The 40982-nt window shown below is 70.6% G+C and carries 31 protein-coding genes and 1 riboswitch (1 of these 32 only partly in view); of the genes, 17 read left to right on the top strand and 14 right to left on the bottom strand.

Going from position 1 to position 40982, the window contains the following annotated elements; all coding sequences use genetic code 11:
* Together ACIPK3_RS31020 and ACIPK3_RS31015 are read right to left on the bottom strand one after the other, a co-directional pair.
* Positions 1 to 724 (bottom strand): maltotransferase domain-containing protein (locus ACIPK3_RS31020; protein ID WP_402575065.1); only part of this gene is annotated, 724 nt, incomplete at its 3' end.
* 179 nt (positions 725 to 903) lie between these two features.
* Positions 904 to 2109 carry a S8 family peptidase gene (locus tag ACIPK3_RS31015; RefSeq protein ID WP_402575063.1) on the bottom strand — a complete coding sequence of 402 codons (1206 nt, stop codon included), beginning with the start codon at positions 2107 to 2109 and terminating at the stop codon, positions 904 to 906.
* Between the two features lie 227 nt (positions 2110 to 2336).
* Here ACIPK3_RS31015 and ACIPK3_RS31010 point away from each other — a divergent pair, with 227 nt between their 5' ends.
* Positions 2337 to 4955, top strand: a complete 2619-nt coding sequence (locus ACIPK3_RS31010; protein ID WP_402575061.1) for a glycosyltransferase family 1 protein — start codon at positions 2337 to 2339, stop codon at positions 4953 to 4955.
* A 10-nt stretch (positions 4956 to 4965) separates the two neighbouring features.
* On the opposite strand, the gene ACIPK3_RS31005 is transcribed toward ACIPK3_RS31010, so the two are convergent.
* The 6 genes from ACIPK3_RS31005 to glgX form a co-directional block, all read right to left on the bottom strand.
* Positions 4966 to 5478, bottom strand: a complete 513-nt coding sequence (locus ACIPK3_RS31005; protein WP_402575059.1) for a DUF1990 domain-containing protein — start codon at positions 5476 to 5478, stop codon at positions 4966 to 4968.
* Between the two features lie 70 nt (positions 5479 to 5548).
* Entirely contained in the window at positions 5549 to 7201 is a 1653-nt protein-coding gene (locus ACIPK3_RS31000) for a M4 family metallopeptidase (protein ID WP_402575057.1), read from the bottom strand.
* 242 nt (positions 7202 to 7443) lie between these two features.
* Positions 7444 to 9486, bottom strand: a complete 2043-nt coding sequence (locus ACIPK3_RS30995; RefSeq protein WP_402575055.1) for a M4 family metallopeptidase — start codon at positions 9484 to 9486, stop codon at positions 7444 to 7446.
* A 299-nt stretch (positions 9487 to 9785) separates the two neighbouring features.
* Positions 9786 to 11654 carry an ABC transporter ATP-binding protein gene (locus ACIPK3_RS30990; protein WP_402575053.1) on the bottom strand — a complete coding sequence of 623 codons (1869 nt, stop codon included), beginning with the start codon at positions 11652 to 11654 and terminating at the stop codon, positions 9786 to 9788.
* Positions 11651 to 13489 carry an ABC transporter ATP-binding protein gene (locus ACIPK3_RS30985; RefSeq protein ID WP_402575051.1) on the bottom strand — a complete coding sequence of 613 codons (1839 nt, stop codon included), beginning with the start codon at positions 13487 to 13489 and terminating at the stop codon, positions 11651 to 11653. Before ACIPK3_RS30985 ends, ACIPK3_RS30990 begins: the two co-directional genes overlap by 4 nt.
* Positions 13490 to 13593: 104 nt before the next feature.
* A complete protein-coding gene (gene glgX, locus ACIPK3_RS30980; protein WP_402575049.1) occupies positions 13594 to 15843 on the bottom strand; it encodes a glycogen debranching protein GlgX in 2250 nt (749 codons plus the stop codon).
* A 230-nt stretch (positions 15844 to 16073) separates the two neighbouring features.
* Here glgX and ACIPK3_RS30975 point away from each other — a divergent pair, with 230 nt between their 5' ends.
* From ACIPK3_RS30975 to ACIPK3_RS30945, 7 genes are all read left to right on the top strand, one after another.
* Positions 16074 to 17303 carry an Ig-like domain-containing protein gene (locus ACIPK3_RS30975; RefSeq protein WP_402575047.1) on the top strand — a complete coding sequence of 410 codons (1230 nt, stop codon included), beginning with the start codon at positions 16074 to 16076 and terminating at the stop codon, positions 17301 to 17303.
* A gap of 148 nt (positions 17304 to 17451) precedes the next feature.
* Positions 17452 to 18696 (top strand): Ig-like domain-containing protein, encoded by a 1245-nt coding sequence (locus ACIPK3_RS30970; RefSeq protein ID WP_402575045.1) that lies wholly within the window; start codon positions 17452 to 17454, stop codon positions 18694 to 18696.
* Between the two features lie 119 nt (positions 18697 to 18815).
* Positions 18816 to 19583 (top strand): enoyl-CoA hydratase/isomerase family protein, encoded by a 768-nt coding sequence (locus tag ACIPK3_RS30965; RefSeq protein ID WP_402575043.1) that lies wholly within the window; start codon positions 18816 to 18818, stop codon positions 19581 to 19583.
* 245 nt (positions 19584 to 19828) lie between these two features.
* Complete coding sequence (locus tag ACIPK3_RS30960; protein ID WP_402575041.1) at positions 19829 to 20332, top strand: ATP-binding protein; 504 nt, start codon at positions 19829 to 19831, stop codon at positions 20330 to 20332.
* 71 nt (positions 20333 to 20403) lie between these two features.
* Positions 20404 to 21204 carry a polysaccharide deacetylase family protein gene (locus ACIPK3_RS30955; RefSeq protein ID WP_402575039.1) on the top strand — a complete coding sequence of 267 codons (801 nt, stop codon included), beginning with the start codon at positions 20404 to 20406 and terminating at the stop codon, positions 21202 to 21204.
* A complete protein-coding gene (locus ACIPK3_RS30950; RefSeq protein ID WP_402575037.1) occupies positions 21204 to 22388 on the top strand; it encodes a YncE family protein in 1185 nt (394 codons plus the stop codon). The genes ACIPK3_RS30955 and ACIPK3_RS30950 overlap by 1 nt, the downstream gene beginning before the upstream one ends.
* A gap of 158 nt (positions 22389 to 22546) precedes the next feature.
* A complete protein-coding gene (locus tag ACIPK3_RS30945) occupies positions 22547 to 22759 on the top strand; it encodes an EF-hand domain-containing protein (RefSeq protein ID WP_402575035.1) in 213 nt (70 codons plus the stop codon).
* 51 nt (positions 22760 to 22810) lie between these two features.
* Here ACIPK3_RS30945 and ACIPK3_RS30940 read toward each other — a convergent pair whose 3' ends face one another.
* Together ACIPK3_RS30940 and ACIPK3_RS30935 are read right to left on the bottom strand one after the other, a co-directional pair.
* Positions 22811 to 23368: a glycoside hydrolase family 25 protein gene (locus ACIPK3_RS30940; RefSeq protein ID WP_402575033.1), complete on the bottom strand. Its 558-nt coding sequence runs from the start codon at positions 23366 to 23368 to the stop codon at positions 22811 to 22813.
* 77 nt (positions 23369 to 23445) lie between these two features.
* Positions 23446 to 24480 carry a phosphatidylinositol-specific phospholipase C domain-containing protein gene (locus ACIPK3_RS30935; RefSeq protein WP_402575031.1) on the bottom strand — a complete coding sequence of 345 codons (1035 nt, stop codon included), beginning with the start codon at positions 24478 to 24480 and terminating at the stop codon, positions 23446 to 23448.
* A gap of 420 nt (positions 24481 to 24900) precedes the next feature.
* On the opposite strand from ACIPK3_RS30935, the gene ACIPK3_RS30930 reads away from it, so the two are divergent.
* Both ACIPK3_RS30930 and ACIPK3_RS30925 read left to right on the top strand, forming a co-directional pair.
* Positions 24901 to 26670 carry a hypothetical protein gene (locus ACIPK3_RS30930; protein ID WP_402575029.1) on the top strand — a complete coding sequence of 590 codons (1770 nt, stop codon included), beginning with the start codon at positions 24901 to 24903 and terminating at the stop codon, positions 26668 to 26670.
* Between the two features lie 27 nt (positions 26671 to 26697).
* On the top strand, positions 26698 to 28659 hold the full coding sequence (locus ACIPK3_RS30925; protein ID WP_402575027.1) for a phosphocholine-specific phospholipase C: 1962 nt from the start codon (positions 26698 to 26700) through the stop codon (positions 28657 to 28659).
* A gap of 212 nt (positions 28660 to 28871) precedes the next feature.
* On the opposite strand, the gene ACIPK3_RS30920 is transcribed toward ACIPK3_RS30925, so the two are convergent.
* From ACIPK3_RS30920 to gcvT, 4 genes are all read right to left on the bottom strand, one after another.
* Complete coding sequence (locus tag ACIPK3_RS30920) at positions 28872 to 30239, bottom strand: L-serine ammonia-lyase (protein WP_402575025.1); 1368 nt, start codon at positions 30237 to 30239, stop codon at positions 28872 to 28874.
* 109 nt (positions 30240 to 30348) lie between these two features.
* Positions 30349 to 31611 (bottom strand): serine hydroxymethyltransferase, encoded by a 1263-nt coding sequence (glyA, locus tag ACIPK3_RS30915; RefSeq protein WP_402575023.1) that lies wholly within the window; start codon positions 31609 to 31611, stop codon positions 30349 to 30351.
* Positions 31612 to 31625: 14 nt separating this feature from the next.
* Positions 31626 to 32003 carry a glycine cleavage system protein GcvH gene (gene gcvH, locus ACIPK3_RS30910; protein ID WP_402575021.1) on the bottom strand — a complete coding sequence of 126 codons (378 nt, stop codon included), beginning with the start codon at positions 32001 to 32003 and terminating at the stop codon, positions 31626 to 31628.
* Positions 32004 to 32127: 124 nt separating this feature from the next.
* Positions 32128 to 33255 carry a glycine cleavage system aminomethyltransferase GcvT gene (gcvT, locus tag ACIPK3_RS30905; RefSeq protein ID WP_402575019.1) on the bottom strand — a complete coding sequence of 376 codons (1128 nt, stop codon included), beginning with the start codon at positions 33253 to 33255 and terminating at the stop codon, positions 32128 to 32130.
* Between the two features lie 156 nt (positions 33256 to 33411).
* A riboswitch (glycine riboswitch) is annotated at positions 33412 to 33509 on the bottom strand.
* A 170-nt stretch (positions 33510 to 33679) separates the two neighbouring features.
* On the opposite strand from gcvT, the gene ACIPK3_RS30900 reads away from it, so the two are divergent.
* The 7 genes from ACIPK3_RS30900 to ACIPK3_RS30870 all read left to right on the top strand — a co-directional run.
* Positions 33680 to 34357 (top strand): AAA family ATPase, encoded by a 678-nt coding sequence (locus ACIPK3_RS30900; RefSeq protein WP_402575069.1) that lies wholly within the window; start codon positions 33680 to 33682, stop codon positions 34355 to 34357.
* A gap of 89 nt (positions 34358 to 34446) precedes the next feature.
* On the top strand, positions 34447 to 35241 hold the full coding sequence (locus ACIPK3_RS30895; protein ID WP_402575017.1) for an enhanced serine sensitivity protein SseB: 795 nt from the start codon (positions 34447 to 34449) through the stop codon (positions 35239 to 35241).
* Between the two features lie 83 nt (positions 35242 to 35324).
* On the top strand, positions 35325 to 36119 hold the full coding sequence (locus ACIPK3_RS30890; RefSeq protein ID WP_402575015.1) for an enhanced serine sensitivity protein SseB C-terminal domain-containing protein: 795 nt from the start codon (positions 35325 to 35327) through the stop codon (positions 36117 to 36119).
* 588 nt (positions 36120 to 36707) lie between these two features.
* Positions 36708 to 37715 (top strand): ABC transporter permease, encoded by a 1008-nt coding sequence (locus tag ACIPK3_RS30885; RefSeq protein WP_402575013.1) that lies wholly within the window; start codon positions 36708 to 36710, stop codon positions 37713 to 37715.
* A gap of 70 nt (positions 37716 to 37785) precedes the next feature.
* A complete protein-coding gene (locus ACIPK3_RS30880) occupies positions 37786 to 39582 on the top strand; it encodes an ABC transporter substrate-binding protein (RefSeq protein WP_402575011.1) in 1797 nt (598 codons plus the stop codon).
* Positions 39583 to 39692: 110 nt separating this feature from the next.
* On the top strand, positions 39693 to 40691 hold the full coding sequence (locus ACIPK3_RS30875; protein ID WP_402575009.1) for an ABC transporter permease: 999 nt from the start codon (positions 39693 to 39695) through the stop codon (positions 40689 to 40691).
* Positions 40688 to 40982, top strand: partial view of an ABC transporter ATP-binding protein gene (locus ACIPK3_RS30870; RefSeq protein ID WP_402575007.1) — the 5' end (the start) only. The gene runs 806 nt beyond the window's last position; the window shows 295 of its 1101 coding nt (coding positions 1–295); its start codon is at positions 40688 to 40690; its stop codon lies off the right edge, out of view. Before ACIPK3_RS30875 ends, ACIPK3_RS30870 begins: the two co-directional genes overlap by 4 nt.

The following is a 40982-nucleotide window of genomic DNA, read 5'->3' as shown; positions in this document are numbered from 1 at the left end:
GTTCGACCAGCAGGGGCAGCGGCTCGGACGCGGTCACCAGTTCCCGCAGCGGACATTGGGCCAGCACCCCCACCACCTCCGGCGCCAACGCCGCCGCCAGCCGCCAGGCGGCCGGCCGGTCCTCGTCCCGCAGGGTGTGCACCGCGGCGGCGAGGACGTCCCGTCCGCCGTCCCGCTCCGGCAGCCCGGCGGCCGCCCGTTCGTACAGCCGGGCGCCCTCCTCCAGGACCAGGTCCGTGTCGATACCCGCCGGGATCTTGATCTCCGCGTGGTGCCGCCAGGTGGTGACCGGGTCGCCCCACGCCTCCACCGTGTACGTCCACCGGCCGGGCCGGTCCGGGGTGACGAACGCGCCCCAGCGGTCGGTGCCCGGGGCCAGTTCACGCATCGGAGTCCAAGGGCCGGGACGGCCCTGGGGGTCGCGCAGGACGACGTTCGCGGCCACCGCGTCGTGTCCTTCGCGGAACACCGTCGCCGAAACCTCGAACGTCTCTCCGGTGACCGCCTTGGCGGGCCGGGCCCCGCGCCGGACCACCGGGCGGACGTCGAGGACGGGGATGCGGCCGACGGCGGCTCCGGCGTCCACGGCGGACCACGCCCCCGGTGACGGGCCGGGGTCGGCCGGACGTACCGGCGACGGCACCGCGGCCGCCCCGGCGGCGGTGCCCTTCGTCCGGTTCTCGCTGCTGGTCGGGCGTGCTGACGAGTGGTGCGTGGCGGGCATGACCGCTCCTGTCCGCGTCAACGTGGGTATGGGCGGATGGGGGTGGGGAGGTGGGTCCTGCGAGTGCGCGTGCGGCGCGCCTGGAGGGCGTACCGGAGGAGCCTTCCCACCCTATTCGGGTGAGCAATCCGGCACTTTGTTAACTACTCGTGTCTGTGTCTACGGCCAAGACCGGCCGTTTACGGCCCACTTGGCGTCTGGAGGAGCCCGTCGGGCGAGCCCGGACCCGCCCCGGACACCGCGCCCCGCGCCGTCCCCGCCACCAGAGCCCCCGCCACCTGGGCCGGTGTGGCCCCGGGGTGGCGCCCCAGGTAGAGGGCGGCCGCGCCCGCGGCGTGCGGGGCCGCCATCGACGTACCCGAGGAAGTGGCCCGGCCGGTGTCGCTCGCGGCGGACGCCGAGGTGATCGACACGCCCGGCGCGAACAGGTCCACCGCGGAGCCGAAGTCCGAGAAGGCGGCCCGTGCGTCCGACCGGTCGGTGGCGCCGACGGTGATTGCCTGCGGCACGTCGGCCGGTGAGTACAGGGAGGCCGGACCGCCGTTGTTGCCCGCCGCGACCGTGTAGGTGATGCCGGACCTGATGGAGGCGCGCACGGCGGCGTCCAGCCGGCCGCTGTGCGCTCCGGCCAGGCTGAGGTTGGCGACCGCGGGCCGCCGGGCATGCCGGGTCACCCAGTCGATGCCCGCGATGACCTGGGCGACCGTGCCCGTGCCCGTGTCGTCGAGCACCCGGACGGCGACGACCCTGGCCTGCTTGGCGACGCCGTACCGGGTGCCGGCGACGGTGCCCGCGACCTGGGTGCCGTGCCCGTTGCCGTCGCCCGTGCCGCGGTCCCCGTCCACGAAGTCCCAGCCGTAGCTCGCCCGCCCGCCGAAGTCCTCGTGCGTGACGCGGATCCCGGTGTCGATCACGTACACCGTCACCCCAGCGCCCCCCGAGCCGGACGGGCCGTACCTCCCGTCGAGCGGCAGCCGCCGCTGGTCGATGCGGTCCAGGCCCCAGGACGGCGCGCTTCGCCGGCCTCGGTCGAGTCTCACCGGGCCGTCCGGGACGACCGAGGCGACCCGGCGGTCGGCGGCCAGACGTCTCGCCTGACCCGCGTCGGCCCGGACCGCGTAACCGTCCAGGACACTGTCGTAGATATGGCTGATTCTCACCCCGTACCGGGCGGCCAGGCGCCGTCCTGCCGGGGAACCGGCCTCGGTCCCCTCCCTCAGGGTCACCAGATAGCTGCCGCCGACGGAGCCGGCGCCGTCCGCGCCGTGGACCGTGACCTGTGGCGCGGCGCGCGCGGGCAGGATGGCGGCCGAGAGCACCGCGGCCGTGACCGTCGCGGTCAGGCCTCCCGCCCGGCGCGGACACCCGTTTCGCGTCCGTGCCATGGTTCGAGTTCCCCTCCTCAGCTCCACCGGCAGCGTCTCGTGCGAGGCGTGGCACCACAAGAACGCCCGGTACGGCGCAACCGGCCGAATGGCCGGATGGCGTTCATCCGGCCGACCGGGTGTCCGCGGCGCAGGCACCAGCGGACCTCGGGGCGACACCGGTACGGTGCTGAGTGACCGGACGCACAGCGCCGTGCGTCCCTCCACCCAACGCGCCGAGGTGGTATGTGAAGGCGATCCGTCGGTTCACCGTCCGTCCCGTGCTCCCCGAACCCCTCCGGCCACTGAGCGACCTGGCGCGCAATCTGCGCTGGTCCTGGCACACAGAAACGCGCGACCTCTTCCAGTCCGTCGACCCCGGGCAGTGGGCCTCCTCGGAGGGCGACCCGGTCCGGCTGCTCGGCAGTGTCCGGGCCGGCCGACTCGCCGAGCTCGCCGAGGACCGCCGCTTCCTACGCCGTCTGACCGCGGCCGCCGACGACCTGCACGACTATGTGACCGGCGACCGCTGGTACCAGACGCAGTCCGCCCAACTGCCCGCCGCGGTCGCCTACTTCTCCCCGGAGTTCGGCATCGCCGCCGCCCTGCCGCAGTACTCCGGCGGCCTCGGTATCCTCGCCGGCGACCATCTGAAGGCGGCCAGCGACCTCGGCGTTCCGCTGATCGGGGTCGGTCTGCTCTACCGGCACGGCTACTTCCGCCAGAGCCTCTCCCGGGACGGCTGGCAGCAGGAGCACTATCCGGTGCTCGACCCCAACGAGCTGCCGGTGGCGCTGCTCAAGGACGCCGACGGCACTCCCGCCCAGGTCTCCCTCGCCCTGCCCGGCGGCAAACAGCTGCACGCCCGCATCTGGCTCGCCCAGGTCGGCCGGGTGCCGCTGCTGATGCTCGACTCCGACGTGGAGGAGAACGACCTCGGCGAACGCGGGGTCACCGACCGGCTGTACGGCGGCGGCAGCGAACACCGGCTGCTCCAGGAGATGCTCCTCGGCATAGGGGGTGTGCGGGCCGTACGCGCCTACTGCCGGATCACCGGCCACCCCGAGCCTGAGGTGTTCCACACCAACGAGGGCCACGCCGGCTTCCTCGGCCTGGAGCGGATCGCCGAACTCGGCTACCAGGGGCTGGACTTCGACGCGGCCCTGGAGTCGGTGCGGGCCGGAACCGTGTTCACCACGCACACCCCCGTGCCCGCCGGCATCGACCGCTTCGACCGGGAGCTGGTCGCCCGGCACTTCGGCCCCGACGCCGAACTCCCCGGCATCGACGTCGAACACATCCTGCGGCTCGGGATGGAGACCTACCCCGGAGGCGAGCCCAACCTCTTCAACATGGCCGTCATGGGCCTGCGGCTCGCCCAGCGCGCCAACGGCGTCTCCCTGCTGCACGGACACGTCAGCCGCGAGATGTTCTCCGGACTCTGGCCGGGATTCGACCCCGACGAAGTACCGATCACCTCCGTCACCAACGGAGTGCACGCCCCCACCTGGGTGGCGCCGGAGGTGTTCCGCCTCGGCGCCCGCCGGCTCGGCACCGAACGCGCAGAGGACGAGCTGGCGGCCGGCGGCGCGCGGCGCTGGGACGTGCTCGCGGACATCCCCGACCAGGACATCTGGGAGCTGCGCCGCACCCTGCGCGAACAGCTCGTCGAGGAGGTGCGGGAGCGGCTGCGCGTCTCCTGGCGGCAGCGCGGCGCGGGCACGGCCGAGCTGGGCTGGATCGACGGCGTCCTCGACCCCGACGTGCTGACCATCGGGTTCGCGCGGCGCGTCCCGTCGTACAAGCGGCTCACCCTCATGCTCCGCGACCGCGACCGGCTGATGGACCTGCTGCTGCACCCCGAGCGCCCCATCCAGATCGTGGTCGCGGGCAAGGCGCACCCCGCGGACGACGGCGGCAAGCGGCTGGTGCAGGAACTGGTGCGGTTCACCGACGACCCGCGGGTCCGCCACCGCGTCGTCTTCCTGCCCGACTACGGCATGGCCATGGCGCAGAAGCTGTACCCCGGCTGCGACATCTGGCTGAACAACCCGCTGCGCCCGCTGGAGGCGTGCGGGACCAGCGGTATGAAGGCGGCGCTGAACGGCTGCCTCAACCTGTCGGTCATGGACGGCTGGTGGGACGAGTGGTTCCAGCCGGACTTCGGCTGGGCGATCCCGACCGCGGATGGCGCCGGCACCGACCCGGACCGCCGTGACGCCATCGAGTCCGCGGCCCTCTACGACCTGCTCGAACAGCGGATCACCCCCCGCTTCTACGAGCGCGGGCGCACGGACCTGCCCGACCGGTGGATCGAGATGGTCCGCCAGACGCTGACCCTGCTCGGCCCGAAGGTGCTGGCGGGCCGGATGGTCCGGGAGTACGTCGAGCGCCTCTACGCCCCCGCCGCCCGCGCCCACCGCTCACTGGCCCCGGACGCGGCCCGCGAACTGGCCCGCTGGAAGGCCCGGGTCCGCGCCGCCTGGCACGGGGTGACGGTCGACCACGTCGAGACCACGGCGGTGACGGCGACCGCGGAGCTGGGTACGACGCTGGGTCTGCGGGTCAGGGTCGGCCTGGGCGAGCTCTCCCCGGACGACGTCGAGGTCCAGGCGGTCTCCGGCCGGGTGGACCCGCAGGACCGCATCACCGACGCCACGACGGTCCCCCTGAAACCGGCCGGCGGCCCCGACCTGGAGGGACGCCGGCTCTACGAGGGCCCGCTCTCCCTCGACCGCACCGGCCCCTACGGCTACACCGTCCGCATCCTTCCCAACCACCCCCTGCTGGCCTCCGGCGCGGAACTCGGCCTGCTCGCCGTACCGTCGGAGGGGGTGGTGGACGGGGCGGGGGTGCTGCTGCGCTGAACCCCTGCGGTCAGTCCGTCCCGTACTCCGCGCACAGCCGCCGCAGGGCCGTCCCGCATCGCCGCGCGTAGGCGTGCTGCAACCCGCGGGTCGCGGCTCCGCCGGCCCGGGCGTACCACTTCTGGGCCCGGCTGAACGCGGCTATGGTCAGCCAGACCGTGCCGTCGCCGGTGCGGTCCACGACGAAGGCCTCCTCGCCGCATTCGGGGTGGCCGGGCAGGGTGCCGTAGGCCCAGCCCGCGCGGCGGGGTTCCCCGGTCGTCCAGACGACCCGGCAGGGGGCCTTGATCAGGCCGCCGAGGGTGACGGTGACGTCCACGCCCGGTGCCGCGCGATCGGCGGTGGTGTCGATACCGACGCCGATCGCCCGGTGCATCTCCCAGGTGAGGACCGCCTCCGCGGCCCGGCGGAACACCTCCTCGCCCTCGCCGATGCGCGTGCGCACGTGCAGGGGGTGGAAGCCGGGCGGGCAGGCGGTGAGGTTCTCGCGGGTCGCGCCCACCGGCTCGTAGGTGTAGGCCATGGGGCAAAGCGTAGGGCGGCCCCCGGGGACACCTTCGCCCCGGGGGCCGCCCGCACCGCGCGACTGCGGGCTAGCCGACGTTGACCGCCGACCAGGCCGCGGCCACCGCCTTGTATTCGGTGCTGCTGGAGCCGTACAGGGCCGCCGCCGCCGACAGGGTGCCGGTACGGGCCGCCTTGTAGTTGGTGCTCGACGTGAAGTACGTGGTCAGCGCCTTGTACCAGATCTGCAGCGCCTTGGCCCGGCCGATGCCGGTGACCGTGGTGTTCTTGTACGTCGGCGAGTAGTAGGACACGCCGTTGATGGTCTTCGAACCGCTGCCCTCCGCGAGGAGGTAGAAGAAGTGGTTCGCGACACCGGACGAGTAGTGCACGTCCTCGTCGCCGACGGAGGAGGACCAGTAGTCGGCGGAGCCGCCGTCCTTGCTGGGCTGGTCCATGTAGCGCAGCGGGGTGCCGTCGCCGTTGAGGTTGATCGTCTCGCCGATGAGGTAGTCACCGGGGTCGGAGCTGTTGGCCGCGTAGAACTCGACGCCCGTGCCGAAGATGTCGGAGGTCGCCTCGTTCAGGCCGCCGGACTCGTCCGAGTAGTCCAGGCCGGCGGTGTTGGCGGTGACGCCGTGGCTCATCTCGTGGCCGGCCACGTCCAGCGAGGTCAGCGGGTGGGTGTTGCTCGCGCCGTCGCCGTACGTCATGCAGAAGCAGTCGTCGTCCCAGAACGCGTTCTCGTACTTGTTGCCGTAGTGCACGCGGGAGTAGGCGGCCTTGCCGTCGTTCTTGATGCCGCTGCGGCCGAAGGTGTTCTTGTAGAAGTCCCAGGTGACCTGGGCGCCGTAGGCGGCGTCGACGGCGGCGGTCTGGTCGGTGGTGGAGCTGGACGCCTTGCCGGTGCCCCAGACGTTGTCCGAGTCGGTGAACAGGGTGCCCGCGGAGGAGCTGGTGCCGTGCGACTTGTTGTAGACCTTGTGGCCGCCGCGCGTGGTGTCGTACAGCTGGTACGTCGAGCCCGAGCTGTAGGTGTTCAGGCTGACCGTGCCGGAGTACAGGCTCTTGCCGGTGCCGGTCGTGGCCGTCTCGACATCCTGGTGCTGGAAGAGTTTCTTGCCGGTGGCGGCGTCGGTGACGACGTGCAGCCGGCTCGGGGTGCCGTCGTCCTGGAGGCCGCCGACGACCGTCTCGTAGGCGAGGACCGGCGTGCCGGAGCCGGCCCAGATCACCTTGCGGGAGCCGTCGGCCGCGGACTTGCCGGAGCCGAGGGTCTTCGCGGCGGACAGCGCCTGCTTCTCGGCCTTGGCGGTGGTCAGCTGCGGCTTGAGCGAGGCCACCTTGATGGCTCTGCCGGTGGCTCTGGTCACGCCCTCCGTCGCGCCGGACTTGGACGTGTGGACGACCAGGTCGCCGCCGAGGACCGGCAGGCCCGCGTAGGTGCGCTCGTAGCGGGTGTGCACGGTGCCGTCGACGTCCTTGACGACGTCCTTGACGACCAGCTTCTCCTTGGCGCCGAGGCCTATGTGCCGCGCGGTCTCGGTGGCGTCGGCCGCGGCCTGCTGGATCAGCGTGGTGCGGGCCGCGGCGGACAGCAGGGTGGGGGCGCTGGCCAGTGGCTTCGCGGCGGGACGCGCCGCGGCCGTGCTGGTCAGTCCGGTGGAGAGGAGGGCTCCGGCCGCGACAGCGGTGGCGATGGCCAGAGTGGTGCGCTTGTGACGCGCGTAGAGGGGGCTCACGAAAGCTCCTTCTCGTGGGGGAGTCAGGGCAGCGTGGGGTTGCTGTCCGGAAGGGTGTTTTCAAGCTGCTGCGGCGGGTGAGGTGAAGAGTGACACCAGGGACGCGTACATGTCATGACCCTGAAGTGATGTTGGCTGAAAACCAGCTGTCCGATTAACGTTTCGGGAATGTAAAAAGGGCGCCGCCCCGGGGAATTGGAACCCCGGGGCGGCGCCGCGCCGCTAGACGCGCTGACCTGGGTCTACGGGAAGGTCAGCTTCCAGCTGTTGATGGTGCCGACGTCCTGCGCCGCCTGGTCCTGAACCTTTAGCTTCCAGGTGCCGTTGGCCGATTCCGACGAGGCGTTGACCGTGTAGGTCGCGTTCACGTTGTCCGCGGAGTCGGACCCACTGAAGCTTTTCAGCCGGTACGAGGTGCCCGACGGGCCGACCAGGTCGATCACCAGGTCACCGCGCCAGGTGTGGGTGATGTTCACCGTCGCCTGGAGGTTGCTCGGCGCGTTCCCGGTCCGCCCGGAGACGCTGATGTTCGAGGTGACCGCGGGCCCGTTGTCCGGGATCGACACCGGGGTGGTGTTCTCGTACGACGTTCCGCCGCCGCCCCCGCCACCGGACCGTGAGCCGACCGCGACGCCCGCCCACGCGTCCTGCACCGCCTTGTACTCGGCGCCGGTGGTGCCGTACAGCTCACCCGCCGCCGCGAGCGCGCCGGTGCGGGCGCCGGCGTAGTTGGTGGTGGACGTCCACTTGGTGCTCAGCGCCCGGTACCAGATCTGCAGCGCCTTGTCCCGGCCGATGCCGGTGACCGGAAGCCCGTCCGCGGTGGGCGAGTTGTAGGTCACGCCGTTGATTACCTTCGTACCGCTGCCCTCGCTCAGCAGGTAGAAGAAGTGGTTCGCGGGGCCGGACGAGTAGTGCACGTCGACTCCGCCGATCCCGGAGTACCAGCTGTCCTTGGACGCGCCGTCCTTGCTCGGCTTGTCCATGTAGCGCAGCGGGGTGCCGTCGCCGTTGATGTCGATCTTCTCGCCGATGAGGTAGTCGCCGACGTCCGAGGTGTTGTTGGCGGCGAACTCCACACCGGTGCCCATGATGTCGCTGGTCGCCTCGTTGAGGCCGCCGGACTCGCCGCTGTAGTTGAGGCGGGCGGTGTTGGCCGTGACGCCGTGGCTCATCTCGTGGCCCGCGACGTCGATCGCGGTCAGCGGGTGGTTGTTGCCGGAGCCGTCGCCGTACGTCATGCAGAAGCAGCCGTCGTCCCAGAACGCGTTGACGTACGAGTTGCCGTAGTGCGTGCGCGAGTACGCCCCGACGCCGTCGTTCTTGATGCCGCTGCGGCCGAAGGTGTTCTTGTAGAAGTCCCAGGTCACGGCGGCGCCGTAGTGCGCGTCCGCGCCCGCCGTGGCGGCGTTGGACGTGGTTCCGTTGCCCCATGTGTCGCTGGTCTGCGAGAACAGCGTGCCGGTGCCGGACGAGCCGTGGTTGAGGTTGTACGTCTTGTGTCCGCCGCGCGCCCCGTCGGTCAGGGTGTAGTTCGAGCCCGACTGGGTGGTGGTCAGCGTCACCTGGCCGCTGTACTGGGTGTTTCCGACGCCGGTCTCGATGCCCTGGTACTCGTAGAGCTTCTGGCCGGTGGCCGCGTCGGTGATGACGTGCAGCTGGTTGGGCGTGCCGTCGTCCTGGAGGCCGCCGACGACCGTCTCGTAGGCCAGGACCGGCTTGCCGGTGGCCGCCCAGATCACCTTGCGGGCGCTGTCTGCCGCGGACTTCGTGCCGCCGAGGGCCTGGGCCCGCTTGACGGCCTGCTGTTCGGCGGACGCCCGGCTGACGCCCGGGGTGAGACCGGCGACCTTGATGGCCGCGTCGGTGGCCTTGATGACGCGCAGGGTGGCGCCCGACTTCGCGGTGTCGACGATCAGGTCGCCGCCGAGGACCGGGAGACCGGCGTAGGTGCGCTCGTAGCGGGTGTGCAGGGTGCCGTCGGCGTCCTTGACGACATCACGGGCGACGAGCTTCTCCTGTGCCCCAAGGCCTATCGCCCTGGCGGTGTCCGTCTGCGCGGAACCGGCGTCACGGATGAGCTCGGCGCGCTGCGAGGGGGTGAGCTCGACCGCGAGGTGGGCCGGATTGGCCTGTCCGGCGGCGGAGTTGTCCGCCGGTGCGGCACTCGCGGCGCCCGACTGGACGGCGGCTGCGATCAGCGCGGCCACGCCCGCGAGGGCGACGGCGGCGGTGCGGTGGGGGGTGGTGTGGGGGGTGCGTCTGCGAGAGGAACTGCTACTCAACACTGACTCCTTCTGCATGGCCGCAGGTCGCGCGGCCTGGGGAGATCCGGACGGCGATCTGAGCCGTCCGGGCAGAACGGGGCGTAACGCGGAACCAGGTGTGCTGTGCGAAGCCGGCTCGACGCAGTGGGCTGCGCTGTGGGGTTGCTGTGAGTCGGCCGTGGGAAGAGTGACAGGGACTTAGCACATCTGTCAGGACCGCGTCAGGAATTTGGCCGAATTTAAGTTCGTTGACCGGATGTTCTGGTTCGGTATACGGATTGTTGACCCGGAGGAGCACAAGTGGTGCCAACCGGCAGCTAAACCAGACTCTCCCGCCAGGCCCGGTGCAGATCCGCGAACCGCCCCGCTCCCGAGGTCAGTTCGGCCGGGGTGCCGTCCTCGATGACACGGCCGTGCTCCATGACCAGGACGCGGTCCGCGATCTCCACCGTGGACAGGCGGTGGGCGATCACCACGGCCGTACGGCCGCGCAGGACCGTGGACATGGCGCGCTGGACCGCCCGTTCGCCGGGCACGTCCAGCGAGCTGGTCGCCTCGTCGAGGATCAGCACCGCCGGGTCGGCGAGCAACGCCCTCGCGAAGGAGACCAGTTGGCGCTGGCCCGCCGAGATGCGGCCACCGCGCTTGCGTACGTCCGTGTCGTAGCCGTCGGGCAGCGCGCTGATGAACTCGTGCGCGCCGATCGCCTTCGCGGCCCGCTCGATGTCCTCCCGCGTCGCGTCGGGGCGGCCGATCGCGATGTTGTCCGCGACCGTGCCGGAGAACAGGAACGCCTCCTGCGTCACCATGACCACCCCGCGCCGCAGTTCGGGCACAGCGAGGTCACGCAGGTCGACACCGTCGAGCAGCACACGGCCGTCGGAGGGGTCGTAGAAGCGGGCGAGCAGCTTGGCCAGCGTCGACTTTCCCGCGCCCGTGGTGCCGACCACCGCGACGGTCTGCCCGGCCGGGATCGTCAGACCGAAGCGGGGGAGCACCTCGCCGCCGGTGCGGTAGGTGAACCGGACGTCGTCGAAGACGACCTCACGGCCCGGGTGCTCGCCCGCGCGCGCCGGGAGTTCCCTGGGCGCCGCCGGCTCCGGCACCGACGGCGTCTGGGCGAGGAGGCCGGCGATCTTCTCCAGCGAGGCGGCCGCCGACTGGTACGAGTTGAGGAACATGCTCAGCCGGTCGATCGGGTCGTACAGCCGCCGCAGATACAGCACAGAGGCCGCCAGCACACCCAGCGCCAGGGTGCCGGACGCCACCCGCCAGGCGCCCCAGAGCACGATCGCCGCGACCGCCGTGTTGGCGACCAGCCGAGAGCCGACCACATAGCGGGCCATCTCCAGGAGCGCGTCGCCGTTGCTGCGTTCGTACCGCCCGTTCACCTTCCGGAAGGCGGCCTCGTTCGCGGTCTCCCGGCGGAAGGCGCGCACCGGCCGGATGCCGTTCATCGTCTCGACGAACCTCACGATCACGGACGCGATCGCCGTGGACCGCGCCGTGAACGCCTGCCCCGCACGCCGACGGTAGAGCCGTACGAGCAGGTGGAGCGGCCCGAAGGAGGCCACCGCGACCGCGCCGAGCCCCAGGTCCAGCCAGAGCAGCATCGCCGAGATGAACGCGAACGACAGGACGATCGACACCAGTTCCTGGAGTCCCTCGTCGAGCAGTTCCCGCAGCGCCTCGACGTCCGAGGTGGAGCGGGAGATCAGCCGGCCCGAGGTGTACCGCTCGTGGAAGTCGACGCTCAGCGCCTGGGCGTGCCGGAAGATCCGGCCGCGCAGGTCCAGCAGCACGTCCTGGCTGACCCGCGCGGATGTCGCGATGAAGGCGAACTGGAGGGTGCCGGAGGCCAGCGCGGCGATGCCGTAGGCCACGCCCACCGCGATCAGCGGGCCCCGGTCGTGGTCCCGCAGCGCCGGTACGGCCCGGTCGATGGTGTATGCCACCAGCAGCGGGCCCGCCTGCACCGCCGCCTGCTGGAGCAGCAGCAGGAGGGTCGTGAAGGCGACGCGGGCCTTCATCGGGGCGAGCAGTGACCGCAGCAGGGCGGCCGTGGCACCGGGCGCGGTGGGCAGCACATCGCGGTCGAAGGGGTCGGTGGCGGCGGCCGGGTCCTCGGGGCGGGGGAGTTGTTCCTCGCCCTCCGGGGCGGTGGCGGAAGTCGTGGTCGTGGTCATCGTCGGTCCTCCGCCTCTCGGGATGCCTCTGCGGACGTCTCTCCGGACATCAGGTGGGCGTACTCGGGATGGGTGCGCAGCAGTTCGTGGTGGGTGCCGACGGCGGAGATCCGGCCGTCGGAGAGCAGCGCGACCCGGTCGGCGAGCAGCACGGTGGACGGGCGGTGGGCCACGATGAGCGCGGTGGTGTCCGCGAGGACCCGCCGCAGCGCGGCCTCCACGGCCGCCTCGGTGTGCACGTCGAGCGCGGACAGCGGGTCGTCGAGCACCAGGAAGTCGGGGCGGCCGACGACGGCCCGGGCGAGTGCCAGCCGCTGCCGCTGGCCGCCGGACAGACTCAGCCCCTGCTCGCCGACCTCGGTCCGCGAACCCTGCGGCAGCGCGTGGGCGAACTCGGCCTGCGCGACGGAGAGCGCCCGCTCCAGCTCCGGCTCGCCCGCGCCGTGGCCGGCGCCCATGAGCACGTTCTCCGCGACGCTCGCCGAGAACAGGGTGGGCTCCTCGAAGGCGACGGCCACCCTGGAGCGCAGCTCCTCGCGGGACATCGCCGTGATGTCCTGACCGTCCAGGGTGATCCGCCCGGATGTGACCTCGTACAGCCGGGGGACCAGCGCGGTGAGCGTGGTCTTCCCGCTTCCGGTGGTGCCGACCAGGGCCATGGACTCGCCGGGCCGGATGCGGAGATCGATGCGGTCCAGGACGGGTGGGGAGTCCGGCGGGGCGTCGGGATAGCGGAAGGTGACGCCCTCGAAGTGGAGTCCGCCGCGCGAGTCGACCGGTCCGGCCGGCGTCCCGGTGGCTCCGGTGCCCTGCGGCCCGGTGGTGTCCTGCGGTCCGGTGTCCTCCGGCTCGGCGTCCATCACCTCGAAGTACCGCTCGGTCGCGGTGGCCGCCTCCTGGGTCATCGCCAGCAGGAAGCCGATGGAGTCCACCGGCCAGCGCAACGCGAGGGCCGTGCTCAGGAACGCCACCAGCGTCCCCGCCGACAGGTCCCCGTCCGCCACCCGCACCGCCCCCAGCACCAGGGCCGCACCGATGGCCAGCTCCGGCAGCGTCACGGTCACGGACCACAGGAGCGCCAGCAGCCGTGCCTTGCGCAGCTCGGTGCCGCGCAGTGTCCGCGACAACTCGCCGAACGCCCTGGTCTGGCTGCGGTGCCGCCCGAACCCCTTGATGACGCGGATCCCGAGCACGCTCTCCTCGACGACCGTCGTCAGGTCGCCGGCCTGGTCCTGGGCGAGCCGGGCCAGCTTGGAGTACCGCCCCTCGAAGACGACGCACAGCCACATCACGGGCACGGCGGGCCCCAGCACGACCAGTCCCAGCATCCAGTCCTGGCTCAGCATGATGACCACACCGAACAGGATTGTCACCCCGTTGACCAGCAAGAACGTCAGTGGGAAGGCGAGGAACATACGCAGCAGCATCAGGTCCGAGGTGGCCCGCGAGAGCAACTGGCCGGACGCCCACCGGTCGTGGAAGGCCACCGGCAGCCGTTGCAGGTGCACGTACAGCCGCGCCCGCATCTCCGCCTCGACATGCGACAGCGGCCGCGCGACCAGCCACCGCCGCAGCCCGAACAGCAGCGCCTCGGCGATCCCGAGCAGCAGCAGGTACAGCGCACCGAGCCACACCCCGCCCGGGTCCCGGTCCGCCACCGGGCCGTCCACCATCCACTTCAGGACGAGCGGGATCACCAGCCCCAGGCAGGAGGCGACGACCGCGACGAACATGGCACTGAACAGCCGCCCGCGCACCGGGCGCACGAACGGCCACAGGCGGAGCAGGATACGTACGGCGGAACGGCCGTCGGAGGGCGCGGGAGTAGTGGACATCGCTGGTCAGCCTACGGACCCGTACTGACAACGCCCACCGAGTTTTGGCCGGACCGGGATCGGCCGCGGGTCCTGGGGCCCCGGTCCCGTCGAGGCGCGCGCGGTCAGTCCCGCACCCGCAGCAGCAGCACCGACCGTCCCTCCATCGTCAGCGTCTCCCCCGCCCGGTGGATCTCACCCGGCGGCTCCTCCTGCTCCTCCCGCGCGGTGTCCACGACGATTTCGTACCGCTCCGCCCACGGCGGGCCGGGCAGCACGAAGGACACCGGACGGTCACCCGCGTGCAGGACCGCGAGGAAACTGTCGTCGGTGATGGGCGCCCCCTGTTCGTCGCGGCCCGGGATGTCCCGGCCGGAGAGGTACATGGCGAGCGTGGCCGCGGGGGCGTACCAGTCGCTCTCGGTCATCTCCTCCCCGCGTGCCGTGAACCAGGCCAGGTCCCGCAGGCCGTCCGCCGAGTGCGCGCGGCCGGAGAAGAACGCGCGGCGGCGCAGCACGGGGTGGCGGTGGCGCAGGGCGATCAGACGGGACGTCAGGTCGAACAGTGGGCGCCAGGCGGGGTCGTCCAGCAGCGACCAGTCCAGCCAGCTGATCTCGTTGTCCTGGCAGTAGGCGTTGTTGTTGCCGCGCTGGGTGCGGCCCAGCTCGTCGCCCGCCACCAGCATCGGCACGCCGGTCGACAGCAGCAGCGTGGTCAGCAGGTTGCGCAACTGGCGGCGGCGCAGCAGCCGTACCCGCTCGTCGTCCGTCTCGCCCTCCGCCCCGCAGTTCCAGGAGCGGTTGTCGTTCGAGCCGTCCCGGTTGTTCTCACCGTTCGCCTCGTTGTGCTTGCCCTGGTACGACACCAGGTCGCGCAGGGTGTAGCCGTCGTGGGCGGTGATGAAGTTGACCGAGGCGTAGGGGCGGCGGCCGCCCCAGGCGTACAGGTCGCTGGAGCCGGACAGCCGGTAGCCGAGGTCCCGCACATCCGGGAGCGCGCCGCGCCAGAAGTCGCGGATCGCGTCGCGGTACCGGTCGTTCCACTCCGTCCACAGCGGGGGGAAGGCCCCGACCTGGTAGCCGCCCGAACCTATGTCCCAGGGCTCGGCGATCAGCTTCATCCGGCGCAGCACCGGGTCCTGGGCGATCACCGCGAGAAACGGGGACAGCATGTCGACGTCGTGCATGGACCGGGCCAGCGCCGCCGCGAGGTCGAAGCGGAAGCCGTCCACGCCCATCTCCGTCACCCAGTAGCGCAGCGAGTCGGTGATCAGGCGCAGCACCTGCGGCTGCACGACGTGCAGGGTGTTGCCGCAGCCCGTGTAGTCGGCGTAGCGGCGGGCGTCGTTCTGGAGGCGGTAGTAGCCGCGGTTGTCGATGCCCTTGAGGGACAGTGTCGGGCCCAGCTCGCCCGCCTCCGCCGTGTGGTTGTAGACCACGTCCAGGATGACCTCGATGCCCGCCGCGTGCAGGGCGCGCACCATCCGCTTGAACTCACCGACCTGCTGTCCCGTCGTACCGGAGGCCGCGTACGCCGCGTGCGGGGCGAAGTAGCCGATCGAGTTGTAGCCCCAGTAGTTCCGCAGGCCCCGGCGCAGCAGATGGTCCTCGTGGGCGAACTGGTGCACGGGGAGCAGCTCCACGGCGGTGACCCCCAGCTTCACCAGGTGCGCGATCGCCGCCGGGTGCGCCAGACCCGCGTATGTTCCGCGCAGCTCGGGCGGAATGTCCGGATGCAGCCGGGTGAAGCCGCGCACGTGCAGCTCGTAGATGACCGAGTCGGCCCAAGGGGTCTTCGGGCGCCGGTCGTCCGCCCAGTCGTCGTCGTCCTGCACCACGACGCCCTTCGGGACGTACGGCGCCGAGTCCCGGTCGTCGCGCACGGTGTCCGCGACATGCTGCTCCGGCCAGTCCCGGACATGCCCGTACACGTCCGGGGGCAGGCTGAACTCGCCGTCCACGGCACGCGCGTACGGGTCCAGAAGCAGCTTCGCCGGATTCCAGCGGGCGCCGGTCCACGGGTCCCAGCGGCCGTCCACCCGATAGCCGTACCGCTGGCCGGGCATCACCCCCGGCACGAAACCGTGCCAGATCTCGTGCGTCAGTTCGGTCAGCCGTACCCGGGTCTCCCGGCCGCGCTCGTCGAACAGGCACAGCCGCACCGCCTCCGCGCCCGCCGCCCAGAGCGCGAAGTTGGTGCCCGCCACCCCGTCGGGACCGACCCGGAAACGTGCGCCGAGCGGGGTGGGTGCACCCGGCCATACGGGTGGAGTCGGTGGAGCGGCGCGCGGGGCGCCGTTCGCCACCGCGGCCGGGCGGCCCGCCCGGGCGGCACCCTCCTGAGCCACTGACTGCTGCTCGGCTGCGCTCGTCACCTTGCGGCCCCTTTGCGTCGGCTCGTTCGCCTTCCGGAGCGCTCTCAGCCGGTGTCGGAGCGGTCGCGCGCGCCCGGTCCCCGAGGGCCGGCGGCGCGCACGACCTCCCGTCGCCGGCGTCCCCGCGGCTCACGGGCGCGGCTCTGCATCGCGTCGTCCTTCCACTGTTCTGCCCAGAGCTTGCGTCGCACTCACGTTTCCCCGGGGCCGCCCCGGTCGTTGCACCGCTCGTGAGGTATGCACAAGGGCGCGCACGGCGCGCGGGCGCCGTGTTGGCCGCCGTACTGACATGGGCAGGATTGCTGGCCGGAGCGGCCGGCTGCACGGACGGGTCGGGCGGCAGCGCCCTGGACCGCATCTTCGGCAAACCGCCGGCGTCCGACGACATCATCCGCATCTCCCCGGGAGACCGCGCCAAGGCGGTGCGCTCCGGCGAGCCGCTACGGGTGCGGGTCACCGAGGGGCGACTGGAGTCGGTCAGCGTCGTCCGCTCCCAGGACGCCCAGGACACCCCGGTGGCCGGGCACATCACCGACGACGGCAGAGAGTGGCGGCCCACCGAGCGGGCGCTGGCGCTGGCCGCCAAGTACACCGTGGACGTGGTGGCGCTGGACGGGCACGGGCGCCGTTCCGCCCGGCACGCCACCTTCACGACACAGGTCCCCGACGAACGGTTCATCGCCTACGTCACCCCCGAGAACCGTTCGACCGTGGGCACCGGAATGATCGTCTCGCTGGCCTTCAGCCGGTCGATCGAGAACCGTGCCGCCGTCGAACGCGCGGTCCGGGTCACCGCGAAGCCCCCGGTCGAGATCCGTCCGCACTGGTTCGCCGACGACCGGCTCGACTTCCGCCCCAAGGACTACTGGAAACCCGGCACCCAGGTGACCGTCGACATCGGGCTCCGCGACGTCGAGGGCGCGCGCGGTGTCTACGGACTCCAGCACAAGACGGTCACCTTCACCGTCGGCCGCAGCCAGGTCTCCCTGGTGGACGCGGCCGCGCACACCATGCAGGTCCGCAGGGACGGCGCGCTGCTCGCCACCGTCCCGATCACCGCGGGCGCCCCGAAGACCACCACCTACAACGGAAAGATGGTGGTCATGGAGATGCTGGAGGTGACCCGGATGAACGGCAGCACGGTCGGCTTCGGCGGCGAGTACGACATCCCGGACGTCCCGCACGCCATGAAGCTCACCGACTCCGGGACCTTCCTGCACGGCAACTACTGGGCGCCGGAGGCTCCCGGGGTCTCCAACGTCAGCCACGGCTGCATCGGCCTCAGGGACAACCAGGGCGGCGGCTCGGACACCCCGGCGGGCTGGTTCTTCGACCGGACCCTGATCGGGGACGTCGTCGAGGTCGTCCGCAGCAACGACAAGACGGTCTCCGCGGACAACGGCCTCGGTGGCTGGAACATGGGCTGGGACGAGTGGAAGGGCGGCAGCGCGGTCAAGTAGCACCGGCGTGCTCAAGTGGCGTCGAATCTGCGACGGAACGGTGACATTCGGCGGACACGTAGCCCAAAACCCTGCGGATACTATGCGCCAAGTGGGCGCCGGTGGCGCTGGGGAGCGGGCCTGACCAGGCCCCGCGAGGGGAGAGAACGTGAACGTGCGGCCGATATCGGGGGCGTCGGTTGAGGTGGGGCGCAGAGGCCGGAAAGGGCTGCCGGTACTGCTGGCCGGCGCCCTGCTGCTCGCCGCCACCGCGTGTGGTGGCGGGTCGGACTCGGGCGCCGGCTCCGGCTCCGGGGACGGCAAGGGCAAGGGCTCGGCACAGCAGAGCGAGCAGTCCGAGGCCGTCGTGAGCATCGCGCCGAAGTCCGGCGCCACCGAGGTGGACACCAGCGGCGTTCTCAAGGTCACCGCGGGCAAGGGCAAACTGACCCAGGTCGAGGTGAAGGACGCCAAGGGCGCGAAGATAGCCGGGGCGATATCCGGCGAGGGCGCCACCTGGACGCCCTCCTCCCACCTGGCCGCCGCCACCAAGTACACGGTGCACGCGGTCGCCAAGGACTCCGACGGTCGCGAGGCGGCCCAGGACTCCACCTTCACCACCCTGACCCCGAAGAACACCTTCACCGGTTCCTTCACCCCCGAGGACGGCTCCACCGTCGGCGTCGGGATGCCGTTCTCCGTCAGGTTCACCCGGGGCATCACCCACCCCGAGGACGTCGAGAAGGCCATCTCCGTCAAGACCGAACCGGCCGTCCCCGTCGAGGGCCACTGGTTCGGCAACGACCGCCTGGACTTCCGCCCCGAGAAGTACTGGGCGGCGGGCACCAAGGTCACCGTCTCCCTCGACCTCGACGGGGTCAAGGGCCGCCCCGGGGTCTACGGCAAGCAGACCAGGACCGTGAAGTTCACCATCGGCCGCGACCAGGTCTCCGTCGTGGACGCCAAGAAGCACACGATGCAGGTCACCCGGAACGGCAGGGTCGTCAAGACCATCGACGTCACCACCGGCAAGTCCGGCTACGACACCTGGAACGGCCAGATGGTCATCAGCGAGAAGCTCGCGGAGACCCGCATGAACGGCGAGACCGTCGGCTACGGCGGCCAGTACGACATCAAGGACGTCCCGCACGCCATGCGCCTGACCGAGTCGGGCACCTTCGTGCACGGCAACTACTGGGGCGGCGACGCCTTCGGCAACTACAACGCCAGCCACGGCTGCGTGGGCCTGCGCGACGTGAAGGGCGGCTACCGCAAGGACATCGCGGCCGCCTGGTTCTTCAACAACTCCATGGTCGGTGACGTGGTGGTCGTGAAGAACTCGCACGAGGCCACCGTCGCCCCGGGCAACGGGTACAACGGCTGGAACCTGTCGTGGGAGAAGTGGAAGGCGTAGGACGGACGCCCCGCGCCCCGTCGGAGGGGCGCGGGCAACCGCGCGAGCGACCCGGCCAGCCCGCGGCGGACGGCATACCCCTGTGCCCCGGCGCGTGAACGCCCGCTAACCTGCGGAGCATGACCGTCACTCTCGAAGTCGCCGAAGGCGTCGGCACGCTGCGTCTGGACCGGCCGCCGATGAATGCGCTGGACGTCGCCACGCAGGACCGGATCAGGGAACTCGCCGAGGAGGCCGCACGCCGCGAGGACGTGCGTGCCGTGGTGATCTACGGCGGCGAGAAGGTGTTCGCGGCGGGCGCGGACATCAAGGAGATGCAGCGCATGGACCACAGCGCGATGGTCCTGCGTGCCCGTGGCCTCCAGGACTCCTTCACCGCCGTGGCCCGTATCCCCAAGCCGGTCGTCGCCGCCGTCACCGGCTACGCGCTCGGTGGGGGCTGCGAACTGGCCCTGTGCGCCGACTACCGCATCGCCGCCGACAACGCCAAGCTGGGCCAGCCGGAGATCATGCTCGGCCTCATCCCGGGCGCGGGCGGCACCCAGCGGCTGCCCCGGCTCGTCGGCCCCTCCAAGGCCAAGGACCTGATCTTCACGGGCCGGATGGTCAAGGCCGACGAGGCCCTCGCGATCGGCCTGGTGGACCGGGTCGTACCCGCCGCCGACGTGTACACCGAGGCGCACATCTGGGCCGCGAAGCTGGCGCAGGGTCCGGCGATCGCGCTGCGCGCGGCGAAGGAGTCGATCGACACCGGTCTGGAGACGGACCTGGACACCGGTCTCGCCCTGGAGCGGAACTGGTTCGCGGGACTGTTCGCCACGGAGGACCGCGAGCGCGGCATGCGGAGCTTCGTGGAGGAGGGCCCCGGCAAGGCCAAGTTCCTTTAGGCCGACAGGGTTTGGTTCCCCCGAAGGGGCGGTTTATGGAAGCCTTAAAGCAACCTTAAGTCTGCCTTTCCGGGGGAACCCGTCAACTGCCCGGGAGTGTCCTGTTCGTGCAGGTGGGGTGGGCCGCCAGGACCCCAGTGATGCCATAGGCATATGCCGAACGAGTGTCCTGAAGTAGAGGCTTCCGGGGGGCGTATTCCACGGGAACGGCCCCGGGCGGGCCCTCGGGCCGCCATCATGGGGGCATGGCGGGGCTGGAGGGCATCGAACAGCCGCGGGGACACAGCCGTGCGACCGCGGCGCGCTGGTCGCCCGCGGTCGAGGACGACCGGGCACTCAAGGCACTTGAGCTGTTCGGCAACCCGGCCGAGGCCGAGGTCCCCCTGCCCTCGCGCCCCGAGTCGGCGGCCACCGCGCGCCGGCTCGCCCAGGTCGTCGTGCTCCGCCACTGGGGGCTCACCCCGAAGATGACGGAGGACGCGGTCCTCCTCGTCTCCGAACTGGTCGGCAACGCCGTACGGCACACCGGCGCCCGGGTCTTCGGCTTACGCATGCGCCGCCGCCGGGGCTGGATCCGCGTCGAGGTCCGTGACCCCTCCCGGGGGCTGCCCTGTCTGATGCCGGTCCAGGAACTCGACGTCAGCGGCCGGGGCCTGTTCCTCGTCGACAAACTGGCCGACCGCTGGGGCGTCGACCTGCTGCCACGCGGCAAGACGACATGGTTCGAGATGCGGGTGGCCGACCGCTGACGTGACACCAGGTCCGTACGCGCAGCCCGTACGCGGGTCAATCGGCTGTTTTCCCTCGCAACCCCCCTTAAATGGTGCGGGTGACCACGACCGACCGCCGCGCGGCGCTGCGTGCGGGCGCCGGGCTCGTCGCCGGGGGTGCCCTCGCCACCGGATGCTCCACCGGCACCGCAACCGGCACCGCCACCCGGCCCACGCGCACCGCATCCGCGGAAGCCGCCACCTCGACGCCGACCCCGCTCGCCGCCCCCGCCCCCCGCGCCTTCCCCCGGCAGCCCGCGCAGATCACCCACGGCCCCCGTGACCGCCCCCGCGTCGCACTCACCTTCCACGGCCAGGGGGACCCCGCCCTCGCCCGGAACCTGCTCGCCGAGGCCGAGGGGCACGGTGCCCGGGTCACCGTGCTCGCCGTCGGCGGCTGGCTCGACGAGCACCCCGACCTCGCGCACCGCGTCCTCGACGGCGGCCACGACCTCGGCAACCACACCCAGCGGCACGTTGCCGTCAACGAGCTGCCCGAGGCCGGCGCCCGCGCCGAGATCACCGAGTGCGCGGACCGGCTCCGGCGGCTCACCGGCGGCATCGGCACCTGGTTCCGCCCGTCTCGCGCCGCCACCGCCTCCCCGCTGGTCCTGCGGCTGGCCCGCGCCGCCGGCTACCCCCACGTGCTGTCGTACGACGTCGACTCGCTCGACTACACCAGCCCGGGTGCCGCCGCCGTCACCCGCAAGGTCCTGGCCGAGGTCCGGGGCGGATCCGTGGTGAGCATGCACTTCGGTTATCCGGACACGGTCGCCGCCCTTCCCGCCGTACTCCAAGAACTCGACCGCCGAGGACTGCGCGCGGTCACCACCACGGAGCTGCTGAGCTGATGCACCTCACCCGAACCACCCGCGCCCTGGCCGCCGGCGCCGCCCTCACCGCCCTGACCCTGCTGTCCGCGTGCGGCGGCACACAGCACCGCGCGGACGAGGCCCTCGGCAGCAAGGCGGCCCCACCGCCCGAGCCGCGGCAGGCCGTGGCCGACAGCCTGCCCGGGATGCCGCCCGTACTCGACGCGTCCGACGTCTACGCCGCCGACCGCCCCGGGGCGCTGTCCCCGGTGGTGAAGGACTTCCCGTCGCGCATCTACGTCCCGAACACCAACTCGGACACCGTCTCGGTGATCGACCCGGCCACCCGGCGGGTCATCCAGACCATCCAGGTCGGGCGACAGCCCCAGCACGTCGTGCCCTCCTGGGACCTGAAGACGCTGTGGGTCAACAACGACGTGGGCAACAGCCTCACCCCCATCGACCCGAAGACCGGCAAGGTGGGCGAAGCTGTCCCCGTGCACGACCCGTACAACCTGTACTTCACCCCCGACGGCAAGTACGCCGTCGTCATGGCCTCCCTGGACCGGCAGCTCGTCTTCCGCGACGCGCACACCATGAAGACCGTCAAGGCCGTCCCGGTCAGCTGCTACGGCGTCAACCACGCCGACTTCTCCCTCGACGGGCGCTACTTCATCGTCTCCTGCGAGTTCAGCGGGGAACTGCTCAAGGTCGACACGGCCGCCATGAAGGTCCTGCGCCAGGAGAAACTGCCCTACTCGGGCGCGATGCCGCAGGACGTCAAGATGTCGCCCGACGGCAAGAAGTTCTACGTCGCCGACATGATGGCCGACGGTGTGTGGGTCCTGGACGGCGACAAGTTCACCAAGCCCACCCTGATGCCCACCGGCAAGGGCGCCCACGGCCTGTACGTCAGCCGCGACTCCCGCGAGATGTACGTCTCCAATCGCGGTGAGGGCACGATCTCCGTCTTCGACTTCACCCAGGACCGGCTCACCAAGAAGTGGCACCTGCCGGGCGGCGGCAGCCCCGACATGGGAGGCGTCTCGGCCGACGGCAAGATCCTCTGGCTCTCCGGCCGCTACAACTCCGAGGTGTACGCCATCGACACCGCCACCGGCGCCCAGCTGGCCCGCATCAAGGTCGGCAGCGGCCCGCACGGCCTCGCCGTGTACCCACAGCCGGGCCGCTACTCCCTGGGGCACACCGGCATCTTCCGCTAGATCGTGTTGCTCGGATCAGGGCGAACGCGTCCGTGTCACCGCGGGGCCCGCGGAGCGGACGTGGACGGCCGCCGCACGGGAGTCGCGCGGAGGCAGCTAGTCTGACCTGCGGCAGTAGGCCTGCAAGGCCCGTAAAACGCGACAAAAGGGGCGGATCGGTGGCGGACATCGAGGAAGCACGCAAGCATTTCCAGCGGATCGATTCGGACGGTGACGGCTTCATCACCGCCACCGAGTTCAAGTCCGCCCTCGCACAGGAGGGTGACTGGAACGTCACCGAGACGGTGGCCGCGGCCATCATCAAGACCCGTGACCTCAATGGCGACAAGGTCCTGTCGTTCGACGAGTTCTGGGCCTACCTGAACAAGTGACGTGAACGCGCGAAGGGGGCGCCGGGTCCACCGGCGCCCCCTTCGGCCGTGTCAGGCTCCCGCCGCCCACTCGCGCAGCGCGCTCCGGCTCTCGAAGCGTGCCACGTTCTTGTCGTGCGGATCACTGGTGTACTGGTGGAAGAGCCACTTGGCCTTGATGCGGGGCTTGCCCGCGGTCACGTAGTCGGCGATCCAGAGACCGTCGCCGGCATACGACGTGACATCGATGTCCAGCCAGAAGTTCCGGTTCGCGTACAGCACGACCCGGTTCGCCGGCCGTAGTTCCTTCACCTTGCGGATGAAGCGGTCCTTCTCCGCGTTGTCGGCGTGCGTCCCGTCGCTCGTCGTCTCCCAGTCGACGGCGAGGATGTCGCCCGGCCGCTCGGGCGCGTGGGAGACGAAGTACTCGGCCTGCGCGGTGAGTTCACCGGGCCACAGAAAGTGGTAGAAGCCGACGACCAGCCCGGCCGCACGCGCGGTCCTGGTCTGGGCGGTGAGTCGTGGGTTGGTGTACGAACGCCCCTCCGTCGCCTTGATGAAGGCGAAGGAGAGGCCGTCCGTGTCGTACGTAGTGGGCTGAAACGCGCTCACGTCGATGCCGTGCAGCATGCGGACTCCTTTTTGTGCCAGGAGTTGTGGTACAAGTCCTCATTTTGCACCGGTTATCCATCGACGCGCAGCTTGTCTCAGCTTCTCGACGTGACCGAACTCAGGACCGCCGCCGACTTCGACGACCAGTCGGACGTGATGATGCTCGCGTGGTCCTTGGCCAACAGGTCCAGCCGGGTGGCGACTTCGGCGTCCGTGGGGTTGGTCGAGGAGATCGACGGGGAGACGCTGTCGGCGCCCGTCGCGATCAGGATGTAGTGGTTCGTGGAGTAGAAGGAGGTGTCGTAGCCGTTGTTCACATACGTCGCCGCGCTGCCGTCGAAGAACACGAACCAGGGCCGGATGGAGGCGTCGTAGCGGTTGACGCGCGGGTCACCGTTCTCGGCGTTGATCACCGCCGGGAAGGCCTGGGCCTCGCTGATCCGGCCCGCCGCGTACAGGTCGCGCAGATGGTCGCCGTACTCCTCGTCGGTCCAGTAGTGGTCGAACGGGTTGGACTGCTCCACCGTTCCCGGGATCAGCTCGAACATGAACTTGCCCTTGAGGGAGTCGCGGGAGGGCCAGGCGTTCGCCTTGGCCGCCGCGTCCAGCGAGGAGTACGTGCCGCCCAGCAGGTCGGCCGGCTTGAAGACGCTGCTGCCGAGCTTCTGCGACACCAGCTTGTCGAACTCGTCCGGGCCCATGCCCCCCTTGTCGTAGAAGCCGACCTTGAACTCGACCTTGAACACGATCGGCGGGTGGTCGGGGTGGAGCTGGTTCCAGGCCGCGATGTTGTCCAGGCAGCTGCCGAGGTCCTGGTTGCGTGACTTGCTGTACAGGTCGCCCGGTGTCTTGGCGGCCTCGCAGTTGTTGTCGTTGCCCCACGGGTTGCTGTGGCTGACCCGCCAGCGGTGGCTCAGGGTGTCCACGTACACGTCCAGCTCCAGCAGCGAGGCGCCCGAGTCCAACGCCTGGGCGAAGTACGTGTACTTGCCCTTGTCGTACGCGTTGTGCGTCCCGATCGCCGTCGTCTCCGAGAACTTCGGCGGCTCCGCCGCACGGGCATTCGCCGGTACCGCCACCAGCAGCGCGGCGGCACCCACCAGCGCCGCCAGCCTTTTCACTACGCGCATCCCTCAATGCCCCTTCGTCGTAGGCGAGTTGGCCGAAGCGTAGGGGTGAGCGGTTACTTCACGGTAGCCCCGGGGGCAACACAGTTGTCGGACAGCTGACGCTCAGGTTTCCGGCCGCGCCGGCTGTGCACAGACGGCCCTGATCGGTGAACGGCCGCACGCTGTCGCCGTACCCCCTCGCGCCGACGCGACCCAAGGCGGCTCGGGCGGCCGATGCGCACCCCGAAAAGGCCCCTCGCCCCGTCAAATGCCCAGCTCAGAAGGTATTTACCGGCAATTCGAGCGGCTCGCGCCCAGCGCAGGGGTCTCTCAGATTTCCCTGTCCCTCCCGGTCGTCGGCAACCCGGCGTTCACGCGGACGTCGCCCGGGACCGGCTTGCTTGGGAGGAAGTTATATAGACAACTTAGGGGATCAACACCGTGACATCCCTCTCACAGGCCACCGCGTCCGGGAGCAGCATCACGATCGCCTCCGCGACACCCCCCAAGCGCGGCGACAAACTGGCCTTCAACTGGGCGACGGACGCGCCCGACGCCAAGAACTGGATCGGCGTCTACCCCGCCGACCGGCAGCCCGCGACCGGAAGCAGCTCCCTGGTATGGGCCTACGTACCCGGCGCCTCCGGGCAGCAGACCCTCGACACCTCCGGCCTGGGCGACGGACCGTACATCGCCTACCTGCTGGCCAAGGACGGCTACGCAGTCCTCGCGAAGACCGAACCGTTCGGTTTCGCGGGCGGTGCCCCCGTCGACAACTCGGTCGGGCTGACCACACACGCCCCGCACGAGGGCGACAAACTCTCCTTCCACTGGACGACCGGCACACCCGACGCCAAGAACTGGATCGGCGTGTACGACGGCGACCGGCAGCCGGGCCACGGCTCCGCCCTCGCCTGGCAGTACACGCCCGGCGCCGACGGCGACATCACCCTCGACACCGCCGCCCTCACCGGTGGCCCGTACACCGCGTATCTGCTCGCCAAGGACGGCTACGGCATCCTGGCGAAGACGACCCCGTTCACCTTCACGGCACGTCCCGTCATCCCGCGCCCCCACGCGGCCGTGGACGCCGTCACCACCGCCCCGCAGACCGCGGGCACCGAGTTCTCCGTGAAGCTGGGCGGCCTGTGGATCAGACCCGGGGGCAACCCCGCGGGCGGCCCGGTCTTCAAGCGGACCGGCGGCGACCCCTGGCTGTCGGTGACCGCGGACGGCACGGTCGGCGGCCGGGCCCCGCACCTCGCTCCGCGCAGACCCGGACGGCTGGTGGCCGCCGTCACCGACAGCGCCGTCGGCACCGACACCGTCACCGTGCAGGTGCCCGTGCGCACCTCCCGCGAGCGGCTGCGGCTCAAGGCCGCCACCCTCAACCTCTGGGACGCCGGCGCCCACGTCGACGGCTCGCTGGAGAAGCAGCTGCGGCTCGTCCTCACCCAGGGCCTGGACGTCGTGGCCCTCCAGGAATGCGGGGACAAGGGCGCGGAGGAACTCGCCGAGGCGCTCGGCTGGCACGTCCACCAGGCCCCTGGCCTCGGCATCGTGAGCCGCCACCCGCTCACCGACACCGTCATCCCGACCGAGGACCTTCCGGCCGCGGCGGCGACGCTGCGCCTGCCCGGCGGCCGCACGGTACGCGTGTGGACGGCCCGGCTGGACGACGCCGACTACGGGCCGTACGCGCTGCTCGGGGGCCGTACTCCGGCCCAGACCGAGACGGCCGAGAAAGGCACCGCCCGCTACCGGCAGACGCAGGCGCTGGTGTCCGCGCTGCGCCCCGAACTCGCCGCCCGCGGCCCCCTCGTGCTGGCGGCCGCGCTCGCCTCGCCGTCGCACCACGACTGGACCAACCGGACGGCGGCCGCGCACGGGGGAGCGGGCCGGGTCCGCTGGCCCGTGACCGAGGCACTGGAGAGGGCGGGCCTCACCGACGCCTTCCGCGATGCCCACCCGAACCCGGCGAAGACGCCCGGAAACACCTGGTCCCCGGTCAGGCCGCGACGCGAGAGCGGCGGTGGCGCGGAACCCCAGGACCGTGTCGACCAGATCCAGTTCGCCGGACGGCTCCGGGTCGAGGAGGCGCACACCCTGGTCACCGGCTGGCCCCGCCCGGTGCCGGACACCGCTGCCAACGGCTGGCCCTCCGACCACGCCGCCGCCGTCGTCACCTTCTCCCTGTCCGCCCGCGGCTGACCGCGCACCCCGAAGGGCCCACCTCCCATGACCGAGATCAGCCGCCGTTCCTTCATCGGCACCACCGCGGCCACCGCCGCCATGGCAGCCGGACTCCCCGGCACGGCCGAGGCAGCCGCCGCAGGCAACGGTGCCGGCCGCCAGGGCGTCGCCGACGTCAAACACGTGGTCATCCTGATGCAGGAGAACCGCAGCTTCGACCACTACTTCGGCACCCTCGGCGGAGTCCGGGGCTTCGGCGACAAGCAGGCGACCGTCCTGTCCAACGGAGACTCGGTGTTCCGCCAGCCGGACCGGGGCCGCAGCGAGGGCTACCTGCTGCCCTTCCGCATGGACACCACCAAGTACAACGCGCAGAACGCGGCCGGCCTCCCGCACGACTGGGACACCGGCCACAACGCCGTCAACAGCGGCGCCATGGACAAGTGGGTGCAGTCCAAGGGCGAGCGCACCATGGGCTACTTCACCCGCGAGGACATCCCCTACCAGTACGCCCTCGCCGACGCCTTCACCCTCTGCGACGGGTACTTCTGCTCGCTCAACGGCCCCACCGACCCCAACCGCCTCTTCCTGTGGACCGGCACCTGCGGCCCCGGCGTCGACGGCACCACCGGCCCGTGGACCGACAACACCCCGGTCACCAACAACCCGGTGGCCGACTGGACGACGTACGCCGAACGCCTGGAGGCGGCCGGCGTCAGCTGGCGCGTCTACCACAACCCCGACGGCTCCGACGACCGCAACGGTGACTACGACGACAACGCGCTCTCGTACTTCAAGCAGTTCCACGAGTTCCCCAAGGACGACCCGCGCTACGTCAACGCCATGACGAAGTGGGATCTCACGGCGTTCGACAAGCACTGCAAGGACGGCACGCTGCCCACCGTCTCCTGGCTGGTCGCGCCCTACCTGTTCTGCGAACACCCCAACGCCAGCCCCGACTACGGCGCCCACTGGGTCAACACCGCGCTCCAGTCGCTGTTCTCCAATCCCGAGGTGTGGAAGCACACCGTCTTCCTCCTCATGTACGACGAGAACGACGGCTACTTCGACCACGTCATCCCGCCGTTCCCGGAGCCCGGCACCAAGGACGAGTTCGCGAACGGCAAGCCCATCGGCCTCGGCAGCCGGGTGCCGTTGTGGGTGATCTCGCCGTGGTCACGCGGCGGCTGGGTCAACTCCCAGGTCTTCGACCACACTTCGGTCGTGCGTTTCCTGGAGCGGGTCACCGGGGTGCACGAGCCCAACATCTCCGACTGGCGGCGCACCGTCTGCGGCGACCTCACGAGCTGCTTCGACTTCACCAGACCCGACTACAGCATCCCGGCGCTGCCCGACACGGTGGCTCTGATGAAGAAGGCGGACGCGGGCAACGCGCTCCCCGCCGTCAAGATACCCACCGACCAGTCGATGCCCGCCCAGGAGAAGGGCGAACGCCCGCACCGCGTCCTCCCCTACCGCCCCTGGGCCGACGTCACGGTGGACCGCGGCACCGGCAAGGTCACCTGCACCCTCACCAACCACGGCACCGTCGGCTACCACTTCACCGTTCTCCCGAACATCGCCCTCCCCTTCACGGGCACCCCGTTCACCGTCCAGCCCGGTCAGTCCCGCACCTACACCTGGGACGCCACCGCCACCGACGGCCGCTACGACTTCTCCGTGTACGGCGCCGACGGGTTCGCCCGCCGCTTCTCCGGCACGGTCGTCCGCGCGGGCCTGAACGACGTCGCCGTACCGTCGGTGCGGGCGACCCCGCGACGCACCACGGTAGAGCTGGAACTGAGCAACACCGGCGGCACCGAGGCGTCCTTCACCCTCACCCCGAACGACTACGCGGGCAAGGAGCGCACCGTCTGGCTGGCCCCGGGCGCCCGCACGCACCTGACCTGGCCCACAGACCGAAGCGGCCGCTACGACGTCACGGTCTCCGCAGCCACGGGCACCCGCTTCGCACAGCGGTACGCGGGAGTGGTGCATCAGCCGTAGCGGGCCGCTCGACCTGGCGACTCCTGACGGAACCGGCGACACGCTTGCAGTGCCGCCGGTTCCGTGACCGGAGTTCCGCAGCGACCGACGTTCGGATGACGCTCGAGCACCGCGCCACCACAGAAACGGAAGGTCACCCAGCCTGCTCCCCGCGCACGCGGGGATGGGCCGCATGCACGCCGTGCGACGTGTGCTGGCCGGAGTCCGCCTGCTCAGCACTCGATGATGTTCACCGCGAGCCCGCCCCGCGCCGTCTCCTTGTACTTGACGCTCATGTCCGCGCCCGTTTCCTTCATGGTCTTGATGACCTTGTCCAGGGACACCTTGTGGGATCCGTCGCCGCGCATCGCCATCCGGGCCGCCGTCACGGCCTTCACCGCGGCCATGCCGTTGCGTTCGATGCAGGGGATCTGGACGAGGCCGCCGACCGGGTCGCAGGTCAGGCCGAGGTTGTGTTCCATGCCGATCTCGGCCGCGTTCTCGACCTGCTCGGGGCTGCCGCCGAGGACCTCGGCGAGGGCGCCGGCGGCCATGGAGCAGGCGGAGCCGACCTCGCCCTGGCAGCCGACCTCGGCGCCGGAGATGGAGGCGTTCTCCTTGAAGAGCATGCCGATGGCGCCGGCGGAGAGGAGGAAGCGCACGACGCCGTCCTCGTCCGCGCCGGGGATGAAGTTGATGTAGTAGTGCAGGACCGCGGGGATGATGCCGGCCGCGCCGTTGGTGGGGGCGGTGACCACGCGGCCGCCGGCGGCGTTCTCCTCGTTCACCGCCATCGCGTAGAGCGTGATCCACTCCATCGCATGGGCCAGCGGGTCGCCCTCGGCGCGCAGCTGGCGGGCGGTGACGGCGGCCCTGCGCTTCACCTTCAGGCCGCCCGGCAGGATGCCCTCGCGGGACATGCCGCGCGACACGCACGCCCGCATCACGTGCCAGATGTCGAGCAGGCCTTCGCGGATCTCGTCCTCGGTGCGCCAGGCCCGTTCGTTCTCCAGCATGAGGGAGGAGATGGACAGTCCCGTCTCCTTGGTGAGGCGCAGCAGTTCGTCGCCCGTGCGGAAGGGGTACTTCAGGGCCGTGTCGTCGAGCTTGATGCGGTCCGCGCCGACCGCCTCCTCGTCCACGACGAAGCCGCCGCCCACCGAGTAGTACGTCTTCGCGAGCAGCTCGGTGCCGTCGGCGTCGTAGGCCCACAGGGTCATGCCGTTGGCGTGGTAGGGGAGCGTCTCGCGGCGGTGCAGGATCAGGTCGTCGTCGTAGGAGAACGGGATCTCGTGCTCGCCGAGCAGCCGTATCAGGCCGCCCGACTTGATCTTCTCCACCCGCTCGTCCGCGGTCTCCACGTTGACCGTGCGCGGCGACTCGCCCTCCAGGCCGAGCAGCACCGCCTTGGGTGTGCCGTGGCCGTGGCCGGTGGCGCCGAGGGAGCCGTACAGCTCGGAGCGTATGGACGCGACGGAGCCGAGCAGGCCCTCGTTGCGCAGGCGGCGGGAGAACATGCGCGCCGCACGCATCGGGCCGACCGTGTGGGAGCTGGACGGGCCGATGCCGATCGAGAACAGGTCGAAGACCGAGATGGCCACGGTGACTCCTCAATGACTCTGGGGTGGTGCGAAAAAACGGGTGGGGCACCGCGCCCTGGGAAGCGGACGTGCGCTTCCAGTGTGCGCGGTGCCCACGCCGGGACGGAAACTACTTGCTCAGCCCCGGGTACAGCGGGTGCTTGTCGGCCAGCGTACGGATCCGGTCCTTGAGGGCCTGGACGTCGTACGACGGCTTCAGCGTCTCGGCGATCACGTCCGCGACCTCGGCGAAGTCCTCGGCCGTGAAGCCGCGGGTGGCCAGGGCGGGGGTACCGATACGCAGACCCGACGTCACCATCGGCGGCCGCGGGTCGTTCGGGACGGCGTTGCGGTTGACCGTGATGCCGACCTCGTGGAGCCGGTCCTCGGCCTGCTGGCCGTCGAGCTCGGACTCGCGCAGGTCGACCAGGATCAGGTGCACGTCCGTGCCGCCCGACAGCACGTTCACCCCGGCCTCGCGGGCGTCCGGCGCGGTCAGCCGCTCGGCGAGGATCTTCGCGCCCTCGACCGTACGGCGCTGGCGCTCCTTGAAGTCCTCCGAGGCGGCGACCTTGAAGGAGACCGCCTTGGCCGCGATCACGTGCTCCAGGGGACCGCCCTGGAAGCCCGGGAAGACGGACGAGTTCAGCTTCTTCGCGAAGTCCTTCTTCGCCAGGATGATGCCGCCGCGCGGGCCGCCCAGCGTCTTGTGGGTCGTGGAGGTGACCACGTCCGCGAACGGCACCGGGTTCTGGTGCAGACCCGCGGCGACCAGGCCCGCGAAGTGGGCCATGTCGACCCACAGGTAGGCCTCGACCTCGTCGGCGATCCGGCGGAACTCGGCGAAGTCCAGCTGCCGCGGGTACGCCGACCAGCCCGCGATGATCACCTTGGGGCGGTGCTCCTTGGCGAGCCGCTCGACCTCGGCCATGTCGACCAGTCCGGCCTCGTCCACGTGGTAGGCGACCACGTTGAACTGCTTGCCGGAGAAGTTCAGCCGCATCCCGTGGGTCAGGTGGCCGCCGTGGGCCAGGTCCAGACCGAGGATGGTGTCACCGGGCTGGGCCAGCGCGAACAGGGCGGCCTGGTTGGCGGAGGCGCCGGAGTGCGGCTGCACGTTGGCGTACTCGGCGCCGAACAGCTCCTTGACCCGGTCGATGGCGATCTGCTCGGCGACGTCGACGTGCTCGCAGCCGCCGTAGTAGCGGCGGCCCGGGTAGCCCTCGGCGTACTTGTTGGTGAGGACCGAGCCCTGCGCCTCCATCACCGCGAGCGGCGCGAAGTTCTCGGACGCGATCATCTCCAGCGTGGACTGCTGGCGGGCGAGCTCGGCGTCGACCGCGGCGGCGATCTCCGGGTCCAGCTCGTGCAGGTGCGTGTTCAGGACAGTCATACGGCTACGACTCCTCAGCCGGCGGTGAAAGCGGTGTACTCGTCGGCGGAGAGCAGCTCCGCCGGCTCGTCCGTGATCCGCACCTTGAACAGCCAGCCGCCCTCGAAGGGGGCCGAGTTCACCAGGGACGGGTCGTCGACGACGTCCTGGTTGGCCTCGACGACCTCACCGGTGACCGGGGAGTACAGGTCGGAGACCGACTTGGTCGACTCCAGCTCGCCGCAGGACTCGCCCGCGGTCACCGTGTCGCCGACCTCGGGGAGCTGGGCGTAGACGACATCGCCGAGCGCGTTGGCCGCGAACTCGGTGATGCCGACCGTCGCGACGCCGCCCTCGGCGTCCGACAGCCACTCGTGCTCCTTGCTGTAGCGCAGCTGCTGGGGGTTGCTCATGGCCTGAATTCTCCTGTACGCGTGGGACGGGTGGTGAAGGGGGGACTGCTGAAACCGTATGCGGCACGGGTGGAACCGCACGTGGCACGGGTGACGTGCCCTGGCGTCACACCCGGATCAGTCTCTACTTCTGGCGCTTGTAGAACGGCAGCGCCACGACCTCGTACGGCTCATGGCTGCCGCGGATGTCCACGCCGACGCCGGCCGTACCGGGCGCAGCGTGCGCCGCCTCGACGTAGGCCATGGCGATGGGCTTGCCCAGCGTGGGGGAGGGGGCGCCCGAGGTGACCTCGCCGATCACCTCGCCGCCGGCGACGACCTGGAACCCGGCGCGCGGGACACGGCGGCCCTCGGCGACCAGGCCGACGAGAACCCGCGGCGGGTTCTGCTCGGCGCGGGCGGCGGCCTCGGTGAGCGCCTCGCGGCCCACGAAGTCGCCCTCCTTCTCGAACTTCACCACGCGGCCGAGCCCGGCGTCGAACGGGGTCAGCGAGGTGGTCAGCTCGTGCCCGTACAGCGGCATGCCCGCCTCCAGGCGGAGCGTGTCACGGCAGGACAGCCCGCAGGCCACCAGGCCCACGCCCGCGCCGGCCTCGGTCAGCGCCTGCCACAGCTCGACGGCGTGCTCCGGCTTCACGAACAGCTCGAAGCCGTCCTCCCCGGTGTACCCGGTGCGCGCGATCAGCGCCGGGACGCCCGCGACCGTGCCGGGCAGGCCCGCGTAGTACTTCAGGCCGTCCAGGTCGGCGTCCGTCACGGACTTCAGGATGCCGGGGGACTCGGGGCCCTGCACGGCGATCAGCGCGTAGGCGTCGCGGTCGTCGCGGACCTCGGCGTCGAAGCCCGGCGCGCGCTCGGTCAGCGCGTCCAGCACCACCTGGGCGTTGGAGGCGTTGGCCACGACCATGTACTCGGTCTCGGCCAGCCGGTAGACGATCAGATCGTCCAGGATGCCGCCGTCGGCCTGGCAGATCATGGTGTAGCGGGCGCGGCCGACACCGACCGAGCCGATGTTGCCGACCAGGGCGAAGTTCAGCAGGCGCGCGGCGTCCGGGCCGGTCACGGTGATCTCGCCCATGTGGGAGAGGTCGAAGAGCCCGGCCCTCGTCCGCACGGCGACATGCTCGTCCCGCTCGGAGCCGTAGCGCAGCGGCATGTCCCAGCCCGCGAAGTCGGTCATGGTCGCACCGAGCGCGCGGTGCAGGGCGTCGAGCGCGGTGTGCCGGAGGCCGGCGGCTTCAGTACTGCTCATCGGTCGGTCGTCTCCCAAGGCATGACAGGCGAGGTCGTTCCTCCCCATCTGTCATCGGAACCTGAGAGGTTCGCCCTGACCACCCCTACTGGGGGAGGACCACGGCTTGCACCTTGGGTGGAGCCGCTGTCACAGCGGCCCGCTTTTCAGATGTGCCTCGCCCACGCGGTAACGGTGCCTGAGAGATTCAAGGGAGGGACTTGCTCCTTCGGCGCCCCGGCGACACTTGCCGAGGACTCTCCCGCGCGGATTCAAACGGCCGGTATGCAGTTGGCGGGCACATCATTGCATGCCCCGGCCGGTCGGCGGCAGGCCGCATCTGTAACCGGGCTGTGGCAGTAAGCGCACGAAAACGCGAGACCGGCGGCATTACCTTCTCTTTACACACGACGGGCAGAGGATCCCCGAGCCCAAGGGGAGGACGATCACGGTGAACAGGACCACGGCCTGCGCCACGAGCGCCGGCGTCGCACTGCCGGAACAGCCCGCCGCCGCCCCGGCCGGTGTGCGGTCCGCCGAGCGTCCCGCGCCGGTCGTCCGCGACCTGCGCGAGCGCGCCGGCCGCAGCCCGCACGGCCTGCTCTTCGGCGCCGGCGATCTCGTCGTGATCACCGGACTGCCCGGCAGCGGCAAGACCACCCTGATGCGCCGAGCGGTCCGCGGCGCGCGCATCGACTCCCAGGACACCCGTGCCCGCTGGGACGCCCGCGCGCCCCGCCTCCTCCCGTACGCGGTCTACCGCCCCCTGGTCCGCCTCGCCCACTACGCCGCGCTGCGCCGCGCCCTGAGCGGTGGCGACGGGCTCGTCGTGCACGACTGCGGCACCCAGACCTGGGTGCGCGACTGGCTGGCCCGCGCGGCCCGCCGCCGCGGCGGCACCCTGCACCTGCTGTTCCTCGACGTCACCCCGGACACCGCCCTGGACGGCCAGCGCCGGCGCGGCAGAGGCGTCTCCCGGTACGCCTTCCTGCGGCACCGCAGAGCCGCCGCCCGCCTGCTGCGCGCCGTGGAGCGCGGCGCGCTGCCCCACGGCTGCGACTCGGCGGTACTGCTGGACCGGGAGGCGGCCGACGTACTGCGCCGCATCGCCTTCACCCGGTGAGCGCCCCAGCACACGGCGGGTCCCCTCCCCGGCGGCACCCGCTAGCCTTTCCAGCCACAGACCAGCGGTTCCCAGCAGGCGGTAGGCAGATGGACTTCCCGGCGGACACTCCCGCGGACTTCCCGGCACAGGCGCACCACCCCCACCCGCACGGCGGATGGCCCGGCAACGAGCTGGAGGAGGTGCTCTCGGCCTCCCTCGGCGTCCCCTCGGCGGGCGGCCGGATCGTCGAGGTCCTGGGCCGCAGCTTCGTATGGGTCCCGCTGCCGGGCGGGGGCGGCCCGCACAGCGGCCCCCTGGACCTGCCCACCATGGACATCGCGGGCCAGGTGTACGTGCCCGTGTTCAGCTCCGAGGAGCAGTTCCGCCGGGTCGTCGGCTCCCACCTCTCGTACACCGTCGCCCCCGCCGTGGAGTTCGCCCGCGGGCTGCCTCCGCAGGTGGGCCTCGCCGTCAACCCGGACGGAGTGGTCGGCGTGCCGCTGCCGCCGGACGCGGTGGCCGAGCTGTGCCGGGCCGGCCGCACCGTGCTCGACGGCCCCGCGAGCGGTGGCCGGGTCCGTCTCTTCGAACCCGACTGGCAGGACGACCCGGTCGACTTCCTCACCGTGGCCGCCGCGGAGTTCCGGGCGACCGGCGTGGTCGCCACGGCCCGCCGCTGCCTGGCCGCGATCGAGACGGCGGACCCGGTGATGTTCGTGGGCGTCGAACTGTCCCACCGGGAGGGCAACCTCCAGGAACTCCCGCTGGACGCGCTGGGCAGGGCGCTCGGGACGGTCCCGGTCGCCTGGCCGGTCAACCTGATCCTGCTCGACGTGGCCGAGGACCCGGTGGGCCACTGGATGCGGGAGAACGTCCGGCCGTTCTACCAGTACGGCCACTGAGGACGCGGGAACAGGCCCCGGGAGCAGGGGCGCTTAAGCTGATTCCAAACGCGGGGCACATTCTCGAAGGGGCGGTACACCAGGTGAGCGCGAGCGGCAGCGGCACCGCGACCGGACAGGTCGAGCACATGCTGCGGCAGGTCACCCCCGGGCGCTACGACGCCTACGAGGCGCTGCTGCGTGCCCTCGCGAACCCGTCGTCCGGCCAGGTCTGGATGCTCCTGTGGCACGGCCAGGCCGGTTCCCCGGACGCCCAGTACGGCACCATGCGGGTGGACGGCCACGGCTACGCGCCCTGTGTCACCTCGGCCCAGGAACTGTCGGCGAGCGGCTGGAACAGGGCGTACGAGGTGGCCGACGGCCTCGACGTGGCCCGCACGCTCTACCCGGACCACTACGGCCTCTGGCTCAACCCGCACGCCCCCGGCGGTGGCGTCGGCATTCCCTGGACGGATCTGCGCCGCATCGCCACCGGCCTGGACCGTCAGCCGGCCGGCCCGCTGCGGGTGTCCGAACCCGCCATCGAGATCCCGCAGTTCTACGCCCTGCTCACCCAGAACGCCCATCGCACCCCGGCGATCCGTTCGTTGCGCCGTGCCTGGGTGCAACCGGCCCTCGGCGCGCCGTACTTGACCATCGGTCTGGACGTGTACGACACCTCTCCGCCCGCCGTCGACTCGGTGCGGGCGATGATGGGGCAGTCGATCGGCGCCGTACCGGACGGGCTGCCGGTGTCCACGGTGGCGATGACCGACGAGTATGACCCGGTCGTGATGTGGATGCGGGCGGCCACCCGGCCGTTCTACGACCGCGAGGCGCACGCCGCGCAGGCGCCGCCGCACGGTGGATACGGCTTCCCGGAGCCGGGCGCCCACTGAGCCGCGCCGCCTCCGTCCCCGCCGCCGAAGTCGCGGCCCCGCGGGACACTTGCGCCGTTGGCATCAGCGAAGTGGTGACGGGCGTGCGCCTGCTTGCGCGCGTCGCGCAACCCCCGGAGAGCCTCGGCCCCGATCCCGTGCGCGTCCGGCCCCGACGTCATCCGCCGTCGCTCCCGGCGCACCGGCACCGTCACGGCGGCGGCCGGTAACACACCGGTACGTAACTCGCCGTCCCTCCGCGGTCACTTGGCGCGGACAGGCCGTTCCGGCGTACTTCCCGCGTCGCCGACGGGCATCTCCCGGACGCCCGAGCGGTTGGAGCGATTCGAGTGGACGATGACGGTTGCGCCCGCTGTGCCGGACTTGCCGGTGTTCGGTCTCCACAACTGACCGTCCGCATAGCGGGAAACATGGGCCCGGATCACGGTTGCGCATCCATTCACTTCCAAGGCTGGTAACTGGTTGGCGATGCGTTGAAGACTCGCCCTCCAAGGGGTTCGCCCCTGTGTACGACAGTTGGATTGATTGAGGCCGCTACCAGCGGCAAGTGCGGGCCGGCCACCGCCGGTTGAGAGGGGTCCCTGCCAGATGACGGCACCATTGCACGAGCCGACTGCGGAAGCGGCCCCGAAGGCGGCCGAGGAAGCGGCGGCTGCCACTTCGGGACAGAAGGCCGTCCAGGGGCGATCCCTGGGACGGATCGCCTGGGAGCGCCTGAAGCGGGACAAACTCGCCCTGACCGGTGGTGTGCTCGTGCTGGTCCTCATCGCGATCGCTCTGCTCGCGCCGGTGATCAGCAACCTGCTCGGCCAGGACCCGGACGCCTACCACGAGGACCTGATCGACCCTCTGTTCAGCACCCCCACGGGGTCGTTGGGCGGAATCAGCGGTGACCACCTGCTGGGTGTCGAGCCGGTCAACGGCCGCGACATCCTGGCCCGCGTCCTCTACGGCGCCCGGGTCTCACTGCTGGTCGGTTTCCTCTCCGCCGTGGTCGCCGTGGTCCTCGGCACCGTCCTCGGTATCCTCGCCGGCTTCTTCGGCGGCTGGGTGGACTCGGTCATCAGCCGTGTCATGGACGGCCTGCTGGCCTTCCCGCAGCTGCTGTTCACCATCGCCCTGGTCTCCGTCATGCCGAGCAAGATGCTCGGCCTGACCGGCTCCAACGTGCGTATCTTCGTGATGATCCTGGTCATCGGGTTCTTCGGCTGGCCCTACATCGGACGCGTGGTGCGCGGCCAGACCCTCTCGCTGCGTGAGCGCGAGTACGTCGAGGCCGCCCGGTCGCTGGGCGCCGGACAGTTCTACATCCTCTTCAAGGAGCTGCTGCCCAACCTCGTCGCGCCCATCGTTGTGTACACGACGATGATGATCCCCACGAACATCCTCACCGAGGCGGCACTCAGCTTCCTTGGCGTGGGCGTCAAGCCGCCCACCTCATCCTGGGGCCAGATGCTCTCCAGCGCGATCGACTACTACGAGTCCGACCCCATGTACATGGTGGTCCCCGGTGTGGCGATCTTCGTGACGGTGCTGGCCTTCAACCTCTTCGGCGACGGCGTGCGGGACGCGCTCGACCCGAAGGGTTCTCGCTGACCCGCCTCATCCCAAGTGTCCCGTGCCGTCGAGCACGGGGTCTCTCATCAAATCCGGAGGATCCGAGATCGTGACTACCCAACGCACCTCAGGGCGGCGCAAGCAGGCGTTGGCCGCCGCTGTCGCGGTCGCCGCGCTGCTGACCACGGCGGCGTGCGGCGGCGGCAACGACGCTGACGGCAAGGGCTCGAAGAACGGTGCCGCCGGTTTCGACGCGGCCAACAACAAGGTCGCCCAGGCCGACCAGGCCAAGAAGGGCGGCACGCTGCGCTTCGGTGGAGCCCAGGACGCCGACTCGTGGGACACCACCCGCGGCTACTACGGCTTCATGTGGAACTTCGCGCGCTACTACAGCCGTCAGCTCGTCACGAACAAGACGGAGCCGGGCAAGGCCGGCGCCGAGCTGACCCCGGACCTCGCCTCCGGTCTCGCCAAGGTCACCGACGGCGGCAAGACCTACACCTACACCCTGCGTGACGGCGTCACCTGGGAAGACGGCAAGCCGATCACGTCCAAGGACATCAAGTACGGCATCGAGCGCGTCTGGGCGCAGGACGTGCTGTCCGGCGGTCCGACGTACCTGAAGGACGTCCTCGACCCCAAGGGCGAGTACAAGGGTCCCTACAAGGACACCACGAAGGACAAGCTCGGTCTGAAGGCGATCGACACGCCGAGCGACAACACCATCGTCTTCCACCTCCCGAAGGCCAACTCGGACTTCGAGGAGATGCTGGCCCTGGTCTCGGCCTCCCCGGTCCGCCAGGACCAGGACACCAAGTCCAAGTACGGTCTGAAGCCCTTCTCCTCCGGCCCGTACAAGTTCCAGTCGTACAGCCCGAGCAAGGACCTGACCCTCGTCCGCAACGACAAGTGGAAGCAGGCCTCGGACCCGGTCCGCAAGGCGTACCCGGACAAGATCACCGTCCAGTTCTTCTCGGACGCCAACCAGCTCGACCAGCGCCTGCTCAACGGTGACCTCGACCTGGACATCAACCAGACCGGCATGTCGCCGCAGGGCCGCACCACCGCCCTGAAGCAGCACAAGGCCAACCTGGACAACCCGGTCTCCGGCTACGTCCGCTACGCGGTCTTCCCGCAGACCGTGAAGCCGTTCGACAACATCGAGTGCCGCAAGGCCGTCATCCTCGGCGCCGACCACGAGTCGCTCCAGACCGCCCGTGGCGGCCCGGTCGCCGGTGGCGACATCGGCACCAACATGCTCCCGCCGTCCGTCGCGGGCGCCGAGGGCCAGAAGTACGACCCGTACAAGCTCAGCAGCGACAACAAGAAGGGCAACGAGGCGGAGGCCAAGGCCGCGCTGAAGGCCTGCGGTCAGCCGAACGGCTTCTCCACCACCATCGCGGTCCGCAACAACAAGCCGGTCGAGGTGGCCACCGCCCAGTCGCTCCAGGCGTCGCTGAAGAAGATCGGCATCAAGGCCGACATCGACCAGTACGACGGTTCGCAGACCACCGGCATCATCGGTAGCCCCGCGAACGTGAAGAAGAAGAACTACGGCATCATCATCATGGGTTGGGGCCCGGACTTCCCGTCCGTCCAGGGCTTCGGTCTGCCGCTGTGGGACAGCAAGTACATCCTGCAGAGCGGCAACAACAACTACGGCATGATCAAGGACACCGCGATCGACGGCCTGTTCGACCAGTACGTCAACACGCTGGACGACGCGGGCCGGACCAAGATCTCCACGGAGATCAACCACAAGGTCATGGAGGGCGCGTACTACCTGCCCTTCGTCTTCGAGAAGTTCATCAACTGGCGCGGGAACAACCTGGCGAACGTGTACACCACCGACGGCTACAGCGGTACGTACGACTTCGTCAACCTCGGCCTGAAGTCCACGAAGTAAACCCGGCACACCCGCCGAACGGCACGAAAGGCAGGTGAAGGCCGGCGACGCGTGATCGCGGGCCACCGGAAGACCTCCGGTGGCCCGCGGTCCGCGGCGGGCCGAGAGCTGTGCTCGCTTACCTCATCAGGCGGTTGTTCGCCGCCGCAGTGATGCTCGTGGTCATCGTCATGGTGGTCTTCAGCATCTTCTTCCTCGTCCCCAAGTGGGCGGGCGTGGACATCGCCTCGAGCTTCGTGGGCAAGCAGGCCGACCCGGCCGCCGTCGAAGCCGTGCGGGTGAAGCTGGGTCTCGGCGACCCGATCTACACCCAGGTCTGGCACTTCTTCAAGGGCATCTTCGTAGGCCGCACCTACGCGGGCGGCGGCGACGTCACCCAATGTGCCGCACCGTGCTTCGGCTACTCCTTCCGCAACGAGCAGGCCGTCTGGCCGGTGCTGACCGACCGCCTCCCGGTGACCCTGGGTCTCGCGCTCGGCGCCGCCATCCTCTGGCTGATCCTCGGTGTCGCTGCCGGTGTGCTCTCCGCCCTCAAGCGGGGCAGCCTCTGGGACCGCGGCGCGATGCTCGTGGCGCTGTCGGGTGTCTCCCTCCCGATCTACTTCACCGGCATGATCGCCTCGGCGGTCTTCGTCTTCGGCCTGCACTGGATCAAGGCGGACTACGTCCCGCTGGCGGACAGCTTCACCGGCTGGTTCGGCGCCATGATCCTTCCCTGGATCACCCTCGCCTTCCTCTACGCGGCGATGTACGCCCGCATCACCCGCGCCACCATGATGGAGATCCTCGGCGAGGACTACATCCGCACGGCGCGCGCGAAGGGGCTCAAGGAGCAGGTCGTCATCAGCAAGCACGCCATGCGCTCGACGATGACCCCCATCCTCACGATGCTCGGCATGGACCTCGGCGCCCTCATCGGCGGCGCCATCCTGACGGAGACGACGTTCAGCCTCCCGGGCCTCGGGCAGGCTGTGCTCAACGCCATCAAGACCCAGGACCTGCCCATCATCCTCGGCGTCACCCTCATCACCTCCATCGCGGTGCTGATCGCCAACCTCCTGGTGGACATCCTGTACGCCGTGATCGACCCCCGCGTGAGGCTGTCATGACCGAACAACTCAGCAAGACCGGAGCCGCCGTGGGCGAGCCCACCTCCTCCTCGCCCGCTCCGAAGGCGTTCCTCGAAGTGCGCGACCTGAAGGTGCACTTCCCGACCGACGACGGACTGGTCAAGTCCGTGGACGGACTCAGCTTCCAGCTGGAGAAGGGCAAGACCCTCGGCATCGTGGGCGAGTCCGGCTCCGGCAAGTCGGTGACCTCGCTCGGCATCATGGGCCTGCACACCGCCGGCCAGTACGGCAAGCGCAAGGCGCAGATATCCGGCGAGATCTGGCTGGACG

This window comes from Streptomyces sp. NPDC086787 (genome assembly GCF_044745865.1).
Lineage (GTDB): Bacteria > Actinomycetota > Actinomycetes > Streptomycetales > Streptomycetaceae > Streptomyces.
This window is presented reverse-complemented; position numbering and strand designations above follow the sequence as displayed.

Coding starts and splice junctions, on each gene's coding strand:
- gcvH (WP_402575021.1), bottom strand. CDS start 32,003: ATGAGCAACCCCCAGCAGCTGCGCTACAGCAAGGAGCACGAGTGGCTG.
- ACIPK3_RS30965 (WP_402575043.1), top strand. CDS start 18,816: ATGACCGTCACTCTCGAAGTCGCCGAAGGCGTCGGCACGCTGCGTCTG.
- ACIPK3_RS31015 (WP_402575063.1), bottom strand. CDS start 2,109: ATGGCACGGACGCGAAACGGGTGTCCGCGCCGGGCGGGAGGCCTGACC.
- ACIPK3_RS31005 (WP_402575059.1), bottom strand. CDS start 5,478: ATGGCCTACACCTACGAGCCGGTGGGCGCGACCCGCGAGAACCTCACC.
- ACIPK3_RS30950 (WP_402575037.1), top strand. CDS start 21,204: ATGCACCTCACCCGAACCACCCGCGCCCTGGCCGCCGGCGCCGCCCTC.
- ACIPK3_RS30990 (WP_402575053.1), bottom strand. CDS start 11,654: ATGACCACGACCACGACTTCCGCCACCGCCCCGGAGGGCGAGGAACAA.
- ACIPK3_RS30960 (WP_402575041.1), top strand. CDS start 19,829: ATGGCGGGGCTGGAGGGCATCGAACAGCCGCGGGGACACAGCCGTGCG.
- ACIPK3_RS30885 (WP_402575013.1), top strand. CDS start 36,708: ATGACGGCACCATTGCACGAGCCGACTGCGGAAGCGGCCCCGAAGGCG.
- ACIPK3_RS30940 (WP_402575033.1), bottom strand. CDS start 23,368: ATGCTGCACGGCATCGACGTGAGCGCGTTTCAGCCCACTACGTACGAC.
- ACIPK3_RS30955 (WP_402575039.1), top strand. CDS start 20,404: ATGGTGCGGGTGACCACGACCGACCGCCGCGCGGCGCTGCGTGCGGGC.
- gcvT (WP_402575019.1), bottom strand. CDS start 33,255: ATGAGCAGTACTGAAGCCGCCGGCCTCCGGCACACCGCGCTCGACGCC.
- ACIPK3_RS30985 (WP_402575051.1), bottom strand. CDS start 13,489: ATGTCCACTACTCCCGCGCCCTCCGACGGCCGTTCCGCCGTACGTATC.
- ACIPK3_RS30935 (WP_402575031.1), bottom strand. CDS start 24,480: ATGCGCGTAGTGAAAAGGCTGGCGGCGCTGGTGGGTGCCGCCGCGCTG.
- ACIPK3_RS30925 (WP_402575027.1), top strand. CDS start 26,698: ATGACCGAGATCAGCCGCCGTTCCTTCATCGGCACCACCGCGGCCACC.
- glyA (WP_402575023.1), bottom strand. CDS start 31,611: ATGACTGTCCTGAACACGCACCTGCACGAGCTGGACCCGGAGATCGCC.
- ACIPK3_RS30895 (WP_402575017.1), top strand. CDS start 34,447: ATGGACTTCCCGGCGGACACTCCCGCGGACTTCCCGGCACAGGCGCAC.